The 49,358-nt window shown below is 62.0% G+C and carries 42 protein-coding genes and 7 pseudogenes; 23 read left to right on the top strand and 26 right to left on the bottom strand.

From position 1 onward, the window contains the following. Positions 1-117: 117 nt before the first annotated feature. Positions 118-432 (top strand): annotated as a pseudogene (locus ASU23_RS00660) (integrase core domain-containing protein); the annotation flags it as partial. Positions 433-465: 33 nt separating this feature from the next. Here the strand turns inward: ASU23_RS00660 and ASU23_RS00655 are convergent. Beyond that, positions 466-1,525, bottom strand: a pseudogene (locus ASU23_RS00655) (IS110 family transposase). Between the two features lie 377 nt (positions 1,526-1,902). On the opposite strand from ASU23_RS00655, the gene ASU23_RS00650 reads away from it, so the two are divergent. After that, positions 1,903-2,106 (top strand): hypothetical protein, encoded by a 204-nt coding sequence (locus ASU23_RS00650; protein WP_054828352.1) that lies wholly within the window; start codon positions 1,903-1,905, stop codon positions 2,104-2,106. 39 nt (positions 2,107-2,145) lie between these two features. On the opposite strand, the pseudogene chrA reads toward ASU23_RS00650, so the two are convergent. From chrA to ASU23_RS00635, 3 genes and pseudogenes are all read right to left on the bottom strand, one after another. Beyond that, positions 2,146-3,510, bottom strand: a pseudogene (gene chrA, locus ASU23_RS35205) (chromate efflux transporter). A gap of 113 nt (positions 3,511-3,623) precedes the next feature. Beyond that, positions 3,624-4,049, bottom strand: coding sequence for a chromate resistance protein ChrB domain-containing protein (locus tag ASU23_RS00640; RefSeq protein ID WP_058036931.1), 426 nt, complete (start codon positions 4,047-4,049; stop codon positions 3,624-3,626). A gap of 1 nt (position 4,050) precedes the next feature. Next, positions 4,051-4,560 (bottom strand): Chromate resistance protein ChrB, encoded by a 510-nt coding sequence (locus ASU23_RS00635; RefSeq protein ID WP_054828354.1) that lies wholly within the window; start codon positions 4,558-4,560, stop codon positions 4,051-4,053. Positions 4,561-4,925: 365 nt separating this feature from the next. On the opposite strand from ASU23_RS00635, the gene ASU23_RS00630 reads away from it, so the two are divergent. Further along, positions 4,926-5,327: a YncE family protein gene (locus ASU23_RS00630; RefSeq protein WP_058036930.1), complete on the top strand. Its 402-nt coding sequence runs from the start codon at positions 4,926-4,928 to the stop codon at positions 5,325-5,327. 234 nt (positions 5,328-5,561) lie between these two features. Here the strand turns inward: ASU23_RS00630 and ASU23_RS00625 are convergent, their stop codons facing one another. The 5 genes from ASU23_RS00625 to ASU23_RS00605 form a co-directional block, all read right to left on the bottom strand. After that, positions 5,562-6,509 (bottom strand): 3-carboxyethylcatechol 2,3-dioxygenase, encoded by a 948-nt coding sequence (locus ASU23_RS00625; protein WP_058036929.1) that lies wholly within the window; start codon positions 6,507-6,509, stop codon positions 5,562-5,564. 122 nt (positions 6,510-6,631) lie between these two features. After that, positions 6,632-7,501, bottom strand: a complete 870-nt coding sequence (locus ASU23_RS00620) for an alpha/beta fold hydrolase (RefSeq protein WP_058036928.1) — start codon at positions 7,499-7,501, stop codon at positions 6,632-6,634. Next, positions 7,498-9,408, bottom strand: coding sequence for an FAD-dependent monooxygenase (locus tag ASU23_RS00615; protein ID WP_058036927.1), 1,911 nt, complete (start codon positions 9,406-9,408; stop codon positions 7,498-7,500). The genes ASU23_RS00620 and ASU23_RS00615 overlap by 4 nt, the downstream gene beginning before the upstream one ends. Before the next feature lie 4 nt (positions 9,409-9,412). Then, a complete protein-coding gene (locus ASU23_RS00610) occupies positions 9,413-10,759 on the bottom strand; it encodes an MFS transporter (protein ID WP_058036935.1) in 1,347 nt (448 codons plus the stop codon). A 367-nt stretch (positions 10,760-11,126) separates the two neighbouring features. Next, positions 11,127-11,867: a GntR family transcriptional regulator gene (locus ASU23_RS00605; RefSeq protein ID WP_054828449.1), complete on the bottom strand. Its 741-nt coding sequence runs from the start codon at positions 11,865-11,867 to the stop codon at positions 11,127-11,129. Positions 11,868-12,228: 361 nt separating this feature from the next. Between ASU23_RS00605 and ASU23_RS00600 the strand changes: the two genes are divergently transcribed. From ASU23_RS00600 to ASU23_RS33020, 7 genes and pseudogenes are all read left to right on the top strand, one after another. Beyond that, on the top strand, positions 12,229-13,302 hold the full coding sequence (locus ASU23_RS00600; protein ID WP_058036926.1) for an LLM class flavin-dependent oxidoreductase: 1,074 nt from the start codon (positions 12,229-12,231) through the stop codon (positions 13,300-13,302). A 27-nt stretch (positions 13,303-13,329) separates the two neighbouring features. Continuing rightward, positions 13,330-13,950, top strand: coding sequence for a cysteine hydrolase (locus ASU23_RS00595; protein WP_058036925.1), 621 nt, complete (start codon positions 13,330-13,332; stop codon positions 13,948-13,950). A gap of 115 nt (positions 13,951-14,065) precedes the next feature. Continuing rightward, positions 14,066-14,393 (top strand): annotated as a pseudogene (locus ASU23_RS00590) (alcohol dehydrogenase catalytic domain-containing protein); the annotation flags it as partial. A 408-nt stretch (positions 14,394-14,801) separates the two neighbouring features. Next, the gene (locus ASU23_RS00585; RefSeq protein ID WP_058036934.1) at positions 14,802-16,034 is read left to right on the top strand and encodes an IS110 family transposase; all 1,233 of its coding nucleotides are present in this window, start codon (positions 14,802-14,804) and stop codon (positions 16,032-16,034) included. A 12-nt stretch (positions 16,035-16,046) separates the two neighbouring features. Continuing rightward, positions 16,047-16,514 (top strand): IS3 family transposase, encoded by a 468-nt coding sequence (locus tag ASU23_RS00580; RefSeq protein WP_156423040.1) that lies wholly within the window; start codon positions 16,047-16,049, stop codon positions 16,512-16,514. After that, positions 16,445-16,618 (top strand): annotated as a pseudogene (locus ASU23_RS35200) (DDE-type integrase/transposase/recombinase); the annotation flags it as partial. The gene ASU23_RS00580 and the pseudogene ASU23_RS35200, both read left to right, overlap by 70 nt. Positions 16,619-16,753: 135 nt before the next feature. Then, positions 16,754-16,960 (top strand): annotated as a pseudogene (locus ASU23_RS33020) (IS30 family transposase); the annotation flags it as partial. A 128-nt stretch (positions 16,961-17,088) separates the two neighbouring features. On the opposite strand, the gene ASU23_RS00575 reads toward ASU23_RS33020, so the two are convergent. The 12 genes from ASU23_RS00575 to ASU23_RS00515 form a co-directional block, all read right to left on the bottom strand. Continuing rightward, positions 17,089-17,376, bottom strand: a complete 288-nt coding sequence (locus ASU23_RS00575; RefSeq protein ID WP_054828407.1) for a Dabb family protein — start codon at positions 17,374-17,376, stop codon at positions 17,089-17,091. A 97-nt stretch (positions 17,377-17,473) separates the two neighbouring features. Beyond that, on the bottom strand, positions 17,474-19,117 hold the full coding sequence (locus ASU23_RS00570) for an NAD(P)/FAD-dependent oxidoreductase (protein ID WP_058036933.1): 1,644 nt from the start codon (positions 19,115-19,117) through the stop codon (positions 17,474-17,476). A 621-nt stretch (positions 19,118-19,738) separates the two neighbouring features. Beyond that, positions 19,739-20,929, bottom strand: coding sequence for a TetR/AcrR family transcriptional regulator (locus tag ASU23_RS00565; protein WP_058036924.1), 1,191 nt, complete (start codon positions 20,927-20,929; stop codon positions 19,739-19,741). Between the two features lie 206 nt (positions 20,930-21,135). After that, positions 21,136-21,999, bottom strand: coding sequence for an SMP-30/gluconolactonase/LRE family protein (locus ASU23_RS00560; protein WP_058036923.1), 864 nt, complete (start codon positions 21,997-21,999; stop codon positions 21,136-21,138). A gap of 34 nt (positions 22,000-22,033) precedes the next feature. Then, positions 22,034-23,728, bottom strand: a complete 1,695-nt coding sequence (locus ASU23_RS00555; RefSeq protein WP_082661270.1) for an AMP-binding protein — start codon at positions 23,726-23,728, stop codon at positions 22,034-22,036. Positions 23,729-23,731: 3 nt separating this feature from the next. After that, the gene (locus ASU23_RS00550) at positions 23,732-24,850 is read right to left on the bottom strand and encodes an acyl-CoA dehydrogenase family protein (protein ID WP_058036922.1); all 1,119 of its coding nucleotides are present in this window, start codon (positions 24,848-24,850) and stop codon (positions 23,732-23,734) included. Further along, a complete protein-coding gene (locus ASU23_RS00545; protein ID WP_253741105.1) occupies positions 24,843-26,006 on the bottom strand; it encodes an acyl-CoA dehydrogenase family protein in 1,164 nt (387 codons plus the stop codon). Before ASU23_RS00545 ends, ASU23_RS00550 begins: the two co-directional genes overlap by 8 nt. Before the next feature lie 5 nt (positions 26,007-26,011). After that, positions 26,012-26,785, bottom strand: coding sequence for an enoyl-CoA hydratase-related protein (locus tag ASU23_RS00540; protein WP_058036920.1), 774 nt, complete (start codon positions 26,783-26,785; stop codon positions 26,012-26,014). A gap of 480 nt (positions 26,786-27,265) precedes the next feature. Continuing rightward, a complete protein-coding gene (locus ASU23_RS33710; RefSeq protein ID WP_156423038.1) occupies positions 27,266-27,424 on the bottom strand; it encodes a hypothetical protein in 159 nt (52 codons plus the stop codon). A gap of 682 nt (positions 27,425-28,106) precedes the next feature. Beyond that, positions 28,107-29,066 (bottom strand): NAD(+) diphosphatase, encoded by a 960-nt coding sequence (nudC, locus tag ASU23_RS00525; protein ID WP_054828529.1) that lies wholly within the window; start codon positions 29,064-29,066, stop codon positions 28,107-28,109. A gap of 467 nt (positions 29,067-29,533) precedes the next feature. Continuing rightward, entirely contained in the window at positions 29,534-30,610 is a 1,077-nt protein-coding gene (locus ASU23_RS00520; RefSeq protein ID WP_058036918.1) for an acyl-CoA dehydrogenase family protein, read from the bottom strand. Beyond that, positions 30,610-31,788 (bottom strand): acyl-CoA dehydrogenase family protein, encoded by a 1,179-nt coding sequence (locus tag ASU23_RS00515; RefSeq protein WP_058036917.1) that lies wholly within the window; start codon positions 31,786-31,788, stop codon positions 30,610-30,612. The genes ASU23_RS00520 and ASU23_RS00515 overlap by 1 nt, the downstream gene beginning before the upstream one ends. Positions 31,789-32,025: 237 nt before the next feature. On the opposite strand from ASU23_RS00515, the gene ASU23_RS00510 reads away from it, so the two are divergent. Further along, entirely contained in the window at positions 32,026-32,793 is a 768-nt protein-coding gene (locus tag ASU23_RS00510; protein WP_058036916.1) for an IclR family transcriptional regulator, read from the top strand. Between the two features lie 79 nt (positions 32,794-32,872). Here ASU23_RS00510 and ASU23_RS00505 read toward each other — a convergent pair whose 3' ends face one another. Continuing rightward, positions 32,873-33,157 carry a hypothetical protein gene (locus ASU23_RS00505; RefSeq protein WP_058036915.1) on the bottom strand — a complete coding sequence of 95 codons (285 nt, stop codon included), beginning with the start codon at positions 33,155-33,157 and terminating at the stop codon, positions 32,873-32,875. A 907-nt stretch (positions 33,158-34,064) separates the two neighbouring features. Between ASU23_RS00505 and ASU23_RS00500 the strand changes: the two genes are divergently transcribed. The 5 genes from ASU23_RS00500 to ASU23_RS00480 all read left to right on the top strand — a co-directional run bounded on the left by ASU23_RS00500 (position 34,065) and on the right by ASU23_RS00480 (position 39,984). Beyond that, positions 34,065-35,714 carry an NAD(P)/FAD-dependent oxidoreductase gene (locus ASU23_RS00500; protein ID WP_058036914.1) on the top strand — a complete coding sequence of 550 codons (1,650 nt, stop codon included), beginning with the start codon at positions 34,065-34,067 and terminating at the stop codon, positions 35,712-35,714. Continuing rightward, positions 35,711-36,007: a Dabb family protein gene (locus tag ASU23_RS00495; protein ID WP_058036913.1), complete on the top strand. Its 297-nt coding sequence runs from the start codon at positions 35,711-35,713 to the stop codon at positions 36,005-36,007. Before ASU23_RS00500 ends, ASU23_RS00495 begins: the two co-directional genes overlap by 4 nt. 65 nt (positions 36,008-36,072) lie before the next feature. Then, entirely contained in the window at positions 36,073-36,942 is an 870-nt protein-coding gene (locus ASU23_RS00490) for an SMP-30/gluconolactonase/LRE family protein (protein ID WP_058036912.1), read from the top strand. A 225-nt stretch (positions 36,943-37,167) separates the two neighbouring features. After that, a complete protein-coding gene (locus tag ASU23_RS00485) occupies positions 37,168-38,616 on the top strand; it encodes an aldehyde dehydrogenase (RefSeq protein ID WP_058036911.1) in 1,449 nt (482 codons plus the stop codon). 114 nt (positions 38,617-38,730) lie between these two features. Then, positions 38,731-39,984 (top strand): CaiB/BaiF CoA-transferase family protein, encoded by a 1,254-nt coding sequence (locus tag ASU23_RS00480; protein ID WP_058036910.1) that lies wholly within the window; start codon positions 38,731-38,733, stop codon positions 39,982-39,984. 357 nt (positions 39,985-40,341) lie between these two features. Here the strand turns inward: ASU23_RS00480 and ASU23_RS35195 are convergent. Then, positions 40,342-40,407, bottom strand: a pseudogene (locus tag ASU23_RS35195) (hypothetical protein); the annotation flags it as partial. Positions 40,408-41,019: 612 nt separating this feature from the next. Between ASU23_RS35195 and ASU23_RS00475 the strand changes: the two are divergent. Together ASU23_RS00475 and ASU23_RS00470 are read left to right on the top strand one after the other, a co-directional pair. Continuing rightward, positions 41,020-41,220: a 4-oxalocrotonate tautomerase family protein gene (locus tag ASU23_RS00475; protein WP_054828455.1), complete on the top strand. Its 201-nt coding sequence runs from the start codon at positions 41,020-41,022 to the stop codon at positions 41,218-41,220. Between the two features lie 461 nt (positions 41,221-41,681). Beyond that, complete coding sequence (locus ASU23_RS00470) at positions 41,682-42,482, top strand: crotonase/enoyl-CoA hydratase family protein (protein WP_058036909.1); 801 nt, start codon at positions 41,682-41,684, stop codon at positions 42,480-42,482. A 365-nt stretch (positions 42,483-42,847) separates the two neighbouring features. On the opposite strand, the gene ASU23_RS00465 is transcribed toward ASU23_RS00470, so the two are convergent. Further along, on the bottom strand, positions 42,848-43,309 hold the full coding sequence (locus ASU23_RS00465) for a hypothetical protein (protein ID WP_058036908.1): 462 nt from the start codon (positions 43,307-43,309) through the stop codon (positions 42,848-42,850). 229 nt (positions 43,310-43,538) lie between these two features. Here ASU23_RS00465 and ASU23_RS34590 point away from each other — a divergent pair, with 229 nt between their 5' ends. Continuing rightward, positions 43,539-44,021, top strand: coding sequence for a transposase family protein (locus ASU23_RS34590; RefSeq protein WP_269614655.1), 483 nt, complete (start codon positions 43,539-43,541; stop codon positions 44,019-44,021). Positions 44,022-44,088: 67 nt separating this feature from the next. Here the strand turns inward: ASU23_RS34590 and ASU23_RS00455 are convergent, their stop codons facing one another. Next, positions 44,089-44,601, bottom strand: coding sequence for a hypothetical protein (locus tag ASU23_RS00455; RefSeq protein WP_058036907.1), 513 nt, complete (start codon positions 44,599-44,601; stop codon positions 44,089-44,091). A gap of 239 nt (positions 44,602-44,840) precedes the next feature. Continuing rightward, entirely contained in the window at positions 44,841-45,530 is a 690-nt protein-coding gene (locus ASU23_RS00450; RefSeq protein WP_058036906.1) for a PE-PPE domain-containing protein, read from the bottom strand. 201 nt (positions 45,531-45,731) lie between these two features. Between ASU23_RS00450 and ASU23_RS00445 the strand changes: the two genes are divergently transcribed. From ASU23_RS00445 to ASU23_RS00430, 4 genes are all read left to right on the top strand, one after another. Next, entirely contained in the window at positions 45,732-45,911 is a 180-nt protein-coding gene (locus ASU23_RS00445; RefSeq protein ID WP_058036905.1) for a hypothetical protein, read from the top strand. A 288-nt stretch (positions 45,912-46,199) separates the two neighbouring features. Next, on the top strand, positions 46,200-46,421 hold the full coding sequence (locus tag ASU23_RS00440) for a hypothetical protein (protein WP_058036904.1): 222 nt from the start codon (positions 46,200-46,202) through the stop codon (positions 46,419-46,421). Between the two features lie 70 nt (positions 46,422-46,491). Next, the gene (locus ASU23_RS00435; RefSeq protein WP_253741103.1) at positions 46,492-47,895 is read left to right on the top strand and encodes an AMP-binding protein; all 1,404 of its coding nucleotides are present in this window, start codon (positions 46,492-46,494) and stop codon (positions 47,893-47,895) included. Positions 47,896-47,933: 38 nt separating this feature from the next. Then, positions 47,934-48,935, top strand: coding sequence for an acryloyl-CoA reductase (locus tag ASU23_RS00430; RefSeq protein ID WP_058036903.1), 1,002 nt, complete (start codon positions 47,934-47,936; stop codon positions 48,933-48,935). Positions 48,936-49,358 lie beyond the last annotated feature (423 nt).

Here is a 49,358-nt window from a genome sequence, read left to right as displayed (position 1 = left end):
TGGCCCGGCGCTCCGGGTGACCTCATCGGAGCCCTGCCCGTCACCTCCCGCACCCAATCCGATGGTCTGCCCACAACACCCTCCTGACCTCGAATGTTGCTTCCACCGATTGAGCCCAATCAATATACGTCAATTGCGTTCACCGACAGGCTTATTGAGGTGGGTATCGATGCCTCGATCGGGGCTACCGGGTCGAGCTACGACAACGCGCTCGCCGAAACGATCAACGGGCTCTACAAGACCGAGTTGATCAAACCCCGCGGGCCATGGCGAACAGTCGAACATGTGGAAATCGCCACGTTGGAATGGGTGAACTGGTTCAACCACCGACGCCTCTACGAGCACTGCGGCGATGTGCCTCCTGCCGAACTCGAGGCGTTCTACTACGGTGAACACAGAACTACGCGAATTGCGGAGTTCTCAAATCAGTAAGTCTCCGGACTCGCCGGGATGCTTCTATATCTGTCAAGACACCAAGATTGGGTGTGCAGTGGCGAGTGTCCGGAACAGCTGCCGGGTGACGTAACGCTTGAGGGATCGCATGATCTCCTTGGTTGTGCGGCCTTCGGTTCGTCGACGTTCGACATAGGCGCGAGTTTGGGGATCAACCCGCATCCTCACGATGACGATGGTGGTCAGTGCTCTGTTCAGACGGCGGTCACCGCCGCGATTGAGCCTGTAGCGCACCGTGTTACCTGATGAAGCCGGGACCGGGCAGGTCCCGGCGAGTGAGGCGAACGCAGCCTCGGAGCGCACCCGACCTGCATGTGACCATGCGATCAGGACAGTCGCTGCAACCACTGCGCCCACCCCAACCGCGGCAGTCAGTTCCGGCGCATTGGTCTTCACCAATTCGTCGAGAGACTTTCGATTGTCAATCAGTTCCGAGTCGAGCGCACGAATCCTCTTGGCTAGTCGCACGGCCTCTGCTCGGCACGTCGCAGTGGTGGCGTCCTCGGACCGAGATCGCCACGTTGCGATCTCCTTTATCTGACTGTATGCCAACGATTTTCGTGCATCTACACCAAGTTCGACGGTTCGAACCAAAGCCGTCAACGCATTGACCGCGCGCGTCCGTTCACATGTCATCTGTTCGCGTGCGACCACGAGAACGCGCATCGCCACTCGCGATCCGTCCGCACGTGGTCGGCGCAGTCGATCGATGTCGACGGACAGAACCGACCGGGCGATCCGAGCGGCGTCGAGATCGTCGGTCTTACCGACTCCTCTCCGATCCGCCGAACGAGAAGTCGGAGGGTTCGGCTACCGGGAGTCCCGCCGCAAGAACGCGGTCGGAGAGTCCGGCTCCGTAGGAGCCGATGCCTTCGATGACGACGAGGGCGGCTTGTTGACCTGCTCTGTGTGCAATCCACGTGCGGGCCCGATCGAGACCCGCTGGACTTGCTGGAAAACTTGCTTTGTCCTGCACAGCACCGGTTACAGCGGCCACAACACACAGCGCATGGGCGGCAGCGTGGGTATCTACACCGATGACGATCTCGTAGTTATCTGCGACGATAGGCATAGCGGCGGTTGTCCTTTCCGATGGGCGACGTCGTTGTCGGCGTCGGCCCGGAAAGAGCACTTCGAGGCAGGCCTGTAACGGGCCACGACCTCGAGGCAACGGGGTCGGGCAGGCTTCTAATCAAGCCACCGAAGCAGGACCGGACCGGCGTCGCCGCCACAACAGAGTGGACAAACCCCGGCCAGTGCATCCGAAAAGGAGCAAAGCGATTCATGAGTCACACGGCGTTGTAGCGACGACACCTATCCTGTCAGCCAGCCCCGGGCCGGCCACTACAAACACTTACATGCGATTCAGTCTCGTCGTGTCAAGAAGGGGCCTGGCCGGCGCCCACCCTCAGACAAGCGTCGCCGCTTCATGGAATTGCGAAGCCGGGGGTGAGCATCCGCGCAGCCGCCCGCGAAGTTGGAGTATCCCGCGCGTCCGGCACCAACTGGGCCCGCGGCTATTCGGTTTATCGCGCCGGACAACTGGTGCGGACCGTCGCTCCGTTGGACCGACTCGCGTCCGCGCCATCAGTCCGCGATGCCTATTGGCAGACGAACGTATTCAGGTCGCCGATCTACGACGTGAACGGCTGAGTATCCGACAGATCGCTGCACGTGTGCGAGGTCGTGTACTCAGGTGACGGGCAGTCCGACCAACCCGGCTGCCAGTCCGAGGAGTGCGCATACCCCGAGAGTCCGGAGCACGGACCACTTCAGACGGTAGATCATCACTACGGCAAGGGCGCCGATGACCAGCGCGAGCGGACGAAAACTACTGACGTCCGGCACCGTCAGGTGCAGTGGACCCCACACTACAATCGAGGAATCTACGAAGAGTGTGTGAACAGCGAAGTAGAACGCGAGATTGGCGATCACACCCACCTGACAGCGGCGGTAATCCCGTTCAGTGCCGCCGTCAGGTGGGTGTTGTTGCGGAGCCGCTCGACATACGGAGCGCCGAGGAAGATGAACATGAACGACGGCACGAATGTGACCCACGTGGTCAGGAGAGCGCCGATGGTCGCGGCCACCCAGGGATCGAGGCCGCCGGGGTTACGGTAAGCGCCGAGGAACGCCACGAACTGGACGACCATGATCAAAGGTCCCGGTGTGGTTCCGGCCAGACCCAGCCCTCGCACCATCTCCCTGGAGGTGAGCCAGCCGAAGGTGTGTACCGCTTGTTGCGCGACGTAAGCGAGGACCGCGTACGCCCCGCCGAAGGTCACCAGCACGGTGCCGGAGAAGAACACACCCTGCTCGGTGAACACACTGTCGCGGCCGGTAAACACGACGACGGCGATCATCGGGACCGCCCAGGCGATCACACCGGCACCGAGCACGAGGACCGCCCGCCGCAGGCTGGGTGCGTCGGTGTGGAGGGCGTCGTCGGCGATGAGCGGCGGATTTTCGTCGATGTCGTTGTCGGCGGCGGCAGTGTCGGCACCGCCCCCACGCCGCCCGATGACCCAACCCGCGAACCCTGCAACCGCGATGACGATCGGAAACGGAACCGCGAACAGCGCGAGCGCCACAAACGCGCATACCGCGATCACGACGTGAGACGGCCTGGTCAGTGCACGCTTGGACACGCGGGTGACGGCTTGCACCACCACTGCCAATACTGCGGGGGCGATGGCGGCGAAGATCGCCAACACGATGGTGGTGGCACCGAAGGCGACGTAGACGGCGGCCAACCCGAGCATGACGATCAGGCCCGGGCAGGACGGACAAGATTCCGGCGATCAACCCCCCAATGGTGCCGTTGAGAAGCCAACCGGTGTAGATGGCGAGTTGCTGCGCCTCAGGACCGGCAAGCAGCATGCAGTAGTTCAAGGCATGCAGGAAGCGTTTCTGTCCGATCCAGCGTTTGTCGTCGACGAGCATGCGTTGCATGACGGCGATCTGCCCGGCGGGGCCGCCGAAGGTTTGCAGGGAGATCAGGAACCACGCTTTCGTGGCGACGCGCAAGGGGATCAGGTCCCCTTCGCCGGGGCGCACAGCGACCGGTGATGCGGTGAATTCGTGCGTGGACTCTTGCTCTGTCATGTCGGGCTCCGCGGTCTGTGAGTGCAGAAGATTCATCGGGCACGGCCGCGTGAGTCGACCTCGCGTCAGGAGGGTTCGCGGCCGCTGAGGACTCGTTGACGATGAAACTCGTACAACCCATTGAAGATTCGAGTTGCCACGGCGAGAGTTTCATCGTCGGTACAGGTGAGAGACAACCCGTGTAGGACTGTGTCGAGGCTGGCGGCTTCCGGGGCGTCGAACTTGCCGTCGTCGATGTCTGCTTCGTGGACGATTTCGGCGATGATCCACAGCACCGGGTCGGCAATCTCGTAACGGCGCAGGATCGTTTCGAAGCTGCAGTCATCGTGATGGTGCGAGAGGTCGACCCCGCGAATATCGAACGGCGTTGCGTCAGAGAGGATCTGGTATGGGTCGTCGAGGTAGACGAACTGGGCGTCGAGGTCGACGTTGCGGCGCATCAACCAGGCACTGGCGGCGCGGTCGATGTGGATCCCGGCGCGGGTAGCCATTTCATCGCGCCACCTGCGCCTCCACGGGCTCTACCGCGGCTAACGCTTTGATCGACGCTTCCGCCCCGTCGCGCTGAGAGACAGGAAAGAAGGTCCGTTTGTCGATCTCCCGTAAACGGCGCCGCAACTGGGTGAGCTTCTTGGTCTGGGCGGCGCGATCAGGCAAAGAGCGTGCAGCCTGCGCAGCGGCGGCAAGTTCGTCGTATTCGGCGGCCCGATCCGCCGACAACTTCGTCCGCATCCGGTCCTGCTGGTCGGCGGTGGTGGGTGCGGCAGTCCAGACCTCCGCCTGACCTCCGGACTCGATGACTTCCTCTGCGATCCAGTCGAACTGCTCGCGTGTCCGCGCCGACGCGGGCAGGACCACCACCCCGTCCGCGAGCTGGAACACCCCGTATTTGCGGAGCTTGCGCCACACCGTGATTCGCGGCGTCGACGGTTCGCGGGGGATGCGATACGCCAACATCACCCACTCGTCAGAGTGGCTACCGGGTGCCGGTTCTGGTTCCACAACAAATATGTAACCACTGTTGCATCACCTTGTCCATTCGTCATCGACTAATCCGCCGATTCACCCTGGACACTTCGTTGTAACCGTGATTGCCGTTGACAGTGACCGTCGTTCAGGCGGGCGTCGAGACGACGAAGAGTTGTCGAGATCCACAACCACGCCTTCGACGAACAGTCCGCCTGCTCTGCCTGCACTTCTGGTCCGTCGGGGATGGCGTCACCCTTCCCTCCACGATGCGCGAGGCAATCTCGGCCCCCCACGTTGCAGCCGGACGCTGACCACCCCGAAGTGAGAGGGACAGGGATGGACACCCGCACCGATAAGCGGAACAGCCCGAGACCGCCCGGCTGCTGCCCGCACTCGTCATGGCGTCAACCCTGATCGGCGCTTGTTCCTCCGAGCCATCGTCGCGAGGCAGTAGCCCGCTGCCGCTGCAGCCGGTCGCGGAAATCGCTCTCCCCGACGACAATTCACGCTTTGACTACGAGAGCCTCGACCCTCAGCATGGACTGCTGTTCATTGCCCACCTCGGCGCCAGCGAGGTCATCGAAATCGACATCCACACCCAGCAGGTCGTCCGGACAATCCCGAACCCCTCCCAGGTTCACGGCGTCCTCGTCGTTCCCGCACTTCGCCGGGTCTACGTCACCGCCACCGGCGACGACCGCCTGGTCATTCTCGACGAAGACACCGTCGCCGTGATCGGACAGGCCACCACCGGTGAGTATCCGGTGCGGATGGATGCCGCTTACCGCACTGCGCGGTAGTGCCCACTATCGTCTCGGGAGCAGGGCGGATGTTGCAGCGGCAATAACCTCCGGACAGAGAGATCGTCTTGAAAAACCCTGCACAAGAGTATAATTCGCCAGTATCGACGTCGGGCGACGTACTGGATCATGCCATTGTCGAGTCTCCGATTGGGGCCGCGGACCCCTTTCGTTGCAAGGGCGACTACTGAAAGACGCGGCTGTGGTCGGTATTCGCGCCGCCATGCGCGAGCTCTAATCTCCGTCTGTCGAGACAGCAGTCGTGATCCCGAATCCAGCGATCCACTCGGGAATCTCTCGGTAGAAAGTCGAGGTGACGCGGTATTGGCCGGCAGCGCTCAGAGCCGCGTACGCAGCGATCCAGGTGCGAATTTCGTGGGAGGAGTGTCCGGCTTGTTCGACGAACCATTCGTTGGACCAGGAATCGATCTGCGCGAGGTCGCCGGAGGCGAGAACGTCGAGCAGGTGTCGATCCCACTGTGGGTTCAGTGGCTGAATCGTGGCCACACCTGCAGCGAAGTCACGACCGGCGTCGACGACGCGCTGTTCACGTGCGTTGCGCTCGGCCTCAGTTGGATTCCGGCCATCGATGAGTTTCTCCTTCACTCCGACAGGGGCGGTTGCGAACTGCGGTACCGGTGGATCATGCGATAGGCCACCGGATCCCACGAACAGCACTCGCTTGTCGAGGTTGACAGCGGCTCGCCCGACGGCTTTGCCGAGCAACCGGACGCGGCTGACCGGTCCGAGCGGTTCGGCGACGGAATTGATGAAGATCGGCACGGTGGGGACTGCGCTGATCGATCCTACCAACAGCTGCAGAGCTTGCGCGAAGCCGTGATCGACGTACATCCGTTCGGAGAACGCGGTATCGATACCGCTGCCGAGCACTTCCCGCGCCACTGCATAGGCCGCCTCGCGGTCGACGGCCAGCGGGCCGGCCTCGGTGCCGTAGTCACCCACGGATTGTGCAGCGGCCCCGATGCAGAACGGGGGCATCAGGTCGTAGTAGACCCCGTTGTAATGATCCGGAGCAAAGATCATCACCACGTCAGGGGCGAAATCGGCGATGAATGCGCGGGCACTGTCGAATGCGGCGTCCACATCGTCGATCACACTTTGGGCCGGGTCGTTTCGTCCCATGAGAGGGGAGTGCGACATTGTGCACAGCGCTACGGGCATCGTTGTTTCCTTCTGGTTCTCGCGGGTGCGTAAGCCTTCGCGCGCAAGGGTCGGAGATTTCGGGACAGGGACGGATCGCCGGTACCCACCGTGTACGGCGTGGCAGGTACCCGCGCGGATCGTCAGCCTCGGTCGAGCAGGAAGTCGAGGTGAAGTTTGTTGAACGTCTCGGCGTCTTCGTATTGCGGCCAGTGCCCGCAGTTGTCCATGATCGCGAGTTTCGCGCGTGGGATGTGAGAGGCGATGCGTTTGGCTTCGTCGACCGGGCCGGAGGGATCCTTGGTGGTCCACAACACCAGCGCCGGCACCGTGATGGCGTCCAAGGTGTCGTCGGTGATCATGTTGCGCTTGCGAATGTCCGGGTCCTGCAAAGCCATGTTTGCCTCGCACGCCTTGAGCCAGTCCGGCTGCTGGAAGATCGCCTGGCGGGTACGGATCAGGTCGTCGGTGACCATGGTGGGGTCGGCCATCAGCCACTCGAGCCTGGCGCGGACCCGCTCCCAACTGGGATCTTTCGCGGCCTCCATCGACAGGGTGTAGAGGCGTTCCATCACTGCAGGATTGGCCATCGTACCGCCCATGGTGTTGAGCACGATCCGCTCAACTTTCTCCGGGTGGTCGTGAGCGAATTGTGCTGTGACCCAACCGCCTAGGGATTCGCCGGAGAAGGAAGCCTTCTCCGTGCCGATCGCGTCCATGAACGCCAGCACGTGATCGATGTAGTGCTTGATCTCGAGGGGATGGTCGGGCTTGCTGGAGTAGCCGTGGCCGATGAAATCGATAGCCCAGACGTTGAAGTGCTCGGCGTGCGATCGCAGGTTGCGGACGTACGCTTCGGCATGGCCGGTGATGCCGTGCAACAGGATCAAAGTCGGTTTGGTGGGGTCGCCGGCGTGAAGGTACCGGGTCCGGTAGGGGCCCGCTTGGATGAAGCCTTGACTGAACTCGACCTGGTTCAGATCGTTCCAGACGCTGGTGTACGGGTGGGTCATCGGTTCTCTCCTTCAACAGTCATGGTGTTCGCGGCGGCCGGTACTGCATCCTCCGCGGTGGTATGCGGGACGGTGATCGGCACAGCTCGGGTGCTGTATTGCGGTTCGTGCGTACTACTCGCAGTCTCTTCGCTGCGGCCCGGTGCGCGGTCGAGGATCGTGGTGAGGGCATCCTCGAGATTGGCCAGTGCTTCGCTGTCGTCCCAGACCGCAGTGCTGTGCCGCCATGCGACATGGCCGTCGGGGCGGACGAGAATGGCGCCGGCCTCGTCGATGTCGCGGACCTTCCGCCAGTAACCGTAGGGATCGATGGTGCCGGGTTCACCGACGACGACGGTCCGCAGGAACGGCATGTCGAGTTTGGCGGCGGCACGTTTCCATGCCTGACCACCAATTCCGGTCAACAGGGTCATCATGCCTTTTCCGGTGGCATCGAGGGTCGAGATGCGGGTGCCGTCGACACCGACCAACCATGCATGGGGCAACTTCGCGCCGGGTCGGGTTGTGCTCTGCAGGTACAGCTCTCGGTCTCGTGTCCACACTTCGTCGACGCCGTCGGCATCAGGAATGACCGCGGTGGAGCAGTACCGCTGGTTGAGTTCGACGCCGTGTGCGTTGAACTCGGTGTTCTTTATTTCCAGCGCCTCGTACAGTCGCTCCCGTAGGGCGACACCTTCGGCTGACGGTTCCTTGAGCTTCGCAAGGCCCGCGGCGACCGGATCATCGCTGTCGTGGTCGAACCATTCGCGCAGTCCGGCGTAGTCTTTGCGGGATTGGTTGGCGCGGGCGACGATCTGCTTTCCGACGGGGACGCGTTCGGGTGAATAGGATTCGAGCAGTCCACGTCCCGCGTATCCCTTGACGACGAAGGCGATCTTCCATGCCAGGTTGAAGGCGTCTTGCAGGGAAGTATTCGATCCCAACCCCGATGACGGTGGATGCCGGTGTACGGCGTCGCCGCCGCAGAACACCCGCCCGGACTGGTAGTGCTCGGCGTACTGCTGGTTGACGTACCAGAAGGATCGCGTCACGATCTCGATGTCCAGGTTCGGATCACCGACGAGTGTTCGAATCTGCTCTAGGACAGCATCATCGGATAGGTCGGGCTGTCCGTCGGCCATGTCGAATCCCCAGCCGGCGATCCATTGGTTCCAGGGCTGAACCGCCCTCAGTAGGCCCATTCCGATCTCACCGAAGCCGGCTTTCGAGTTGACGATCCAGTGCAGGATGCTCGGCCGATGAGCGACGTACTTGCTCAGATCCGCGTTGAAAAGAATGTATGCCGTACCTGCGCGGGCGAGTTCTCCTTGGAAGGGAAGCTCGAGCTCGTCGGCGATCTTCGATCGGGCTCCGTCGAAGCCGAGCAGGAAGCGGGCTCGCTGGGTGAACTCGGTACCCGAGCGGACATCACGGAAACGGACGGTCACACCGTCTGCATCCTGGGTGTGTCCAAGGTATTCGGTATTGAAGCTGATGATGGCGCCACGTTCGGCGGCGTTCTTGATCAGGACCGGTTCCATCAGCGGCTGGGGAATGTCGAGCATCGCGCAGGGGCTACCGCTTTGGTAGTCCCCGTGGCGGGCGTCTCCCGTTCCCCATGTCTGTAGCCGGACGATCTCCTCACCGGCCAAGCTCGTGGTGAACAGCGTGTCGCCCATCTGATCCCACGGCGTCGCGTATTTGCGTGCCTCGTCTTCGACACCGAGATCGCGCAGTACTTCGACGGCGCGCTGGTTGGTGATGTGTGCGCGCGGCGAGTTCGCCACCCACGGGAACATCGAAACGGCGTGTACGCGGATGCCGTAGGTGGCCAGGGCGAGCGCCGCGGTGCCACCGGCGGGACCGAGTCCGACGATCACGACGTCGGTGTCGTAGGAGGTGGGGTCGAGGTCACTCATATCTGTCATCGATTCACTTGTCGAGGACACGCAGGGATTCTGCGCTGTCCGTGTTCGGGAGTGTGGTCACCGCGGAGGCCGGCCGGGCTGAGCCTGCCTCGTCACGAAGGAGTTGGCTGGCGGCACCTTTGCGACCCCAACCGCCGGGGAGCAGGATCACCGAAACTATCGAGATCACTGACACCACCAGCAGGTATACGACAATCGAGTTGCTGGACTCGGTGGAGGCGTAGAGGGCTGTGGCGATGGTCGGGGCGAATGCGGAGCCCACGACCTGCGAGAGGGTGTAGCCGATCGAGACGCCGCTGTATCGCACGTCTGCGTCGAAAACCATCGTGAACAGCGATCCGGTCACGCCGGCTGCCGGGACCATCGCGATGCCGAAGACCAGTACCTGCGCGGCCATGAACAGCCATGGGTTGCCGGTGTTAATCAGTGCGAACGCGGGAGCGATCACTACACCCATGGCCACAGCGCCGAGCAGATACATCGTCTTGCGACCGAAAGTGTCGGAGAGTGCGCCGAAGATCGGGTAAAGGATGACTGCAACGATGCCGGCGACGAAAACTCCAGCGAGAGCGAAGGTTCGACTGATCCCTGCCACGGTGGTGCCGTACGAGACGAGGTATGCCATGCAGATGTAGGCGAACACTCCTTGGGACAGGTAGGTCCCGGCGATGAGAAGAATTTCCTTCCAGTGTTTGCGGAAAGCTTCGGCGATCGGCATCCGCACCACTGCGCTTTGCGCCTTCACCGCGGCGAAGTCGGGGCTCTCGGTCAAGGACAGTCGGATGACCAACCCGATGATGATCAGGACCGCACTGAAGAGAAAGGGCAGTCGCCAACCCCAGCTGAGGAACTGCTCGTCCGGCAATTGCGAGACCGCGAAGAACGCCAGAGTGGCAACACTGGTGCCGGCCGGCGCTCCCATCTGGGAGAAGGACCCGAAGAAGCCTTTCCTCGAGGTAGGAGCGTGTTCGACGGCCATCAACGTCGCTCCGCCCCATTCGCCGCCGACCGCAAAGCCTTGAACCAAGCGCAACAGCGTGAGCAGGATCGGCGCTGCGATTCCGATTTGAGCGTAGCTGGGCAGCAATCCCATCAGAACTGTTGCCGAGCCCATCCCGACCAGCGAAATCACCAGCATCTGCTTGCGGCCGACTCGGTCGCCGAAGTGACCGAAGACGACGCCTCCGAGTGGTCGGGCAAGGAAGCCGACTCCGAACGTCGCAAAGGAGAGAAGTACCCCGATCGCAGGAGAGACGTCCGGGAAGAAGAGTTTGGGAAATACCAGTGCGGCTGCGGTGCCGTAGATGAAGAAGTCGTAGTACTCGACCGTGGTGCCGATGAAGCTGGCCATCGCCACCCGTAATGGGGACGGGCGATCGGTGGTCGTCGAGGAAGCGGGTGCGTTGGTCACGGCCGGACTTCCCCGATCTGCGGGTGGAAGCACTTCGGTGCTCTATCGAGCAACCTGCGCGAAGCGGTCGTCATGGCCGCTCCTTTCTTCTGGAAGTTTCGGGAGAGAAGCATCCAACTGGAATGCTAGTCGTCTAGCAGAGAACCTACTCCGGAGTGAAAAGTGATGCAAGTCTCTGCACCAGGGGACGAAACCCACCTCATCCGCTCCACAACGGCGATCGCGAAGAACGCCCGCCATCAATGACAACGGCCCGCTCTCTGTGCATGTGCGCAGAGAGCGGGCCGAAAAGGGTTGCCCGGAGCGGTTATCCAGTCAGGGAGTCACTCGACTCGTCGCGGATTACCGCAACCGTGCCCACGATGTGATGTTCCATCGCCACCCTGGCCGCCTCGGCATCGCCGTTTCGAATAGCCTCGGTGATGACGTGGTGATCGTGCTGGCGTTCCGGTAACGCGCTCGACAACGGATTGGTGATGCCGGCGGTATTGATCAGGAAATCCGACAGGTCCCACATACGCTGACTGGTCTCTTCCATGATCCGCGAGTGCGCCATTGCATGAATGGCGGCATGAAACTCACGGTTGTGCACTCGATAGCCGTGGGCCCTGACCACAGGATCATGCGAGGCGATCAATGCATCGACACGGGCCGAGATCAGATCCAGTTCCAGCAGTTGCGATTGCGTCCGGCGGGCAGCGGCGACCGCTGCAATGGTTCCCTCGAAGCCACCGAAGAGGGTGTAGAAATCTTCCACCTCTTGTTGGGTGTACGAGACCACCTCGCAACCGACCTGAGGAACGATGTAGACGAGCTTGTCACTGGACAAGCGCCGCAAAGCATCCATGACAGGCTGCTTGCTGACCCCGAACTCCTGACGGATGGCCTCCACGACGATCTTTTCCCCCGCAGGGTAGCGCCCCTCGAGCAGACGATTCTTGAGGATGTCGTACAGCGCAGAAGACAGTCGAGCCCCCGAGGTGCGGACACTGGCGAGGAGGGCGGTCGCCTCACTGCCCAGCGCAGGGCCTGCCTGGTCGGCACTCATCGATTCACTCTTTTCGTCGATGTTCCGGTCATGATCCCCCTCATTCTGCCGTGCTCAGCACAACAACTTGCATTCTAGTACTTGTGGTCTGAGTCACTGTGAGATATCTTCATCTGGAACGCTAGCATTCCAATGAGCTGTTGCATGGGTCTTTGACCAGCACATAGGCGCAGGGCAGAACGCCTTCGAGTCAGTTTCCGTCGAACCGGCGGGTATGTCGAACCGGCGGCGGGTATATGGACACGCTCACTGGATCTGGCAGTCAAGGAATTGCGACGCCGACAAACACATCGCCCAGATCCATTTCGGGACGAATCGCACACCAGGCGACCCAGCGGCGGTCACTGCAAGGAGAAAAGACATGGAATTCTGTATCGGTACCTGCGCCAAGATCGATCAGGTCGTGATGGTGAAACAGGCCGAGGATTTAGGTTTCACCCACTTCGGTGTGGGCGAAGGCCCGTTGTTGTTCAGTGACCCGTACCAATTCCTCGCACTCGCTGCCTCGCAGACAAGCACCATCGCCCTCGGAACCATGGTCACCAATCCGCTGACCCGGATTGCCCCGGTCACCGCCAATTCCATGGCGACGCTCAACGCCCTCGCACCGGGTCGCACATTCCTGGGCATCGGCACCGCCAACAACGCACTCCGATCCATGGGAAACCGCACCGCCAAGATCTCCGAGCTTTCTCACTCCATCGAAGTCTCACGAGAATTGATGGCAGGGCGCCGAACCACACACAATTGGCTCGGCCAGTCCCGTGAAGTGGAGTTTCTCGACAAGGACAGCGGTTTCTACAATGTCAAAGACCACATCCCGATCTGGGTCGCTGCCGGCGGTCCTCGCGGACTCGCCGAAGCCGCCAAATATGCCGACGCGGTCGTCTACTGCCTGGGCCCGAACGTCGAGATGATTAAGCTCGTTCGCAATCGCCTCGACAAAGCAGTTGCCGACGCCGGCCGAGCCCCAGGATCGGTCAAACTCGTTTCCCTGTCTTGGTTCTACCAACTCGAAAACGGCGAGACCTGGGAAGACGGTGTCACGAAGGGGTTCGGTTCGGGACCGATCAGCTCCTGTATCACCAACGCAGGGCTGATGGATCAGCACCGCGACCAACTGGGCGACCCCATCGTCGATGCCTCCCTCACCGCTGCTCAGCAGTACCTCGGCGACCCGCAGGCTCCGAACCAACCGCACTACCTGGACGTGTGGGCCAAGTACCTACGAGGACTCGATCCTCGACACCGCCCGATCATCACCAAAGAACTCGTCGACTACTGGTGCCTCTACGGATCCCCCGCGCAATTGCGGGAAAAATCGGCGCTGATGCGCGAAGCCGGAGTCGACATCCAACAGGTCTTCCTGTCCAACCCCGTCACCGCTGCCCGCGACATCGACAACATCGGCCACTCCATCCTCGCCCACACCTGACATCCCTCAACCAGCAGGAGCTTCACCATGAAACTCGACCCCCGCACCACCGCCGCCGTGGCCGTGCACTGCCAAGGCGATGTAGTAGGACCCACCGGCGCCTTCGCGGACTTCTTCTATCAGCAAGTGGCAGAACGCCGCATCATCGACCAGGTCGCCGCCGTCAACGATGCGGTACGCGAGGCCGACGGCACCGTGATCTACACACGAGTCGCCTGGAAACCGGACTTCTCCGACCTCGAGGTCAACTCACCACTACTGGAAATAGTCGCCCAATCCGGCTGCCTCAAAGAAGGTAGCGAACTCGCCGAAATCGTCGCCCGCCTCACACCACACAGCGAGGACATCGTCTTCACACACCAACGAATCGGCGCCTTCGTCGGGAACGAACTCGACACCATCTTGCGGAAGAAGGGCATCACTACGCTGCTTTTCACCGGTGTCGCCACCAATGCCTCCGTGGAAGGAACCGCCCGCGTAGCCAGCGATCTCGGTTACCGCGTGGTGACCGTGGCCGACGCGTGCTCAGCTGCAACCGCCGAAGCGCACGATGCGAGCATCAATTCACTCGGACTGCTCGGCGAGATTGCCACCGTCGACGAGATCCGCGCCGCCCTGACCTCGATCAGGGCAGATGCCACCGCCTGACCTCAGCCCACACCGACCCCGATCGTGCGCTGGTGTGGCCCCGACCTGTCGGCCTCACCAGCGCTCTGCATGCCCACACTCAGCCAGAACCGACACTTACCCAGGAGTTCCCGTCGTGAACACAACCATGCGCGTCGCCCGCCTCCACGAGATCAACCAGCCGATGGCGATCGAGGATCTACCGATCCCCGGGCAACCGACGTCCTCGTACAGGTCAACGCATGCAACGTCGTACCGAACCTGAACAACGTGCTCGCAACCTCAGCGAATGGTTCCCCTACCTTCCGCTGCCCCAGCTTCCCGCGATTTTCGGTCTCGACTCCGCCGGCGTCGGCGCCGCAGTCGGTAGCCATGTCACCGACGTCGCCGTCGGCGACCGGGTCTACGTCAACCCCGGAATCTCCTGTGGAGGCTGCAACGCATGTCGGCAAGGACACGACCAGCAACAACAAGTGACCATCGACTACATCAACCGATATAAAAGCGAGTACGGCGTCGAGCCAATCTAATGAGATCGGTAGCCGTGCCGGCACCGGACTCCTCGAGTCGATCCGAGTTCGAACTCTTCCTTGGCAGACCGTAGCCGGCGTCGGCGCGGGTACCCCCCATCCTGGCCCTGCCGAAAGCGGGGTCACGTGTCGAGCCGCGGGCAGGTGATCACTTCGTCGAGCGGGACGTTCAGTCCTGACGGCAGTGCGTGACACCGATCCGCTGGTGGGAGATCGTGCGACAGCCGATGCGATGGCGGCCCCTGAGGCCTGTTCATTAGAGCGCTGGTCGACCTTCCCGGTTCGATCAACGCGGTGCGGCTTGCCGGCCGCACTCCCGGACGAGGACAGGAGACTGACGATATGGCTGAGCTGTGGTGTGGAATCGATTGGGCGGAAAAGCATCACGATGTCGCGGTGATCGACGACAGGGGAAGCCTGCTGATCAGCGAACGCATCAGCGATGACGTCGCAGGCTTCGACCGACTAGTAGAACTGATCCTCGAACTACGAAAGGGCGGACTCGACGGACTGCCCGTCGCTATCGAAACGGCGCAAGGGCTGCTCGTCTCGGCGCTTCGCGCCGCCGGCGCCGATGTGTTCGCAATCAACCCGTTGTCCGTCTCGAGGTATCGGGACCGTTATTCGCCGAGTCGAACCAAAAGCGACGCCGCAGACGCAATGGTGCTGGCCAATATCCTTCGCACCGATCGTGACAATCATCGGCGGCTTCCGAACGACAGTGAACAAGCCCAATCTGTCAAGGTGTTGGCCAGGGCCCATCAGGACGCGATCTGGGATAGACAACAGATCGCCAGCAAGGCGCGTTCCCTTCTCCGTCAATACTTTCCGGCATTTCTCGAAACATTCGACGACCTGACCACGATGGGTGCACGCGAGGCACTCCGACTGGCACCCACCCCGGCCGCCGCAGTAAACCTGCGCCCCGCCACCATCGCCGCGGCGTTACGGAAGGCTGGGCGGAAACGCGGCGTCGAGGTCGAGGCCCGCAGAATCGTTGCAGGGCTCCGCCTCCCTCACCTGCGCCAACCACTGCAGGTGGAAATCGCGATGGGGCGACAAGCTCATGCGTACGCACGCGCACTCACGGCTACTGCCGAGAACGTCAAGTCATTGGAGGCGGCCCTTACCTCAGCATTCGAGGAGCACCCCGACGCGCCCATACTCACGAGCTTCCCGGGACTCGGCGTCGTTCTCGGTGCCAGGATCCTGGGCGAAATCGGTGACGATCGAACACGTTTCGCAACAGCTCGCGGATTGAAAGCCTACGCGGGTACGGCGCCGGTGACCCGCGCGAGTGGAACCAGATCGAGCACCAGACTCAGGATCGTACGAAACAAACGACTCAACCACGCTGCATACCTGTGGGCGCTACCGCTGATTCTGCACTCTCCTGATGCACGGGCCTACTACGATCGCCGACGCGCCATCGGTGACACCTACACTGCCGCTGCACGGAATCTGTCGAATCGCTACATCGGCATGCTCCACCACTGTCTGTGCAGTCGAGAACTTTACGATGCGTCGGTCGCGTTCGCGCACTGTGCGGAACCGGCGGACGCCATGGTTTCTTGACACTTTGAACATATGCGATGTCTGCAGGGTGCTCAGCGAGCACCCTGCTCAATTGCGCCGTTCACCTACTACGAAGCCCGCAACCGTCCTGCGTCTCGGCGGTCCGTGCGCGACGAAGAACTCGAAGCCGAGGTCAGCCGTGTGCACGCCGAGCACTCCTCGGTCTACGGCGCACGCAAGGTGTGGCTGGAAATGCGTCGACAGGGCATCGAAGTGGCACGGTGCACGGTCGAACGATTGATGGGTGTCCTCGAGCTCCAAGGAGCACGAAGAGGCAAGACCAAACGCACCACCATCGCCGATGCACAAGGCCGTCGCGCAGACGATCTCGTGAAGCGAAAGTTCAACCCAGTGGCGCCAAACATGTTGTGGGTAGCTGACTTACTTACGTTTCGACATGGTCAGGTTGGCTGTACGTCGCGTTCGTCATCGACGCATATTCACGGCGGATCCTCGGGTGGCGAACCGCGACGACGATGACGACACCGCTGGTGCTCGATGCCATTGAGCACGCAATCTGGACCCGATGCCGAGAAGGGATTACGGATGTGTCGGGGCTCATTCATCACAACGACCGAGGATCGCAAGGCGGATTCAACCGGTCGTCGCAACACCTCGATCACGGAGGTGCACGATGGGACGTGGCGGGAAGCAGATTCCGGAGGCGCCTTCGGGTGCGCGGGCGGCAGTGGGCGGCTGATCGGGCGTTGAGGCCGCCGATGCGGTCAACGGTCCGGCCTGATCCGTCGCGTGCGATGCAGCGGGACTTCTGGCGACGGATCGTCTCGGGCGTGACGACGGTGCAGGCGGCGGAGGCTGTTGGCGTGTCGTGGCCGGTCGGGTCCCGCTGGTTCCGTCACGCTGGAGGGATGCCACCGATCAGCCTGGCCGAGCCCACGGGCCGCTGTCTGTCGTTCGCCGAGCGCCTGTGACCACCGCAACGGGTGTGTCCTCTCCTGGCCAGCCGTCGGCCTGGGTGCCATTCATCTGGTTGACCTTCCGTGTTACGAGTGGTCCTACCCGACTCGGAGGCCGGCGAAGACGTGCTGTCGGCTCAGTCGTCATACCCGACAACCTCCACGCTGTGCCACGATTCGGCCAGTGGGAGCAGGTGGTCGCGGGTCACGGCTTGGTGTGCGGGGTGTTCGAGGTAGGTGTTGACGTCTTCGGCGGTGCCGAATTCGGAGACCAGCGCGTAGTCGGCGTTCGTCGGCCTTTCGCCAAGATCTCGACCGTGGCGGGTCCGGCGGATGAGGTCGATCTGACCTGGCAGGGCTGCGAGCGCCGCATCGGGCGCCGTCACTTGATCTGGCGTCGCGGCGTCCTTGAACTTGACGGTCACTCAGTGAATCAACATCGGCCTTCTCCTTGGGATGTGGGGGCCAGGGCCGTCGCCTTCGGTGGTCGATGGCGACGCCCCGTGACTGAGTGACGCGCTCTCAAGAGAGCACGAAACCGGCGTACCCGTTCTCCACCGACTCGCGACACTTCTCCAGGTACATGGACAGGCCCCCGGGGTAGGCCAGCAGCTCCTTCTTCTGGCCCGGCACGTTGGCGTTCATGTACCAGGAGTTCGCCATGATGAAGGTCGTGGCGTTGGCCAGGCCCTCCAGGTGCTCGTGCCACTCGTCCTCGGCCTCGCGCGTGGCCTCGATGCGAGTCAGGTTGTTGTCGCGCATGTCGGTGATGGCATTGATCACCCAGTCGCCCTCAAGCTCAGCGCAGGTTGGGCCGTTGCAGAACGCCGACGGGCTGTGCGGGCCGTACACGTACAGGATGTTCGGGAACCCGGCCGTGGCGCGCCCAAGGAACGTGCGAACGCCGTTCTTGAACACGTCGCTGTACCTCTCGCCCTTGGTGCTGCGGATATCGATGTCGGTCAAACCTCCGGTGAAAGAGTCGAAGCCGGTCGCCAGGACAATCACGTCGAACTTATGCAGCGTGCCGTCGGCCGTGACGATGCCGTTCTCGGTGACCTTCTCGATGGGGTTCTCCTTGGCGTCGACCAGATCGACGTTGTCCTGGTTGAACGTGTCGTAGTAGGTGTACTCCAGCGGGCAGCGCTTGGTGCCGAACGGGTACGGCGGGGTCTCGGGGATCAGCTTCTCGGCGAGCTTGGGGTCCTTGACGCGCGGCAGGGTCCTCTCTCGCCAGTAAGCGTAGATTTTGTCTCCCACCTCGCGGTTGAAGAACATGTCAGCGTAGCCGCCGAGCCAGATCTGGAGGCCGCCCATGTCCCAGAGCTCGTCGAGCTTGGCGTAAAATTCCTCGTCGGAGATCTCGGCGGTCGCGGTGTAGATCACGTCGTAGTCGATCCCAGAGAATGTTGTCTCACGGTACTTGAAACGCTCCGGGTATGTCTTACGGAACTCGTCGTTCGCGGCCCGGTCGAGCTTGGGGGAGCTCATCGGCAGAGCGGTCGGAGGCGTCCGCTGGAAAACCGTCATCTGCCCAACGTCGGGAGCGATCGTCTGGATGACTTGGACGCCGCTGGCGCCGGTGCCGATGACGGCGACCCGCTTGCCGGTCATGTCGTACCCCTTGGGCCAGTGCGAGGTGTGGAACGAGTCGCCCTTGAAGTCGTCGAGGCCGGGGATGTTGGGATAGAGGGCCTTGGACCCGGTGCCAAGCATCGGCAGGAGGAAGCGCGCGCGGGTCAGGAAGGTCTCGCCGGTCTTCTCGTCACGAGTCTCGATGATCCACTTGTCCTCGTTGTCATCGAACTGGGCCGCGACGACGCGCGAGTCGCAGCGCATGTCCTTGGCCAGGTCGAGATTGTCGATGACGAAGCGGAAGTACTCCTGAATCTCCTCTTGTCCGGGGTAGACCTCCGACCAGTTCCACTCGCTCCAGATCCGCTCGTCGGAGAGCTGGTAGGCGGTGGCGGGGGTGTCGACACGCGCCCCGGGGTACTGGTTCCAGTGCCAGACGCCGCCAGCCTCGGAGCCGGCCTCGTAGAGCTTGACGGCGAAGCCGCGGGAACGAAGGTGCTCGAGCTGGTAAACGCCTGCGAAGCCGCCGCCGACGACAAGGACGTCGAGCTCTTCGGTCACGGAGCGGGGATCGGTGAGCAAGGTGTTCACGTGGTGTTCCTTTCGCGACGTCACAGCCCGTTGTGGACTGCTCGATCGCTTTGGTCGAAGAGGTGCCATTTCGGCGGGGTGGTCATAGGGAAGGCGGGCCGCTGGCTCGCGGGTCGCGGGTCGCGGGTCGCGCTCGTGGGTTGGCGCTGGCAGAGAAGAAGTCCTCTAGCGATAACTCATTAAGACGTGTCCGACATCACAAGAGTGACACGAACCAAGCACTGAAGTCAAGCATCCCTAACAAAATTCTCGCTCTCATCGACTAGTCGACGCGAACAGTACTCCGTGCATCATTCTGCTAATTACCGCCCCTAAGTGCTCTCGACTAGGTCAAGCGTCGAGCGCGTGTCTTCACACCAGGGCAGTGCTTTGTGCGCTTTTGGGAAATGATTACTAACAGTGAAGAAGATTAGACACAGATCTTTACCGGCAAGATGTCATGGGACGCTCACGGCCTTGGCCTTCCGCTGAGCGGGAGTCGACGGTGACATCCGCGAACGGAGAACCCGCCGCTCTGCGCGACAGGACCCCGAGACGTGACCAGGTTCGACGGATCAGAGTGCAGCAGGCATCGGCGTCGAAGCAGCGCACTGAAGCCTCGATGTGTGGACCCGGGACGGATCAGCCGTGAACGACCGCCCTGACGGCCGTTTTGAGCTCGGAGGCGAAAGTGGGCTCGCGGTACAGGTGAGCGATACGCACAAGATCGTGGATGATGCCTTTGCTGATGTGGACGAGGGTCAACGATGTTGCGTCGTCGAGATCGTCACGTGTCGCTGATATCCAGCGTTGCCATTCGAGGGTGTTCTCTTCTCGGATGCGGTCGAACCGATCGCGCTCGTCCTCGGGCAGGTAGTGGCTCTCCGTCAAGGACACGGCCAACAGGTCGATAGCTCGCACTGCCAGCTCGACGTATCCCTCAACCAGGGCGTCGAATACGTCAGCGTCGCGCGCGGGTCGAGGCAGAGCTCGGGCGACCTCGAGTGCTTGCCACTCGTAGAAGCGATTCGTCACCGCGACGAGGATGGCGGCCTTGGTGTCGAAGTACCGGTAGATCGCCGGGCCCACTACCCCGACCTCGGCTCCGATGTCGTCGATACTGGTCCCGGCATATCCGTTGCGCTGGAAGGCGCGCGCCGCGGCAGTAAGGAGCTGCTCGCGACGCGAGGCGGGGGTTCGAGGGTGCGACACCGGTTGAACGCCCGAGTCCGGGTGGGAACTGCCCGCGACAACGATGACTCGTTGGCACGCCTCAACGAGCACCTTCTTGAGCTTGGCGCGAGAAAGGCCGCTGTTGTAAAAGGCAGGGCTGGTCAGGATGCTGACCACCGACCAACTCCGGACATCCCTGGCAAAGTCGTCGAGGTCGGGGGTCGCTGGTGCCACCACCAGGAGCCTCACCTGTTCGGCGATCCACCGAGTGCGATTGCGAACTAACGAGAAGTCGTCTCGGGTGAGGTGTCGGGCCTCTCGCTGCCACAGCACCGAGAGGCGCCGACTATCCAGTCCTACCTCAGCGAGCGTCGAAAGACGTTCATCTACGCTGCCGGGGCTGTCGGCGGCCGCGAGTTGCTCAAGGGCGGCCACCAATCGCTGTTGGTCCTCACGGATCACGTGGGACAGGAGGGCCTGCTTGTTGGCGTAGTGACGATAGAGGGCTCGTGCCGTGATCCCGCTCGCTTCGGCGATCTGGTCCATTCTGACCGAGTGATAGCCGTGCGCGGTGAACAGCTCACGCGCGTTGAGAGCGATCTGTAGCCCGCGGTCGCGCGGACGCCGCGTCAAGTCCTTTACAGGAGACGCACCGCCCATCCCGTGGCTCCTCTCAGACACTCCCCGGCCCTCCCGGTCGGACAGGCGACCGCACGTCGCATTGCAGCCCGACCGAGCAGAACAGTACTACACCTCAGGGGCCGCGCAGCGTTGCTACACGGTGATATCGCTACGAGGGAGGGATCAGCCGAGGGGGCCGGGACATGGTTGCCGGGACCCCGCTCAGTCTAAAAGAATACTCGCACTCAGGCCGCAGGCGCGCCATTGCGTCCGACCTTGGCCGTGGCGATCGCGGCCGAGGACTTGCCGACGTGGAACTCCTCCAGCGTCGTGGTGTTGCAGGTCATGTAGAGCGTGTCGAGGTTGTCGCCGCCGAAGGCACAGGCGACGGACCAGGCGCCGGGGTTGCTCACCTTGTCGGTGATCTCGCCGCCTTCGACTACACGGTAGAAGCCGCTGTCCTCCTCAAGGGTCAGGGCGTTGCCGAACCACACGCCGCCGTCGGCGTCGAGCGCGATACCGTCCGGGTGGTAGGCGTCGTCGAGCTGCGCCCAAGCCCGCTGGTTGCTCAGCGAGCCGTCGGCGGCGATGTCGAACGCGGTGATCCGGTGGTTCCAGGTCTCGGCGACGAGCAGGACCGAGCCGTTCTGGATCGCCATGCCGTTGGGGAAGAGCAGCTCGCCGCCGACTTGGTGGCCCTTGCCGCTGGGATCGACGTGGACCAGGCGGGTCGTCTTGGGGTCTTCCTCACCGAGCGCGAACCCGAAGTTGCCCACGTAGGCGTGGCCGACCTTGGTGACGAGCATGTCGTTGCCGATGCCTCCGGCGAACTGGCTGAAGTCCGCGTGCATGCTCTGTGTGCCGTCGGGCGAGACCTTCAGGATGCACTTGTCGGCCTGGGAGACCACGAGCGCTGAGCCGTCTGGGAGGAAGCCTAGGCCGGAGGGGGCGCCCTCGACCTCGACGACGGTCTGGTAGGAGCCGTCGGCTGCGAAACGCTTGACCGTCTTGGCGAAGAAGTCGCTGGCCCACAGGCTTTCGTCCTGCCAGCGGGGAGCCTCCAGGAACTGGTGGCCCGTGGAGAAGATGGTCAGCTCGTGCTCGTTCATGACATTCCGTTCCACGACGACCTACGGCCGTCGTTTAGGTGGTGGGGTGGCTTGATCGAAGGGTGGACATGGTCGATGGGCAGTCGCCCGCGTCTGATGCTCCGGAGGACGCCTCGTGCTCGACCCCGTCCTTGGCTAGGTCACGCAGCCTGAACTTCTGGATCTTTCCGCTAGCTGTACGGGGCATCTGGTCGAGCACGATCAGGCTCTCGGGAAGCTTCTGCTTGGCGATCTTGCGCTCAAGCAGCCACTCGATGAGTTCGGCGAGCTCCACAGTCGCATCCGGCTCGGGGACGATGACTGCGCAGACCCGCTCGCCCAGCACCGGATCGGGTGAGCCCACGACGGCAACCTCGGCAACCCTCGGGTGGGCGAAGAGGTGGTCCTCGACCTCCTTCGCGCTGAGGTTCTCGCCGCCGCGGATGATGATGTCCTTCTTGCGGCCAGTGATCTCCAGGTGACCCTCATCGTCGATACGTCCGAGGTCTCCGGTGCGGAACCAGCCGTCGTCAGTGAACGCGGACTTGTTCAACTCGGCGTCGAGGTAGCCGACGAACATCTCGGGCCCTCGTGCGAGCAGTTCGCCGTCCTTACCTTCGCCGAGGTCGTTCTCGTGCTCATCGACGATCCTGATGCGGGCCAGACCGATGGCACGGCCGTCGGTGTTGGCGCGCTTCTCCAGCGGGTCGGCGGCGCTGCCGCTTGTGGCGGTTGGATACTCGGTCGATCCGTATACCCGGGCGACCATGCAGTCCAACGCGGTCGTGGCGTTGAGGATCAGATCCGGCGGGACATCTGCGCCTCCGCACAGGAAGCTTCTCAGCGATGAGACGTCGTACTCGCCGAGCGACGGGTGGTGGACCAGCCCGTATAGGAACGGTGTGGCCGCGAGCATGAAGGTGCACTGGTGTTCTTGGATCAGTTCCAGGCCGGCCGTGGGCTCCCAGATGTCCAGCAGAACGACACTGCTTCGCAGCATCGGCGGCATCTGGATGCCGTACAGGATGCCGGTGATGTGCCCTACAGGAGATGGCATGAACACGACGTCTTCCTGGGTCAGGCCGAGCAGTTCGATAATGCTTCGGTTCTCGTAGTCGAGCGTGTTGTGCGTGTGCAACGCGCCCTTCGGGGCCGAGGTCGTGCCGGAGGTGTACAGCAAGAGCGCCAGGTCGTTGGCGTCGCGAGTGACCGGGGCCGGCTTGCTGCCGTGGAAGCCGTCGAGGAAGTCCTCGAAGAGAACCTCGTGATCGCGTTGCGCCTTGCCCACGATCACGACCGTCTGCAACGCCGACAAGTCCGACGAGATCTCCGCGAACATCTCGGGGAAGTCGAAGTTGCGGAACGTCGCCGGGATGAACGCGATCTTGGACTTCGCCTGCTCCAGGATGAATCGGGTCTCCGAGTGTCGGAAGATCGGCATGATCGGATTGCTGATCGCGCCGATCCGGATCGCGGCAAGATGGACCGCACACGCCTCGGACCAGTTCGGCAACTGCCACGAGACGACATCGCCGTGTCCGATGCCGTGGCGCTGGAGTGCCGCGCCGAGAGCGTCGACGATGGCGTCGAACTGTGCGAAGGTCCACGTTCGTCCGCGGTCGACGACAGCGGTGCGGTCGGGGACCGTCTGGGCGGCGTCTGACAGATAGGCGTCGATAAAGTTCCCCTGCCAAGCCTCCGATGCGGTGGACTCCGCGATGAAGTCCGCGTTCAGATGTGTGGTGACCATCGTTCAGACCCTTTCGACCGTCCGTGCCGTCGCCTTGTCCAGCACGAGCGCTCCGACTTCTTCCTCGAGTTCCGTACTGTCGCCGTACCAAGCCCGCAACGCGAGCGCACGCTTGTAGTACCAGTGGATGTCGGCCTCCGCGGTGAAGCCGATACCCCCATGCACCTGGATCGCGCCTTCGCAGACAGAGACGGCGACAGTGGCGGCATGGGCCTTCAATGCCGCGGCGCTGAGTTCAGCCTCGGCGTGGGGTAGTTCGTCCAACTCGCCGGCGACGGCCTCACAGAAGTTGTGCAGGGAGACAGCCTCGGTGTGCATGTCCGCCAGCATGTGCTTGATCGCCTGGAAGGAGCCGATGACCCTTCCGAACTGCTCCCGCTGTTTCGCGTACTCGACCGCCAACTCGACGCAGCTGGTGGCAATTCCGCTCAGCTCACAAGCGATGAGCACCCGGCTCCACCGCCGGACTCGCGCCAGAACTTCCGGCGCTGTCGCCGCATCGCCCACCGGAGCCCCCTGGGCCCCGTCGAGCGTGACCCGGCTGAAGTTTACAGCCGGGTCAGCGCTGCCGACAGCCTCGATCCGCACTCCCGGGGTCGTCGGCTCGATCAGGTGCAGCACAGGGTTGCCGTCCCGGTCGGCGACGACAAGAAGGGCCAACGCCTCACTACCGAAGCGAACCGCCTCGAACGTCCCGTGCAGCTTGCCGTCCACGCTCGTAACCGAGCCGAGTCGTCCCGACCAATGGTCGGTCACGGCAGGATCGAGGAACGCCAGCACCGACCCGTTCTCCACAGTGTCCGCCAAGAGCTTGCGGCCCTCTGCAGAGGCGTGGTCGTACACGGTGCCGGGCAAGAGCGAGTTCTCCAGCATCGGGCCGGCGAGAAGGTGACGGCCATACTGGATGAAGAGAGGACCTAATGCCGAGAGTGGAAGCCCGAGCCCACCATGCTCCTCCCCCCAGACCACGGCAAACGTGCCGAGTTCAGCCAGAGCGGGAACCAGGCTCGAACGCTCGTCGGGCGACGAAAGGATGCGCCGGCGAGTATCAGCGTCGTACACGGACCGCAGGAAGTCGTCGACGGTTGCCGCCAGGTAGGCGATGGTGTCGTTGTCAGCCACGGGGAAGTCCTAGAAGTCGCTCGGAGATGATGTTGCGCTGGACCTGCGACGTGCCCCCATAGATCGAGGCTGACCGTGAGTAGAGGTGGTCATGCACCCACCGGTCGGCCTCCAGGCCGAGAGGCGTCGATCCCGACAGCGCCCGCGACGGGCCAAGCAGCTCGGCGATCGAGCCGAACACGGTCTGCTCGATGCCGTTGAGGAGCAACTTGTCCACGGAGTCCTCGGGAGTCGGGACCTCGCCTGCGTCCAAACGCTTGACAGTCTGGCGGGTCTGGGCGCCCAAGACTCGCAACGCGATCTGCGCCCGTCCGAGCGCCACGCGAACACGCCGCCCGAGGGCAGTCTCCGGCCCCGGCAGGTCAGATTCCCGCAAGGCGGCCACGGCATCCTCGAACGCGACCTCGTAGTCGACGCGCCGGCGCACCGTGTAGGCGGCCCGCTCTATGCCCAGCGTGTGCGTGGCCACCGTCCAGCCCTGGTTCAACTCACCGACCAGGTTTCGGCGCGGTACCCGCACCTCGTCGAAGAACACCTCGCAGAACTCGCGATCACCGGTCATCTGCTCCAGCGGACGCGCAGTGATCCCCGGTGAGCTCATGTCCACCAAGACATAGCTGATACCGGCGTTCTTGTGAGCGCCCGGATCGGTGCGCACCAACAACGCGCACCACTGCGACTTGTGCGCCCAACTCGTCCACACCTTCTGGCCCGAGATCACGAAGTCCTTGCCATCGATCACCGCACGGGTCCGCAACGAGGCGAGGTCGGAGCCTGCATTCGGTTCGGAGAATCCCTGACACCAGATGTGCTCGCCGGACAACAGTTCGGGCAACAGCTCTTCACGCTGCCACGACTGACCGTGATGGTCGATGGACGGACCGACCACATCGAGCCCGATCAGGCCGATCGGCATCGGCGCCCGTGCCCGCGCCAACTCCTCGGCGAACACCAGTTGATGCATCGGCGTCAGGCCCTGTCCACCTGCCTCCCGACTCCAGCTGATACCGATCCAACCGGCGTCGAACAACGTGTGCTGCCACTCGCGTAGCACAGCGAAGCGCTCATCCAGGTCCAGCGGCACATGCGGAACGTCGGCCGCGGCCAGCCATTCCCGCGCCAGGGCACGATAGCCCTCCAGTTCCACCGTCGACACGACGTTCACCGCCCCGTGTACACGGGCGTGCGGCGCTCCAAGAACGCGCTGAGCGCCTCCTTGGAGTCCTCGTAGCCCGACAGCTCACCGGTCAAGGACTGCTCGAACTCGTAGCCGCTCTTCAGGTCCGTGTACTCGATGGCGTTCAGGCTCTGCTTGGCGATCCGCAAAGCGGCCGGGCTGTGCCGCGCCAGCGACTCGGCCAACGACTGCGCCCTCGCATACAGCTCATCGTCGGGAACGACATCCACGATCCCCCCATAGTGGAGGAGCTTTTCCGCTGGAATCAGATCACCACTCAGGTGCATCAGCCGGACCACGCCTTGAGGCACCATCCGGGACAGGTGCTTGGCTCCACCCATCACACCCACCTTCACCTCCGGCAACGCGAACCGGGCACTCTCGGCGGCCACCACCAGATCACAGGAAGCAGCGATGGCCAGCCCGGTACCGACCGCAGCGCCCTGAACCGCGGCGATGACCGGCTTGGTGCTGTCATAGATGGCGAAGAACGCCTCACGCACCTGCTTCATCCGTCCTGGCGAGTTCTCCGGATCCAGCGTCTTGAACTCCTCCAGGTCATTGCCACCGCAAAAGTGCTTGCCCCGGCCGGCGAGGATCAGGACCCGCGCGTCCGGCAGGTGCACGTCGACGTTGTCGAAGAACTCCTTCATCTCGACGTACATCGCCTGGTTTACCGCGTTCGCCGGAGGTCGGTTCAACCACACAGTCGCGGTCGTGCCGTTCTCCTGCCAGTCGATGAACTCAAACTGAGCCATGTCATGACCGTCCTGTCTGTGTGGTGCCTAGGCACATCGAGGATGGGGCTTCAAACGTCCATTGAGACTCATCTATCTATGAACGGAAGCCGCCGTGATTCTCTTGTAGCGTAGAACGCATCCAAACCATATGTCAATCACCACTAACTCAAATCGGGGCAAGATCCTGCCGCATCGTGCAATGATCGACCAGTCCAACAACTACCCCGGAAGACTCACGAATCCCATACCCTCGCGAGAATCTGAATGAACTCATCAGCAGTGTTGCGCTGGCGGCGGTAGTGAAGTCGCACTGCGCAGTTGACTCAACAAAGCTCACGACGAGGACGACATCCGCCCTGCGCAACTGACGACGCATCCTCCGAGATCCGTTCGATGAAACGTCGATTGGCCTACTCGAGAACAGGAAAACGAAGAACTGCGCCGAGTCGCGGCGTATCTCTCGCAGGCCAACTTGCCAATAAGCTGATGTACCCTGTATTAGCTGGTACGCAACCTGGCCGTGACCGGCACCCCGATCGAGGTTCCCGCCTCGGTGACCTGCCAGAAGTCTTTCGCGATCTGGAAAAGCGGGGCTTCGTTCTTGCAAGGGACCGTGACCGCGTCGCGGCAGAACTCCGCGAGATTGGGCCTGGGCATAGGTCTCATTACGCCGAAGAGCAGTTCAATCCTCAGAAGTTGGGAATCAAACCAAACTTCAGCAGCCCCGTCGAACTGACGCCTGCCCGTATACGGAATGAAGCCGGTGCACCTTCTTTTCCTGTTCGCAGACATCCCCTGAGCGTGGCGGAGATGCGCCCAGGCACCACGAAGCCCGTGCATGGATGCTCGCACGAAAATGCTCGATCCGACCAAGCTTCCTCGAACATGGATACGGGCCATGCGGCGTTTCTCCGACTACCTTGTGGCCGGCTTAGGCTTTGACGGCGGCTATGGTCTCGCGCGGTCCCGTAACTGCCATTTTGCGCTTGACCATGCGCAGTTGGATTAGTCACCCGACGACCATTGCCCACGCCGGGTTTCGTTGCCGGAGAGAGCAGTTCGATTCAGATGGGTCACATTTTCGTCCATACAGCAGTGATCGGCGGGACACTGAAGAGGCCTCGGCCGCTTGTTCAACTGATGCCGCAGCAGCGACAGATGGCGGTGAAGTTGCCCTGATTTCTTCGACGTAGGGCAACACTATGCGTTATGTTTCTCGGCGTTCGAGCTCACCCCGTGAGGTGGGAATCTTCCTCTTGGGAGGCCCAACTTCAACAACCTCCATCACTGGTGGAACTAACCCGCCTGTCGCCCTCGGATCACCATCCAAATGTTTGCACTATCCAGGCTCGTCCGCAGCCCAGGCCTCGAGCATGCTTCGTGCAATCGAGACGGCCCCGGGCAATAACAGCTGAGTCTCTGCACGGCTCGTCCAGTCCCCCACAGCCAGGAGTGCACGCACCTCCGCACGGGTAAGCCAGATCGCTTCGGCGATCTCACCGTCCACGAAGACGAGCTTTTGCATCGGATCGGCCACGGCGTGGAAGCCGAGCATTGCCGATCGAGGGAATGGCCATGGCTGACTCCCGAAGTACTGCACATCGGAGACCGTGAGACCGACCTCTTCGGCGACTTCCCGCGCCACGCAACTCTCCAGTGACTCCCCGGCCTCGACGAATCCGGCCAGGATGGAAAACCTCCGGGTTGGCCACATCGATTGGCGCGCAAGCAGTACTCGGTCGGCGCCATCGTGCACCAGGCAAATTACTGCAGGATCGGTGCGTGGATACTCCTCACGGCCGCATTTCGTGCATACCCGCACCCATCCGGCCGATGCCATCGTTGTCGGATGTCCATCGCGCGAACAGAAGCCCGCGTCGTCGTGCCAGTTCAGCAGTGCCAGAGCTACGGCACATCTTTCGGCGTCGGTGGTATCGAGGAGTGCACCATGGGAACGGAGGTCGCCGAACTCGACAGCACCTCTTGATCCAAGCGAGCCATTACATCGGCTTGGAAGTAAGCGATCATTGAAACCTTCGTCGCCCCGCACCGCCCATTCGTGGTCCCCGTCGAAGACACCGAGCAGCACCGCGTGCTCCGGAGGCTCGAAGTAACGGTCGGAAGCCGGTTCCAGCAGCACATGCTTCTCCATGAGACGAACTTGCCCGAGCCCGTTGACTCGCAGAAGTCGCGCCGTCGGCCACCCCTCCCGCAGTGCCTCCGTGTCGTCGCGCAGTGCAGCGGCGCGGTCGAGACCACCACGTGAAAGCGGCGGCCAGGCGCGATGGGGATCGATCATGGATTCACTCCCAATATCGTAATGGCGCTTCAGAATTGCTCAGACAATTTATGTTCATACCGCGTGCTTTTCCGCATCAACTCTGAAGGCGCCGGAGGACTCCGCTTCCAGGCACCGCACTAGCACTAGTCCGACTCGAATGTGTCAAAGTGCGAGCGCCGTGGGCAAAGCTTTACGTGCGCCCGGCAAAAAAAATGAGGCTCATGATTCGGCTGGTTTCCATCAGTGAGTCTCCGATCCCGGCCAACGAACTCGCTCGCAAACGCGTTCAGCACAGGCTTCCACCGCACCTGGTCCATCGCGCCCCTCCGAGATGCTCGCCGGTTGGGGGTATGCACGGGAACGCATGTGTTGGTGCCAACGCTGTTGCTGTGTAGGACTGTCGACTGTGGTCGGCTTCTGCATTCGACCTCAAGCAGGGAGGTGAAGGCTCGACCGCGGAGGAGATCGTGGCGGTTCCGTATGCATCACACGGACCTTGCGATCACGGCTTCGAGGTACCGGCTCGCGGCACCCTCGACGCAGGCGCCATCGACGACCATCGGCCAAACGCCGTCCATGCCGCCGACGATGGCCACGCGGGAGAGGACCCCCTCCCAGAACGCCGGTGACCCGAACTCGCCACGCCACTGCAGGGCGGGAAGGGTGACCCGGTGCAGGGTGTGCTCGTGGGTGGTCCCGATCGCGCCGTGCACCTGATGGACGTTGCGCACCGCCACGGCCAGAGCCTGCGAAACGACGCTGCGCGCGACCGCAACGCGAAACTGGGACAGCTCGCCGCCGAGGGCGTCGGCGAGCGCGGCGTCCACGGCAGCGCGGGCCAGCACGGACTCGGCGGCGATGTCGACGACGAGGTTCTGCACGGACTGGAACTTTGCCAGGGCGCGACCGAACTGGCTGCGGGCAGTGGTGTGCTCAATCGCCGAGGCGAGCATGCCGTCCATTGCCCCGACACACTGCACTGCACGGGCGAGCGCGCCGCGCAGGACGTACGCCTCGACGGCCGCCGTGGGGACAGGTGACCAGGAGATGCCCTCACCGACGATGACAGAGCCGGCCGGCACTACCGAGATGCCCTCAAGGGAAGTGATCGTCAACCGGTCGGTGGGCACGTCCGCGAGCTCGTGCGTATCGCCGGCGGGGCGCACGCACACTACAGTGGAGGTGGCACCGGCCCACTGGACACCATGTGCGGTCCCGGAGGAATCGAGCAGCGCGACGGTCGCGGTGGAGTCGGACGAGTCGTCGATCCCGGCGGCGCGCCGGAGCGGCCCGGCCAGCAGGTCAGTCTCGGCGTACGGGACGGCCACCCCGGCGGCAGCCGCGGTGCGCAGGAGCGCGGCGGCCTCGGCCCAGCCGGCTCCGCTGCCACCGCCGTCCTCGGGCGCGGTGAGCCTGGCGACGCCGACCTCCCGCAGTGTCGACCACACGGCGCCGGCGTCGGGCCTGACGTCCGGGCCGGAGAAACCGGAGACGACGTCGGAGAGCATCGCCTGCAGGTCCTCGTCGACTGAGAGGTCGACGGTCGTGGTGGTGGTGGTCATCAGCGCATCCCCAGTCCCCGCGCGATGACGCCGCGCAGAATCTCGTTGGTGCCGCCGCGGAGCGTGAAGCCCGGGCGCTGGTGGAGGCCCGCGCGCAGCAGGCCGTGGATCTCGGCGACCGCGGCGGTGCCGTTTGTGCCGACAAAACCTGGCGCCAGCTCGTCGCCGAACCGGGTGGAGACGGCGTCGACGATGTCACCCTCGGTGGCGGTGCCGAGCAGCTTGACGAGGGCTGCCGGGATGTCGGCGGGTTCACCTCGCTGCAGCGCGCCGGCGATGTTCTGGCTGAGGTTGTGCAGTGCGGCCATCCGGGCCACGGTCCGGCCGAGGTCGCTGCGCTCGGGTAAGGCTCCTGTGGAGATCGCACCGATCTCCGCTGCGAACAGGCGGAACGAGGAGAGGAACCGTTCAGGGCCGCTACGCTCGAAGGCGAGCTCGGAGTTGACCTGTTCCCACCCGTTGCCGAGGGCGCCGAAGACCATTGAGTCCGCCACAAAAACGTCCTCGAGGACGACCTCGTTGAAGTGATGGTCCCCTGAGAGGGAGACGATCGGCCGGACGGTGACGCCCTCGCTGCGCAGGTCGACGATGAACTGACTCAGACCCGCGTGACGGTACGAGATGTCGAGCGGTTCGGTGCGGCACAGGGCGATGAACGCCTCCGCGTGTTGGGCCCCGGAGGTCCACACCTTGGTCCCGGTGATCCGCCAGCCGCCGTCGACCTGAACGCCCTTGGTGCGGACACTGGCCAGGTCGGAGCCGGAGTCCGGTTCGGACATGCCGATACCGAAACAGCACTCGCCGGCGGCGATGCGGGGTAGATACTGGTGCTTCTGCTCCTCGGTACCGTAGCGAAGCAGGGAGGGGGCGATCTGTCGGTCGGCAACCCACTGCGCGGCGACGGGGGCGCCCACGGAGAGCAGTTCCTCAGTGACGACGAAACGCTCGAGGTGGGTTCGACCACGGCCACCGAACTCCGTGGGGATCGTCATCCCGACCCAGCCGCGTTCGGCGAGGCGTCGGGTGAAGTCCTCGTCCCAGCGGGTGAGCCAGGTGTCGACCCAGGGTACGAGACGCCCGGCGGCAACCTCCTCGGCGAGAAACGCGCGCACCTCGGCACGCAGGGCGTTCATCTCATCGGTCGCCACCGTGGTCGGTGGCGCGAGAGTCGAACTCATGGAGCCTCCTGATGAGTCCTGCCCGGGCGGCGCCCGGACGATCGGGTCGACTGTGCCGCTGTTCAGGGAGTGCGCACAGTCAAATCAAGGGGCAGTCCAGACCGCGGGTCGCGCTGCCGCGGAGGATGCCCCTCATCAATTGGAAAGTCTCCCAGAAATGCCATAGATACACAATAGTGAATTTCATTACTTATATACGAAATCTGCGCGTGGGGATGTCGTTGCTACGCTGTCGCAATGACGGACACTCATCCGCCCGCCGGAGCCATACCTTTCGAGCAAGTTCCCGAGCGTCCCCACCATCGCATGATCGACCGGGTCGCAGCAATCCTCGAACTCGTCGCACGCTCCGGTGCCGGTCTCACCCTCACGGCCGTGGCAAAGGCTCTCAACGCCCCGGTGAGTTCGGTGCATGGGCTGCTCAACGGTCTCGTCGCCGTCGGCTACCTCGACGAACGCGACCGTATCTACACCCTCGGTACAGCGCCCTACCTGCTCAACGTCATCGCGGGACGCCCCCCGGTCACGTCGATAAGTCACGAACAGCTTCAGCAAGTGCACGCCGAGGCTGGACTGACCATCGCGCTGTCCACCTCGGTGGGCGACGACCTGTTCTACGTCGACCACGTCTCCTCCGACCCGGAGTACGCGTACCTAGCGGAGAACCGATTGCGGCGCTCCCTGCTGCGCACGTCCGCGGGGTGGCTGCTATTGGCTGACCGCGAGCAGCGTGACATCTGGGCATACCTCAACTCCCGCCCGGCGGCCGACGCCGACTACATCGAGCAGTTCCTCTACTCCTTGGAGGCGCTACGGGCCACCGGCGTGTGTGCCGCCCCGGGCGTGGCTGTCGAACGTGGTGACGGCGTGTCGGTAGCGCTCCGGGAACGCGGCCGAACCATAGCCACACTCGGTGTGGTTGGCGTTCGCGAGAAGATTGTAGAGCGGCGCGACGAGCTCGCTAGGATCTGCCTCCAGCACGCCGAGGAGTGGGGCTTTCGCTGACCCGCTAGGGGCGCGACTACGTGCGAATTCCGGTGCGCGAAGCTTCTCACACCATGGAGGGCGACCACGATCCCTCGTGTCAATGCCCCTGATACTTGCCCGCGAACGCCGCCAGCGCCTCACGGTCGGCCTCGGCGTGATGCGCGAGTGCCCACAGAGCGGCCGACAGCTTGAGAGCAGTGACTCTAGCGCTGGGACTCCCGCAGCAGTTTCTTTGCCCTTCACACCGAGTGGGTTCGTTCATACCGAGGGCGATCTCGATATTGACCGCGGCGGCAAGGGCAGGATCGACGATGATCAGATGCGACTCGAACTGGGGTTGGAGTCGCAGGTCCGCGCGTACGGGATTCGGGCGCGCCGGCAACTCCAGCGAGCACCCGTGGGCCGATCTGACCGGGATGCACTAGCCGCTGGGGGTTCGATCAGATCGATGAGAAGACCTTCAGAGTCGCTGGTGTGCGCCCGACTAATCAACTAATCGAGCGGAGCAGCAAACTCGTCGTGACCGGCAGCTCCCCGCGGAAACGCGATCAACGCCCACCAGCAGGGCTGTCGTTTATCGTCGCCTCCCAACTCTCCAGGCCAAGGAACCGGAAGGCCACTTCGGTCGCGTGGTAACACTATCGCCGAAGGCAACACCGCGGAGTCGACTCGATGGACCAGGCCCTGACGTGCGTAACCGCGGGGTGGTGGCACTGAAAGTAGCAGCGCACCCAACGCGACCGGCCCGATCGCGAACGCCTAGATCAACCGTACGTAGACGACCGGGCAGAACCACTATGAACGTAACAATTCGTCAAGGTCGCCACACAGATGCATCACTCGAGCCGGCCGCGATGTCCCGAAAGGCAGTCGCGAATGCGAATCACAACCCTCGGGAAGTCGACCAGTTCTGCTGCCTCGCCACATGCGCACTGAAGACCCGCCGGCCTTCCACCTGCGAGACGATCGAGGCGTACCTGACCATCATGCTCGCCGCTCCAGCCACAGCCCCTTCATGCCGCGCCGTCACGCAGCAAAACGCAAATTGAAGTCAAAAATTTCGTAATTATGAATTTTTATTTTTAGTTGCGTAATTCGAGCCTCCTATCTATGGTGTACACCACACACCAAAGAAGACCTTGGTCGCAGCCACACACGTTCCAGGTCTCGCCCCTCCCGCACCTTCGGCCCTCTAATCAGAGGGCTACAGCAATCAGAGGGCTACAGCAATCAGAGGGCTACAGCGAACGGCAACCCTCCCCAACTCAGCATTCGAAAGGTCCAAATCGATGACCACAACCCACGCTCCAAAGAACGACCTGGAACAGTCTGCCGAAACACCTACCTATGACGTCATCGTTGTCGGTGGTGGTTTCGGTGGCATCTATCAACTGCGCCATCTTCGAGACCGAGGGTTCTCTGTGATCCTCCTTGAAGCTAGTGGCGGCTTCGGCGGGGCTTGGAGCCTCAATCGCTACCCGGGAGCAAGGGTCGACAGTCACGCACAGGTGTATCAGTTCACCGACGAATACCTCTGGCAGGATTGGGACTTCTCACAAAGGTTCCCCGATCATGAGGAGATGCGCAGCTACTTCAATTATGTTGACTCCAAACTGGACCTGAGCAAGGACAGTCGCTTCAACACTAAAGTTGTGAGCGCCACGTTCGACGAAGAGCAGCGGATGTGGACGCTCGAAGCGCAGGACGGGGCCGCTTTTCGGGCGAGGTTCGTGGTGTTCGCAACAGGATCGACTACAGAGCCCTACATACCGTCCATCCCAGATATGGATGCGTACCAAGGAGAACTCGTTCACACTGCACGATGGCGATCCGACCTGGATATGGCGGGGAAACGCGTCGCGATTATCGGAACTGGCGCAAGCGCTGTTCAGGTTGTGCAGGAAGCAGGCCCAGTAGTCGACCACCTCACAGTCTTCCAGCGCACTCCTAACCTTTCGTTGCCCATGCAGCAGAAGTACTTCGACGACGAGGAACAGGCTGCGATCAAGAAGACAATGCCCGACGTCGCCGCGAAATCTCGTGAAACACACGCGGCGATCGACTACGACTTTGACCCCCGGAGCGGCGTCGAAACCCCTGAAGCAGAGCGCAATGCTGTATTTGAGCGCCTGTGGAATCAAGGCGGATTCGCATTCTGGCTGGGAAATTTCTCGGACTATCTATTCAATGAGAAGACAAATGCGCTGGCATATGAATTCTGGAAGAACAAGATCAAGCCCCAGATCAAAGACCCCCTCAAATCAGAGCTGCTGGCTCCAGAAGTCGCCCCTCATCCATTCGGAGCCAAGCGGCCGGCCCTTCACCAAAACTATTATGAGGTCATGAATCAGACGAACGTCTCGCTTGTCTCCAGCAAAGAGACCCCGATCGTCGGATTCACCGAAACTGGGATCCGCACAGCCGACGGAGCCGAGCACGGCGAGTTTGACATTATCGTTCTCGCTACAGGATTCGACAACAACACCGGCGCACTAACCTCGATCGACGTACGAAACGCGAATGGCGTCACTCTACGTGACAAATGGAGCCAGGGCGTAGACGCGTACCTCGGAGCAGTCACAGCCGGTTTCCCGAACGCCATTTTCGTCTACGGCCCCCAGAGTCCTGCTGCCTTTGGGAACGGGTCCACGAACGCCGAGCGTCAAGGCGAGGTCATGATCGAGCTTTTTGAATACCTTCGGTCGAACGGACTCACCCGTTTCGAATCGACGGTTGACGCGGACAAGGCCTGGACTAAGCACATCAACGAGACCGATGCCAAGGCGATATTCCATGGAACGAAGTCTTGGTACAACGGGGGCAATATTCCGGGCAAGAAAATGCAAATGCTGCAGTACCTGAATGGGTACCCGACGTACATGGGATTCTGGCAGGCCGAGAAGGAGTCCGGCTACACTGACGGGCTAACCGTGTCATGACTTTCCATCACCTGGTAGCAATCACCTGGACGCAGTCAATCGACGAATCGAATATGTCGGCGTTTTCAGAAGCGCTTAATCAGCTGTCTGTCGAATGTGCAGAGCTGCTACATGCCTATGCGCATGGAAGAGACGTCAGTTCGCGCGACGTGAGTAGCGACTACGGGATTTCCGCTACGTTTCATGATCCAACAGGCTACGCCGAGTACGACGTGCATCCTGCTCATATTCGCGCAAAGGAGCTGCTCTCCGAGTTCGCGGCGAAATACACCGTGGTGCAATTTGAGGCCTGACTAGCGCCTAGGATGCGTTTAACTCGAAGCTGCAATCGCCATATCTACCACCGAAAGGACAGGCAATGAAGAACCATTCACTGCAGACAATATCAAGTGGGCATGGCTACCTCGAAGCGCCACGCTGGCACGATGGTCGACTATGGGCTAGCGACTTTTTTGGCAAGCACGTTCTTCTTTTCGAAGAGGACGGCAGCCACACTGCATTCGCGACGTTCGAAGAGTCACCGTCCGGGCTTGGTTTCCTGCAGGATGGATCGGTCTTAGTGGTCCTCTTGGATCCGACGAAGAAAGAGGTTGTGCGAATCTCGTCCGACGGATCCGTCAGCGAGTATGCCGATATCGCGCATATCGCCCGCGGAATGGCAAACGACATGCTGGTATCGCCGTCCGGACATGCCTACATTGGTAACTTTGGCTTTGACCTTGGGGCTGAGGATCCGAAGGCAACAACTTTGGCCCACGTGACACCCGAGGGAAATGTAAGCAAAGTTGAAGGCGATGTGATATTCCCGAACGGAGCTGCTCTTAGTGCGGACGGTCGAACTTTGCTCCTCGCGGAGACTTTCGGTCACCGGATCGATGCTTTTGACGTAAACGTCGATGGTTCTTTGACTAATTTCCGAGTGTGGGCGCAACTCGATGAGAGCATGCACCCTGACGGGATTGCACTAGACACCGAGGGCGGCGTCTGGTTCGGCAATGGCCTGACCAACGGTCCGGAGAGCGGCTTCTACCGCGTTGTGGAGGGCGGCGAGATCACCGATTCCGTTCTCGTGCCTGACGCCTGGGCTGTTGCGTGCACGTTTGGCGGATCGGACCTGGATGTGCTGTACATGTTTTGCAATGCGACCACGCTTGAGCAGTTCGGTGAAGGTAAGTCACAAGGCACCGTCCGCACCGCGCAGGTGAATCGACGTGGCGTCGCACAGTAGCCTGGCGGGCCTGACTTCCTAGATGTGGGTCGTCCGTACGGAGTTCGATCGGGCCCGAGACGGACCGATCGCTATGGTGCCGAGTAGTCATCTAGTCGTTCGCTTCAACTGTAGACGCTCCAACGCTTTGCCCCTCGTTTGGCTGCGGCAGCGTATTGACCGCAATTGTTCTTCGCAAGAAACCTTGGCAGACAAGGTATATGACCATTTTGGAGAGGTGACATTATGCCCCCAGCCGGTGGCGCCGACCGCAGAAAGTTTTATATTAACGGACAGTGGCGAGAGGCTGTCGACCCAGAATTATTCACTATTGCAGAAGCAGCAACCGAGCGGCCGCTGGGCGTTGCCGCAATGGGTGGTCCTTCGGAGATTGACGAAGCTGTTTTGGCCGCGCGGGCAGCACTCGACAAAGGCCCCTGGGGGCGTTCCACCCCGCACGAACGGGCCGAGGCTATGCGGCGGTTCGCCGATAGCCTCGAGCGCCGAGGAGAATCCACCGCGAGCTTGGTCAGTCAGCAGAATGGCATGATTAAGTCTTTATCGATTATCAGTAACGCTGCGGCCCCGGTAGCGATACTGCGTTCAATGGCTGAGCTCGCCGAGGCACGGACTTTTGAGACTCGCCGTCCCAGCAAGAAGGGGCACACCATTGTGCGGCAAGAGCCAGTCGGTGTTGTTGGTGCAATCGTTGCGTGGAACTATCCTCAGTTGCTGGCTATGGCCAAGATCGCTCCTGCTCTCGCCGCTGGGTGCACTGTCGTTTTGAAACCTGCCCCCGAAACTGCACTTGACGCCTATGTGCTCGGGGAAGCAGCCGAAGATGCAGGTCTGCCGCCTGGAGTCCTCAACATTGTTGCTGGTGGCGTTCGCGCGGGCGAGGCCCTTGTGGCCCATCCGGGTGTGGACAAGATTGCATTTACCGGTTCAACGGCTGCAGGGCAGGCGATAGGCGAGGTGGCAGGCCGGTCCCTTAAGAGGGTATCGCTTGAGCTCGGCGGCAAGTCGGCGGCCGTCGTGCTCCCTGATGCGGATCTGGATGTCTTCGCTAGGAGCCTCGACGACGCCATATTTAAGAACGGGGGGCAGACGTGCACCACAAACTCCCGTATCTTGGTTCCCCATGGTCGTTCCCGGGAAGTTCTAGATGTCCTGGCTGCCTATGTGGATGATCTGGTGATGGGGGACCCGCTTGACGACGCGGTCACTTTGGGCCCGATGGTGAGCGATCAGCACCGAGAGCGAGTTAGAAACTATATCCGGCTTGGGGAGTCTGAGGGATTTCAGCTTGTCCGTGGCGGCGCCGAGCCGCCTGATGGCCTAACGCGAGGGTGGTTTGTTTCGCCTACTATTTTTGGAAGCGTGGACAATAACAGTCGACTGGCACAGGAGGAGATATTCGGTCCTGTCATCTCCGTTATCCCGTATAGGTCCGAGGATGAGGCCGTTCGTATAGCAAATGACACCGCCTTCGGTTTGGGCGGGGTCGTATTTACTGAGGATCACGAGCATGGCCTGGATATCGCGTCACGTATCAGGTCTGGCACAATGGGGATCAATTATTATTCGATGGACATCGGCTCCCCCTTTGGTGGCGTGAAGCACAGCGGAATTGGGCGAGAATTCGGCCCTGAGGCGCTGGATTACTATCTTGAATACAGGTCCATCTATGTCTAGTCGCCTCGGAGCCTTCCGACCCCACTCCCTGTTCAATTGTATGCCTAAAGGCTCCATGATTTACCTTCCCCCTCGGCCGGCCCGACCCTTCAATACCCACCAGAATGAGCAGCCATGACCGACTCGACAGTCAACGCCCTTTCGGCCGACGTCTGGGACGCCTCTTCCAATTCAGCCGCGCTGCCTCCGCGGACTGGCGCGCTCACAGACATTCGCGTCGTCGACCTGTCTCGGGTGCTCGCCGGACCACTGTGCGGGCAGATGCTCGCTGACCACGGTGCGGACGTAACGAAAGTAGAGCCACCAGCCGGCGACGAAACCCGCGGTTGGGGCCCGCCGTTCGTCAGAGAAGACCACAGCACGTACTTCGACGGGCTCAACCGCAACAAGCGCAACATCAGCGTCGACCTACGAATCGAAGAAGGACAGCAACTTCTGCGCCGAATGCTCGCCGAGGCCGACGTCGTGATCGAGAATTTCAAGGCCGGGACGCTCGAGAGGTGGGGCCTGGGAGACGACGTACTCGCCGCGGAGTTTCCGCGTCTCGTACACTGCCGGATCACCGGGTACGGTACCGACGGGCCGCTTGGTGGCGCGCCGGGGTACGACGCAGTGCTTCAGGCACTGTCCGGGCTGATGAGTATCAACGGCGAAGCTGACGGCGAGGCGATGCGAATCGGGATCCCGCTGGTGGATATCATCACCGGCCTCAATGCGATGAACGGCATCCTCATGGCGCTGCACGTCCGGCGCGAGACCGGACGCGGGCAGCTTGTCGACCTCGCGCTCCTCGACAACGCGGTGTCGATCCTGCACCCACACGCCGGCAAATGGTTCGCTACCGGCGTCGCGCCGGAACGCACCGGCGTCGCCCATCCCACCATCTGCCCTTACGAGACGTTCATCTGCAGTGACGGACCGTTCTTCATTGGTGCCGGCAACGACCGACAGTTCCGGTCGCTCGCCACCGCGTTGGACGCGCCCGAGCTCGCCGAGGACCCACGGTTCACCACGAATACCGATCGTATGGCGAACACAGTACAGCTGCGCAAGATCCTCGGCGGACTCATCGGCGGTTGGCAACGCGAGGCCCTGGCCGCCGCACTTCGACTGGCCGGCGTTCCCTCGGGGGCAGTAAACAACGTCGGAGAGGCACTCAACCTTCCGCAGGTGCGGCACCGAAAGATGGTGATCGAATGCGACGGGTACCGAGGTGTCGGCGTACCAGTAAAGCTGTCCGACTCCCCCGGTTCAGTGCGATTCGGCCCTCGCCACCGCGGCGCCGACACCAACACTGTTCTCGCCGAGCTCGGACTTTCCGAGAACGAGGTTGCGTGTCTACGCGACTCCGGGGCATTGCCGGAATAACGGGGCCGATCACTCGACGAGGGGAGCACCGCCTGACACTGTTCCCCAATGCGGGCCCCACCGGCGAGCTTGCAGGGCCGGTGGGCTTCACTGACATGATCGCCGCCCTAGTGGTCCTAGCGCCGGTGCGCAGCAACACCCGTGAATTCCGTCATTCGGGAGCGTTCCGAAGACGGAGTACCGATGGCAGGTCCCCGATAGTCGGACCACCGTGTTCTAGAGTCCGGTTGCGTGAGTTCAGTCAATCTCGCAACCCACGGGTTGGTGGGTGTGGGTGCATTGGGCAGCGCACACGGCCGGGGTGAGGTAGCCCAGCGATGAGTGTCGGTGCCGACTGTTGCGGTCGTCCTTGAAGTCTCCGATCACGACCGTCGCTTCGAGTAGACTCGTCCAGTGATTGCGGTTGAGGCATTCCTTCCGCAGTCGGTTGCATAAGGATTCGATGTGTCCGTTGTTCCACGGTGTCCCTGGCGAGATCTAAGAGATACCGATCCGATCCCGGCAGAACTGTTGCAGCACAGCGGATACGAACTCCGGTCCGTTGTCCATCCGCGACACCAGCGGCTGCCCACCCCTCCCGCAGCGCCCTCGGCATCGTCGCGCAGTGCGGCGGCGCGGTCGAGGCCACCACGTGACAGCGGCAACCAGTCGCGATCGAGTTCGATCAGAGATTCACGCCAATCTCGTAATGGCGCTTCATAATTGCTCAAACTACGCATGTTCGTACCGAGCGCTTTCGCCCATCAACTCTGAAGGCCCCGGAAGGCTCGCCTTCCAGGTACGCACTAGCGACGCATCATCAACGCGGTTATTCCACAGATGATCTTATCCACAATAAAGAATGGCTATCTGACACTTACTTGACTCCAAGCTAAAGTGACACGACACACCAAATTGATTGCACCCCAACATTTTTAATCGACGCTCAAGGCTGTTACCCTTAGCCGTGGCACGGTTCCCGCCGATCAATTGATCTCGATTAGCGAAGTTGTTTGTCGAGTGCCTTTCCCAACAGAAACCCTCAAGGAGCACGCTATGCCGCTGTTGCATGTGACGCAGACCCCCGGCCAATCCGCCGAAGCGAAGCGTGAACTATTGAAAAAGCTGACCGCCGCATACGTGGAAGCGACAGGAGCGAAACCGGCAAGCGTCTGGGTGACGATCGAAGAAGTGTCGAAGGACGATTGGGCCATCGGCGGTGAGACTCTGACCGAACGAGCCTCGAAGCCGGCCTGACCGACGTTCGGCGAGCGACTCCGACTTCTCGTTCGGCCACCTCGGTCGCGCGAGAGGCCGGAACCCACCCTCGGTTCTCACTGAACGTCGGCCGCCCCCGATCAACTGGATGTGGTGCCCTCCGCTCACCTGCTGAGCGGAGGGCACCACAACAAACTCGGCGGGCTGCCACTGTGGCCTGGATCTAGGTGGAGAATTCGAGCTGAACCGATGAGTAGGTCTCAGCCATCGCCGAGACGAACTCCTCGGCAAAACTCACGTGGTCGGGATGTGTCGGGTACGCGCGAAACTCGTCGAAGCCATCAATGTTGCGGAAACGGCGCAGTCGGCGTTGCCGTCCTTGATTCCGAGATCTCGGCCGTATGGATACTGAAGGTCTGCGGACGGCAGCCGAAGTCGGGACCGACAACTAATAAGTCAGTCATCGTGACTGATTGACCTTCACACAAGGAGCAACTTTCATGGATGATCCCGTTCTCGTCCAGCGCGACGGTGTTATCGAGACCTGGACAATCAATCTGCCCGAAGAACGCAACCCGATCTCCGGTGAGGACGTGATCGATGCACTCGTAGCGTGCGTGGCCGCTGTCAATGCCAGCCATGAGACCAGAGCAGTCATCGTGACGGGCGCAGGTTCCGCGTTCTCGGCCGGCGGTAACGTGAAGGACATGGCGGAAGGCCGCGGGCTATTCGGAGGCAAGCCTCACCAGCAGCGCGAGGGCTATCGGAAAGGAATTCAACGTATACCTCGGGCGATGTACAACTGCGACGTCCCCCTGATTGCGGCGGTGAATGGCCCCGCAGTGGGCGCCGGCTGCGATCTCGCGCTCATGTGTGACATGCGGATCGCCTCCGACACGGCCTTCTTCGCAGAAAGCTTCGTCAAGCTGGGCATTATTCCTGGGGACGGTGGAGCGTGGTTGCTGCCACGCGCGATCGGTGCGGCCCGCGCTGCCGAGATGACGTTGACCGGGGACCGCGTCGACGCGGCGACTGCACTGGAATGGGGGCTGGTCTCCCGGGTCGTCGCCCCGGAGCAGCTGCTCGACGAGGCGCGCGGGCTGGCCGAGCGCGTGGCGGTCAATCCGCCGAACTCGGTGCGGATGGCAAAAAAGCTTTTGCGTGAATCCCAGCATCTGAGTCTCGATAGTTTGCTCGAGTTGTCCGCTGCTATGCAAGCGCTGTCCCATCACACCGCCGACCACCAGGAGGCCATCCGTGCGTTCTTGGAGAAGCGTCCGGGTTCCTTCACAGGTGAGTAGCAACTGAATTCGCTTGAGGCTGGGTCGGTATCACCGGAGAATGACCGCCCAGCCGCCGGCGAGCTCAGTATGAGAACCACAAACGAGCAGGATCTATCGAGGTTGCCAGGCCGGCTCCCGTCTCCCAAAGCACCTCGTGTTTGAGTAGCGGTCCCGACTTGAGGGACGAGAAGTTGGCGGCGGCCGGGTCGCCGAGGGCCCGCCACACCCAGGTACGGCCACCGCCATGGCAGGTGCCGCCCGAGAGCGGTAGCGGCCCAGACGTTCCGGATACCGCGCCGGCAACTGATCGGCCATTGGGCCGAGAGGCGCCGCGATTGGCGCTGGCGCTCCTACTCCACGATGAGATGGTCTCGTTCTTTGCGTCAAATTCTTTGCGTCAAAGCCGCGGCAGCTGCTTGCGCAGCGTCTTCGGCTTCGTATTGGCTTTCCGCCACGACGACTGCGTACGCCTCACCTGAGAATCGGACGGCATCGGTCGGAAGAATCGGTCGGCCCAGACGTACCACGCCCGGGGTGGTCAGTGGAGGCACGATCTTTCTCAGATTCAGGTCGGTGCCGGTGAAGACGCCATGCACACCAGGGGAAGACTTAGCAGCTTGCGTGTCGACCGACAGCAGACGGCCATGCGCAATCGGACTACGGACGAATCGTGCGTAGAGCGCACCGGGCACCCTGATATCGTCGACGTAATGCCCCTGACCAGTCAAGATTCGGCGGTCTTCTTGGCGGCTTACGGACTTGCCGATCACCTGTGTCGGTCCCCGCAGACACAGGTGATCTACGTCGATCTTGAGCGAAACTGCCTTCTGCGATGACTGATTCATTGGGCTCTACATCACTAGGTCGTGTAGCTTGTTCGCGTCCAGCCCATCGTGTCAACGACGGGTTGGAATTGGTTCTGGCCCACTTTCCGTGATGGCCTGCCTCGCGCCGCGTGTCGTTCCGGCAGGAGTAGAAATCGGCGAGAGATGATCGTTCTGGTGTTCTGAGAACTGTTGTGATCTGCGTGCCCTCCTTCCGCATCTGGCGGGTGTCGAAATCGATTCGGTAGATGTGACCGCCGGTGGAGTCCGTATTCGGGCGTCGCCGTTGTCGACTTCGGCGAGCTGTCCGACGTGCGCCGCTTCGTCGAAGCGGGTCCACAGTCGCTACGAGCGCACGCTCGCCGATACCGCTATAGCTGACCGATCAAGTTACGTTGTCTTGCAGGTGCGTCGGTTTCTGTGCTCGAACACCGGCTGTGACCGACGCACATTTGTCGAGCAGATCGACGGACTGACCAAGGCTTACGCACGAACCACTCCGCTGCTGCGCGAAATCCTCGAGAAGATCGCGCCTGCGCTGGCCGGACGAGCCGGATCGAGGTTGGCGTCCACGCTGGGAGTTTCCGTCGGACGCTCTACCTTGTTGAGGCTGGTCCGAGCGTTGCCCGACCCTCCAGCCGGTGTGGTGACGGTGCTTGGCATCGACGACTTCGCTCTCCGTCGGCGGCATCGGTACGGCACAATTCGAAAGCCTGGAGTTCAGTCAAACTGAAGGAATTTCGGCGCGAGCTCGAGGACAGGTCGGGCTCGGGAACCGATGATAGTGCGTGGGTTCGCGGTCAACTGTGGAGATCGTGGTGTTCTGCAGGGCTCTCGAGGAGGTGCCGGGCCGCGGCTGCATAGCGGATCGCGGTGCCTGGGCTGAAGCCGAACACCGCGGCGAGGTGCAGTGGGTCCGGGCCGTGCGTGAGTGATTCTTCGAGTTGACGATCGACGTGCAGTCGATCGAGGGTGGCGGTAGTCCCCCAGAATGCCTGGGTGATCCACACTCTGCCGACCGGGCACGTGCGCACGGCGGTCACGCGGTTGACCAACAGGTGGGGGTTGGCTGTGTTGGGCCAGTGGGCGCGTCGGTAGCTCAGCCAGTCCGTCAGCGCTCGGTAGGTGAGGTCGTCCAAGGGTCGAGATCGGCCGGCGATAGTCAGCCGACGGTCACCGAGGTCGATGTCGTCGAGTAGCAACTGGCCGATGTCCTTGGTGCGGGCAGCGTGAATGGCGGCCAGGGCGACGGCGAGGCGGGTCGCTGGTGTGATGGCGGCGTCGGTGGCCTCGGCGATTTCGTTGTCGTCCAATGGCAGGATGGCGCGGTAGTTGTTCGGTCCGGGGCGTGGCGAGCAGTGGTGGACATACGAGTTGAACCTCTCGATAAGGAATACGAGTACAGATCAGCGAAAATTAGCACAGACTGACCGGTTTGTGAATATTTAACTATCGCGGGACCTTAATTCACAGACAACCGGAAAGCGTTGCGCGGTAACGTGTTCCAGTTTTTGATTGATCGTTCAATTTCCTACAATGTGGGATTATGTTCCTAACGGTAACTAGTATGCGTCATCAGATAGCCAGCGACAGTGGTCGCGCCCAGCGGCTCCCGGGCATCACATACTCCGTCGGTCGGAGCGCAGATCCACTCGACCTCCACCAGACGGAACGGCGCCCGCTCCCCCGCGAAAGTGACGCCACTCGGAGCTTTCCGTCCTGCGAGGGCGACCTCGATGCCCGTCTTCGGCTGCCGAGGATCGGCGTAGAGCCGAACCTGGACCCGGGCGGCAAGCTTCGTACCGATCTCGCCGCGGTCGATCTCGACCGCGAGATCCCCGACGATGCGCGCACCCTGGGAGTACCCGAGCAGGACATATCGAGTTGACGAACTGCACATATGCTCCTGAGCGGCTATCCGATCCCGAAGCCGCGACAAGCCGATCGCGACGGAATCGTCGTAGTTCTGTGTCCAACCGGCGACGCCGGCAAGGATTCCGCCCGGATACTCCACATGCTCGACGACGTACCCGAGAGCCCGGTAGTCGCCGGCGATGGCGTTGAGCGGCGACGCCGGGTCGATACTCGTGGGCGTATGCGGCCCCTTCGTACCGTCCACGGCGAGCACCAGCGGCACCATGCACGTGGCAGGAACGGAGGCGGAGGCATATTGCTGCGGAAATGCGACGGCGCCGGCAATCACGGCCACAGCGACGGAAAAGAAACGAGATTTCTTGAACATGAAAGTTTTCCCGGTGCACGAGGTGGATGCAGCGAATGCTGCGAGAAGATAACCGGGTTTGAAGTTAGCGATCGGGAATCTTGTGCGCGAGGTGATATGTGGGGTGACCCGCTCACAAGCCTCCAGAACGGGAACGCGTTGCACTAATCTTTGACGAACGTCTTCGGTCGCCGATTAGTACCACGCCCAGCCCCTCAGTTCATGTCCGTACAGGGGCTGACGGCCTTCGGTCTGGCCGACAACGCCACAGCAGACGCCGGACGACTGACGCAGGTGAAGATTGAGCCGATGCCGGCAGGCAACCTCGTCTACCTGACCGAGAGCACCCAACAGGGCGCGGACCAAAGCCGACAATCCAAAAACCGGCAAACCTGGCGGTGAACTACACCCATTCAGATGCTGGTCCTGCCCGTTCGTGTTCATCACCGACTGACGGTGGAGTCCGCACAGGACCCCGTGGAGGCCGAGCTTCACGAGAAGTCGCTCCGACAGAAGATGGCGACGCTTGAGAGTGTCTCCCGACTATCGACCGGCCAGCAATGACGCAGTAACATCACCCACTGTGGTGCGCTGCTTTCCGCCTCGGTTCCAGCGCACCACCCGTTACCACCGCGCAGGCAATCGCCCCTTTCACTCGGCCTGCATGATCCACACGTGCAGGAGCTACCCATGACCTCCCCCGCCGAACGTCTGACCGCCAAACTCGAACAACTCCCCATCAGCGACGACGCCCCCATGTGTTCACTCCTGCGCACAACGCTGCTCGCACACGCGCAAGACGGTAGCGATATCACCGAACCCACCGTGCTGGGACTGCTCGCGATCACCGGTGTCCTCGAAGAACGACTCGCCAGGCTCGAAGCCACACTCCAACCCGCAACCACCCCATGACGCCACCCGCGCCCCCACTCACCACGGATAGGAAAGTCGGCCGCCGATGGCGGTTGGCATGATGGTGGGCATGGCTGCCACCGGACTTCCCGAACTCGATGTCGCCCGGATCGTGAAGTATGAGGCGAAACATCGTCCCGGACACGTCGTAGTGGTGGACCGTCCGGAGATCGAGGCACCCGTCGGGCGTCGCGTCGAATGGCCCGAACATGGATGGACAGAACTGCTTTCGGCAGCCAAGCCCGCCGGTTGCGTCCCCGTTGCTGCTACCGATCCGCTGTACATCCTTTACACATCCGGCACGACGGGAAAGCCGAAGGGTATCGTGCGCGACAACGGCGGCCACGCCGTCGCCATGCAGTGGTCGATGCGATACGTCTACGGTATCGAGGCCGGTGACGTGGTTTTCGCCGCCAGTGACATCGGCTGGGTGGTGGGGCACTCCTACATCGTCTATGCGCCCCTTCTGACAGGTGCCACCACCGTCCTGTTCGAGGGCAAACCTGTCGGTACACCGGACGCCGGTGTGTTCTGGGACGTGATCGAACGGTACGGAGTCAACGTGCTGCTCACCGCGCCCACTGCGATGCGGGCAATCCGCCGTGAAGACCCGCACGCCGACCTGCTCATCGGAAGAGACATGCACACGCTGCGCGGGATCTTCCTCGCCGGAGAGCGACTCGACCCCGACACCCAACGGTGGCTCGGCGAGGTGCAGGCTGCACCTGTGATCAACAACTGGTGGCAGACCGAGACGGGCTGGCCGGTAGTGTCGAACTTCCTCGGCCTGAGCTATTTTCGGCCGAAACCAGGTGCCTCCACCAAACCTGTCCCAGGCTTCGTCGTAGACATTCTCGGCCGCGACCGTAACCCCGTCGAGGTGGGACAGGAAGGTGCCGTGTGCTTGCAGCTGCCGCTGCCGCCCGGTTTCATGACCCAAGTGTGGGGCGACGAGGACCGTTTGGCGAAAACCTATCTAAACGCGTACCCCGGGTACTACACCTCCGGTGATGGTGGACGAGTAGACGAAGACGGTTACGTGTACATCCTCGGCCGAACCGACGACGTCATGAACGTTGCCGGACACCGGATGTCGTCGGGACAGATCGAGGCGGCCATCGCCGAACACCCCGGCGTCTCCGAATGCGCGGTGGTCGGTGTGCACGACTACCTCAAGGGCCAGCGTCCGTATGCGATCGTCGTCCCGGAGATGAACCATGTGGACCGAACCGTGGAACTGAGTTCGCAGATCCAGGACCTCGTCCGTCGCCAGATCGGGCCGATCGCGTCGCTGGGCGGTGTCGAGGTCGTCGCCGCCCTCCCCAAAACGCGCTCGGGAAAGATCGTGCGTAGCTGTCTACGACAGATCCTCGACGGCGACGAACCTGATATTCCACCCACAATCGAGAACATTTCGGTTGTCGACGATCTGATACGTGCACTGACGAAAACCCCTGATTCGCCTCCCTCATAAGGCCACCACAAACCGCTTGTTCAAGGAGGAACACTCACATGTCCACTTATCTCGCTCTCACCGCCGTCCTCGACGGAGAAAAGATCCAGCCTGAGGTGCGTGAACTGCAGCGACAGGACCTCGGTGCTGATGAGCTTCGCATTCGGATCGACTACTCCAGCATCAACTTCAAAGACGCGCTCGCATTCACACCAGGAGGCGGCGTGGTCCGCAACTACCCGATCGTGCCCGGCATCGATCTTGCCGGTGTCGTCACCGAATCGAACTCGACCGAATTCCAGGTCGGCGACAATGTGATGGCCCATGGCTACGAGATCGGAACGGCACGCGACGGCGGCTACGCGCAAGAAGCTGTCGTACCAGCGGCCTGGACCGTGAAACTGCAGGGCCTCACACTGCGCGAGGCCGCAGCGATCGGTACTGCAGGGTTCACGGCCGCGATGAGTGTGGCAGCGATCATCGATTGGGGCGTCACCCCCGACTCCGGTCCGATCGTCGTCACCGGTGCTAGTGGCGGAGTCGGATCGGTGAGCATCGATTTACTGGCTACCAACGGCTACGAGGTGGTCGCCTCGTCAGGCAAGCCCGCAGCCGAGCAACGCTTGCACGACCTGGGCGCAGCAGAAGTGATCGGCCGTCTGCCTTTGGACCCGGACGCCAAACCGCGGCCGCTGGGCAAGAGTCGGTGGGCAGCGGCCGTCGACTGCGTCGGCGGCGCGACTCTGGCCGACATTCTCAGCACCACCAACTACGGTGGCGTAGTCACCGCCAGCGGGCTGACCGGCGGAATCTCTCTGCAGACCACCGTGATGCCCTTCATCCTCAGAGGCGTTGGTCTACTGGGCATCGACTCGGTGCAGATGGAGATCTCTGCTCGGCGCGCATTGTGGCAGCGGATCGAACAAGAATTGAAGCCGCGCAACGTGGACAGCATCAGCACCGAGATTTCGATCAGCGAGGTGCCGACCGTGGTCGCCGCCCTACGGTGCGGCGAGTACACCGGCCGTGCAGTGATCAATCTAAGCCAGGGGTGGACATGAATGTGCGGGACTGCTGCACCAAGAAGTGACAGTTACCTTGTTATGCCGCGGTGTTGTGAATGGTCTCGAATTCGACAGGGGCAGATTCAGCTGGTCGTCGCAACACTGGTGAATACAAGTCTTCCAGTTACTCAAGGCTCTACCGGGTTGCCCCAGTCGAGCGTTTTTCCAAGGCTGGTCGTTGAGCACCGCAGAGACGGCCACGAGTTCGTCGACGCTATGCGTTGCCAAGTCGGTACCGCGGGAGTATTGACGGAATAGTGGAATGGACTTCTCAAAACGGTAAGCGTTACAACGACCGCTAGATGTTGCGGGTACGGACGTTGCTGACGCGGGACTGAAGTAGACGGGCTGGTCCTCGGCGCGAGAATGGGAATTGCGAAATAGCCGTTCTCGACCAAGAAGGACCAACCCTGTGACACA

This window comes from Rhodococcus sp. KB6, from assembly GCF_001445685.1.
GTDB classification, from domain to species: Bacteria; Actinomycetota; Actinomycetes; order Mycobacteriales; family Mycobacteriaceae; genus Rhodococcus_F; species Rhodococcus_F qingshengii.
Note: the sequence above shows the minus strand (reverse complement) of the source record. Positions and strands in the feature narration are given on the sequence as shown.

Excerpts from the sequence above, each read along its gene's own strand:
- ASU23_RS00640 (WP_058036931.1), bottom strand. The coding sequence starts at position 4,049 with ATGGCTACCCGCGCCGGGATCCACATCGACCGCGCCGCCAGTGCCTGG.
- ASU23_RS00630 (WP_058036930.1), top strand. The coding sequence starts at position 4,926 with ATGGCGTCAACCCTGATCGGCGCTTGTTCCTCCGAGCCATCGTCGCGA.
- ASU23_RS00625 (WP_058036929.1), bottom strand. The coding sequence starts at position 6,509 with ATGCCCGTAGCGCTGTGCACAATGTCGCACTCCCCTCTCATGGGACGA.
- ASU23_RS00620 (WP_058036928.1), bottom strand. The coding sequence starts at position 7,501 with ATGACCCACCCGTACACCAGCGTCTGGAACGATCTGAACCAGGTCGAG.
- ASU23_RS00615 (WP_058036927.1), bottom strand. The coding sequence starts at position 9,408 with ATGACAGATATGAGTGACCTCGACCCCACCTCCTACGACACCGACGTC.
- ASU23_RS00610 (WP_058036935.1), bottom strand. The coding sequence starts at position 10,759 with ATGGCCAGCTTCATCGGCACCACGGTCGAGTACTACGACTTCTTCATC.
- ASU23_RS00605 (WP_054828449.1), bottom strand. The coding sequence starts at position 11,867 with ATGAGTGCCGACCAGGCAGGCCCTGCGCTGGGCAGTGAGGCGACCGCC.
- ASU23_RS00600 (WP_058036926.1), top strand. The coding sequence starts at position 12,229 with ATGGAATTCTGTATCGGTACCTGCGCCAAGATCGATCAGGTCGTGATG.
- ASU23_RS00595 (WP_058036925.1), top strand. The coding sequence starts at position 13,330 with ATGAAACTCGACCCCCGCACCACCGCCGCCGTGGCCGTGCACTGCCAA.
- ASU23_RS00585 (WP_058036934.1), top strand. The coding sequence starts at position 14,802 with ATGGCTGAGCTGTGGTGTGGAATCGATTGGGCGGAAAAGCATCACGAT.
- ASU23_RS00580 (WP_156423040.1), top strand. The coding sequence starts at position 16,047 with ATGCGATGTCTGCAGGGTGCTCAGCGAGCACCCTGCTCAATTGCGCCG.
- ASU23_RS00565 (WP_058036924.1), bottom strand. The coding sequence starts at position 20,929 with ATGGGCGGTGCGTCTCCTGTAAAGGACTTGACGCGGCGTCCGCGCGAC.
- ASU23_RS00560 (WP_058036923.1), bottom strand. The coding sequence starts at position 21,999 with ATGAACGAGCACGAGCTGACCATCTTCTCCACGGGCCACCAGTTCCTG.
- ASU23_RS00555 (WP_082661270.1), bottom strand. The coding sequence starts at position 23,728 with ATGGTCACCACACATCTGAACGCGGACTTCATCGCGGAGTCCACCGCA.
- ASU23_RS00540 (WP_058036920.1), bottom strand. The coding sequence starts at position 26,785 with ATGGCTCAGTTTGAGTTCATCGACTGGCAGGAGAACGGCACGACCGCG.
- ASU23_RS33710 (WP_156423038.1), bottom strand. The coding sequence starts at position 27,424 with ATGCCCAGGCCCAATCTCGCGGAGTTCTGCCGCGACGCGGTCACGGTC.
- nudC (WP_054828529.1), bottom strand. The coding sequence starts at position 29,066 with ATGATCGATCCCCATCGCGCCTGGCCGCCGCTTTCACGTGGTGGTCTC.
- ASU23_RS00520 (WP_058036918.1), bottom strand. The coding sequence starts at position 30,610 with ATGACCACCACCACCACGACCGTCGACCTCTCAGTCGACGAGGACCTG.
- ASU23_RS00515 (WP_058036917.1), bottom strand. The coding sequence starts at position 31,788 with ATGAGTTCGACTCTCGCGCCACCGACCACGGTGGCGACCGATGAGATG.
- ASU23_RS00510 (WP_058036916.1), top strand. The coding sequence starts at position 32,026 with ATGACGGACACTCATCCGCCCGCCGGAGCCATACCTTTCGAGCAAGTT.
- ASU23_RS00500 (WP_058036914.1), top strand. The coding sequence starts at position 34,065 with ATGACCACAACCCACGCTCCAAAGAACGACCTGGAACAGTCTGCCGAA.
- ASU23_RS00495 (WP_058036913.1), top strand. The coding sequence starts at position 35,711 with ATGACTTTCCATCACCTGGTAGCAATCACCTGGACGCAGTCAATCGAC.
- ASU23_RS00490 (WP_058036912.1), top strand. The coding sequence starts at position 36,073 with ATGAAGAACCATTCACTGCAGACAATATCAAGTGGGCATGGCTACCTC.
- ASU23_RS00485 (WP_058036911.1), top strand. The coding sequence starts at position 37,168 with ATGCCCCCAGCCGGTGGCGCCGACCGCAGAAAGTTTTATATTAACGGA.
- ASU23_RS00480 (WP_058036910.1), top strand. The coding sequence starts at position 38,731 with ATGACCGACTCGACAGTCAACGCCCTTTCGGCCGACGTCTGGGACGCC.
- ASU23_RS00475 (WP_054828455.1), top strand. The coding sequence starts at position 41,020 with ATGCCGCTGTTGCATGTGACGCAGACCCCCGGCCAATCCGCCGAAGCG.
- ASU23_RS00470 (WP_058036909.1), top strand. The coding sequence starts at position 41,682 with ATGGATGATCCCGTTCTCGTCCAGCGCGACGGTGTTATCGAGACCTGG.
- ASU23_RS00465 (WP_058036908.1), bottom strand. The coding sequence starts at position 43,309 with ATGAATCAGTCATCGCAGAAGGCAGTTTCGCTCAAGATCGACGTAGAT.
- ASU23_RS00450 (WP_058036906.1), bottom strand. The coding sequence starts at position 45,530 with ATGTTCAAGAAATCTCGTTTCTTTTCCGTCGCTGTGGCCGTGATTGCC.
- ASU23_RS00445 (WP_058036905.1), top strand. The coding sequence starts at position 45,732 with ATGTCCGTACAGGGGCTGACGGCCTTCGGTCTGGCCGACAACGCCACA.
- ASU23_RS00440 (WP_058036904.1), top strand. The coding sequence starts at position 46,200 with ATGACCTCCCCCGCCGAACGTCTGACCGCCAAACTCGAACAACTCCCC.
- ASU23_RS00435 (WP_253741103.1), top strand. The coding sequence starts at position 46,492 with ATGGCTGCCACCGGACTTCCCGAACTCGATGTCGCCCGGATCGTGAAG.
- ASU23_RS00430 (WP_058036903.1), top strand. The coding sequence starts at position 47,934 with ATGTCCACTTATCTCGCTCTCACCGCCGTCCTCGACGGAGAAAAGATC.